The 55,617-nt window shown below is 56.8% G+C and carries 57 protein-coding genes and 1 other RNA gene (1 of these 58 only partly in view); 25 read left to right on the plus strand and 33 right to left on the minus strand.

The genetic code is table 11. From position 1 onward, the window contains the following. Window positions 1-47 precede the first annotated feature (47 nt). From ACR0JX_RS03990 to ACR0JX_RS04015, 6 genes are all read left to right on the plus strand, one after another. Window positions 48-410, plus strand: a complete 363-nt coding sequence (locus ACR0JX_RS03990) for a DUF4345 family protein (RefSeq protein ID WP_480541582.1) — start codon at window positions 48-50, stop codon at window positions 408-410. Window positions 411-446: 36 nt separating this feature from the next. Beyond that, window positions 447-794, plus strand: a transfer-messenger RNA (tmRNA) gene (ssrA, locus tag ACR0JX_RS03995). A gap of 102 nt (window positions 795-896) precedes the next feature. After that, window positions 897-1,328, plus strand: a complete 432-nt coding sequence (locus ACR0JX_RS04000) for an ester cyclase (RefSeq protein ID WP_480541584.1) — start codon at window positions 897-899, stop codon at window positions 1,326-1,328. Window positions 1,329-1,457: 129 nt separating this feature from the next. Beyond that, the gene (locus tag ACR0JX_RS04005) at window positions 1,458-2,273 is read left to right on the plus strand and encodes a chromate resistance protein ChrB domain-containing protein (RefSeq protein WP_480541586.1); all 816 of its coding nucleotides are present in this window, start codon (window positions 1,458-1,460) and stop codon (window positions 2,271-2,273) included. Further along, the gene (gene chrA, locus ACR0JX_RS04010) at window positions 2,270-3,523 is read left to right on the plus strand and encodes a chromate efflux transporter (RefSeq protein ID WP_480541588.1); all 1,254 of its coding nucleotides are present in this window, start codon (window positions 2,270-2,272) and stop codon (window positions 3,521-3,523) included. Before ACR0JX_RS04005 ends, chrA begins: the two co-directional genes overlap by 4 nt. Window positions 3,524-3,599: 76 nt before the next feature. Then, window positions 3,600-4,058: an SspB family protein gene (locus ACR0JX_RS04015; RefSeq protein ID WP_480541589.1), complete on the plus strand. Its 459-nt coding sequence runs from the start codon at window positions 3,600-3,602 to the stop codon at window positions 4,056-4,058. 28 nt (window positions 4,059-4,086) lie between these two features. Here the strand turns inward: ACR0JX_RS04015 and ACR0JX_RS04020 are convergent, their stop codons facing one another. Next, the gene (locus ACR0JX_RS04020; protein WP_480541590.1) at window positions 4,087-4,650 is read right to left on the minus strand and encodes a hypothetical protein; all 564 of its coding nucleotides are present in this window, start codon (window positions 4,648-4,650) and stop codon (window positions 4,087-4,089) included. A 205-nt stretch (window positions 4,651-4,855) separates the two neighbouring features. Between ACR0JX_RS04020 and fumC the strand changes: the two genes are divergently transcribed. Genes fumC through ACR0JX_RS04040 form a run of 4 tightly spaced genes read left to right on the plus strand, consistent with a single transcriptional unit; the run spans window position 4,856 to window position 7,306 of the window. Further along, window positions 4,856-6,250: a class II fumarate hydratase gene (gene fumC, locus ACR0JX_RS04025; RefSeq protein ID WP_480541591.1), complete on the plus strand. Its 1,395-nt coding sequence runs from the start codon at window positions 4,856-4,858 to the stop codon at window positions 6,248-6,250. Beyond that, complete coding sequence (locus ACR0JX_RS04030) at window positions 6,250-6,426, plus strand: DUF4169 family protein (RefSeq protein WP_480541593.1); 177 nt, start codon at window positions 6,250-6,252, stop codon at window positions 6,424-6,426. The genes fumC and ACR0JX_RS04030 overlap by 1 nt, the downstream gene beginning before the upstream one ends. Continuing rightward, complete coding sequence (locus tag ACR0JX_RS04035; protein WP_480541595.1) at window positions 6,423-6,644, plus strand: ribbon-helix-helix domain-containing protein; 222 nt, start codon at window positions 6,423-6,425, stop codon at window positions 6,642-6,644. The genes ACR0JX_RS04030 and ACR0JX_RS04035 overlap by 4 nt, the downstream gene beginning before the upstream one ends. A 59-nt stretch (window positions 6,645-6,703) precedes the next feature. Next, window positions 6,704-7,306, plus strand: coding sequence for a DNA-3-methyladenine glycosylase I (locus ACR0JX_RS04040; protein WP_480541597.1), 603 nt, complete (start codon window positions 6,704-6,706; stop codon window positions 7,304-7,306). Between the two features lie 3 nt (window positions 7,307-7,309). Here the strand turns inward: ACR0JX_RS04040 and ACR0JX_RS04045 are convergent, their stop codons facing one another. The 4 genes from ACR0JX_RS04045 to ACR0JX_RS04060 form a co-directional block, all read right to left on the minus strand. After that, the gene (locus tag ACR0JX_RS04045; RefSeq protein WP_480541599.1) at window positions 7,310-8,191 is read right to left on the minus strand and encodes a fructose bisphosphate aldolase; all 882 of its coding nucleotides are present in this window, start codon (window positions 8,189-8,191) and stop codon (window positions 7,310-7,312) included. Between the two features lie 70 nt (window positions 8,192-8,261). Next, window positions 8,262-9,611, minus strand: a complete 1,350-nt coding sequence (locus ACR0JX_RS04050; protein WP_480541601.1) for a cytochrome P450 — start codon at window positions 9,609-9,611, stop codon at window positions 8,262-8,264. Next, window positions 9,608-10,822, minus strand: a complete 1,215-nt coding sequence (locus tag ACR0JX_RS04055; RefSeq protein WP_480541603.1) for a hypothetical protein — start codon at window positions 10,820-10,822, stop codon at window positions 9,608-9,610. The genes ACR0JX_RS04050 and ACR0JX_RS04055 overlap by 4 nt, the downstream gene beginning before the upstream one ends. A 55-nt stretch (window positions 10,823-10,877) precedes the next feature. Beyond that, the gene (locus tag ACR0JX_RS04060) at window positions 10,878-11,630 is read right to left on the minus strand and encodes a cytochrome c biogenesis CcdA family protein (RefSeq protein ID WP_480541605.1); all 753 of its coding nucleotides are present in this window, start codon (window positions 11,628-11,630) and stop codon (window positions 10,878-10,880) included. Window positions 11,631-11,735: 105 nt separating this feature from the next. Between ACR0JX_RS04060 and ACR0JX_RS04065 the strand changes: the two genes are divergently transcribed. Beyond that, window positions 11,736-11,969 carry a sulfurtransferase TusA family protein gene (locus ACR0JX_RS04065; RefSeq protein WP_480541757.1) on the plus strand — a complete coding sequence of 78 codons (234 nt, stop codon included), beginning with the start codon at window positions 11,736-11,738 and terminating at the stop codon, window positions 11,967-11,969. Window positions 11,970-12,027: 58 nt separating this feature from the next. On the opposite strand, the gene ACR0JX_RS04070 is transcribed toward ACR0JX_RS04065, so the two are convergent. From ACR0JX_RS04070 to purC, 8 genes are all read right to left on the minus strand, one after another. After that, entirely contained in the window at window positions 12,028-14,784 is a 2,757-nt protein-coding gene (locus tag ACR0JX_RS04070) for an Rne/Rng family ribonuclease (RefSeq protein ID WP_480541759.1), read from the minus strand. Window positions 14,785-15,297: 513 nt separating this feature from the next. Further along, window positions 15,298-16,632, minus strand: a complete 1,335-nt coding sequence (locus ACR0JX_RS04075) for a sigma-54-dependent transcriptional regulator (RefSeq protein ID WP_480541607.1) — start codon at window positions 16,630-16,632, stop codon at window positions 15,298-15,300. Window positions 16,633-16,643: 11 nt separating this feature from the next. Next, window positions 16,644-18,422 (minus strand): ATP-binding protein, encoded by a 1,779-nt coding sequence (locus tag ACR0JX_RS04080; RefSeq protein ID WP_170536903.1) that lies wholly within the window; start codon window positions 18,420-18,422, stop codon window positions 16,644-16,646. 36 nt (window positions 18,423-18,458) lie between these two features. After that, window positions 18,459-19,127, minus strand: coding sequence for a phosphoribosylformylglycinamidine synthase subunit PurQ (purQ, locus tag ACR0JX_RS04085; RefSeq protein WP_480541609.1), 669 nt, complete (start codon window positions 19,125-19,127; stop codon window positions 18,459-18,461). A gap of 25 nt (window positions 19,128-19,152) precedes the next feature. Further along, the gene (purS, locus tag ACR0JX_RS04090) at window positions 19,153-19,383 is read right to left on the minus strand and encodes a phosphoribosylformylglycinamidine synthase subunit PurS (protein WP_480541611.1); all 231 of its coding nucleotides are present in this window, start codon (window positions 19,381-19,383) and stop codon (window positions 19,153-19,155) included. Beyond that, window positions 19,373-19,999 (minus strand): ribonuclease E inhibitor RraB, encoded by a 627-nt coding sequence (locus ACR0JX_RS04095; protein WP_480541613.1) that lies wholly within the window; start codon window positions 19,997-19,999, stop codon window positions 19,373-19,375. The genes purS and ACR0JX_RS04095 overlap by 11 nt, the downstream gene beginning before the upstream one ends. Window positions 20,000-20,075: 76 nt before the next feature. Further along, a complete protein-coding gene (locus ACR0JX_RS04100; protein ID WP_480541615.1) occupies window positions 20,076-20,741 on the minus strand; it encodes a MarC family protein in 666 nt (221 codons plus the stop codon). 142 nt (window positions 20,742-20,883) lie between these two features. Beyond that, window positions 20,884-21,639, minus strand: coding sequence for a phosphoribosylaminoimidazolesuccinocarboxamide synthase (gene purC, locus ACR0JX_RS04105; protein ID WP_480541761.1), 756 nt, complete (start codon window positions 21,637-21,639; stop codon window positions 20,884-20,886). A gap of 186 nt (window positions 21,640-21,825) precedes the next feature. Here purC and ACR0JX_RS04110 point away from each other — a divergent pair, with 186 nt between their 5' ends. Together ACR0JX_RS04110 and bmt are read left to right on the plus strand one after the other, a co-directional pair. Beyond that, window positions 21,826-22,146, plus strand: a complete 321-nt coding sequence (locus ACR0JX_RS04110; protein ID WP_480498172.1) for a DUF1476 domain-containing protein — start codon at window positions 21,826-21,828, stop codon at window positions 22,144-22,146. Between the two features lie 124 nt (window positions 22,147-22,270). Further along, on the plus strand, window positions 22,271-23,284 hold the full coding sequence (gene bmt / locus ACR0JX_RS04115; RefSeq protein WP_480541617.1) for a betaine--homocysteine S-methyltransferase: 1,014 nt from the start codon (window positions 22,271-22,273) through the stop codon (window positions 23,282-23,284). 6 nt (window positions 23,285-23,290) lie between these two features. Here bmt and ACR0JX_RS04120 read toward each other — a convergent pair whose 3' ends face one another. The 10 genes from ACR0JX_RS04120 to ACR0JX_RS04165 form a co-directional block, all read right to left on the minus strand. Beyond that, window positions 23,291-24,067 carry an enoyl-CoA hydratase-related protein gene (locus ACR0JX_RS04120; RefSeq protein WP_480541619.1) on the minus strand — a complete coding sequence of 259 codons (777 nt, stop codon included), beginning with the start codon at window positions 24,065-24,067 and terminating at the stop codon, window positions 23,291-23,293. A 73-nt stretch (window positions 24,068-24,140) separates the two neighbouring features. Next, entirely contained in the window at window positions 24,141-24,596 is a 456-nt protein-coding gene (locus tag ACR0JX_RS04125; RefSeq protein ID WP_170536916.1) for a cytochrome c-type biogenesis protein, read from the minus strand. Next, complete coding sequence (locus ACR0JX_RS04130; RefSeq protein ID WP_480541621.1) at window positions 24,593-26,557, minus strand: heme lyase CcmF/NrfE family subunit; 1,965 nt, start codon at window positions 26,555-26,557, stop codon at window positions 24,593-24,595. The genes ACR0JX_RS04125 and ACR0JX_RS04130 overlap by 4 nt, the downstream gene beginning before the upstream one ends. 75 nt (window positions 26,558-26,632) lie before the next feature. Next, the gene (locus tag ACR0JX_RS04135; protein ID WP_480541623.1) at window positions 26,633-27,211 is read right to left on the minus strand and encodes a holin family protein; all 579 of its coding nucleotides are present in this window, start codon (window positions 27,209-27,211) and stop codon (window positions 26,633-26,635) included. Beyond that, entirely contained in the window at window positions 27,202-27,813 is a 612-nt protein-coding gene (locus ACR0JX_RS04140) for a holin-associated N-acetylmuramidase (protein WP_480541625.1), read from the minus strand. Before ACR0JX_RS04140 ends, ACR0JX_RS04135 begins: the two co-directional genes overlap by 10 nt. 151 nt (window positions 27,814-27,964) lie before the next feature. Beyond that, a complete protein-coding gene (gene ccmE / locus ACR0JX_RS04145; RefSeq protein ID WP_480498158.1) occupies window positions 27,965-28,411 on the minus strand; it encodes a cytochrome c maturation protein CcmE in 447 nt (148 codons plus the stop codon). Window positions 28,412-28,418: 7 nt separating this feature from the next. Further along, window positions 28,419-29,447 (minus strand): N-acetyl-gamma-glutamyl-phosphate reductase, encoded by a 1,029-nt coding sequence (gene argC, locus ACR0JX_RS04150; RefSeq protein WP_480541627.1) that lies wholly within the window; start codon window positions 29,445-29,447, stop codon window positions 28,419-28,421. A gap of 94 nt (window positions 29,448-29,541) precedes the next feature. Next, complete coding sequence (locus ACR0JX_RS04155; protein ID WP_480541629.1) at window positions 29,542-30,351, minus strand: glutamate racemase; 810 nt, start codon at window positions 30,349-30,351, stop codon at window positions 29,542-29,544. Window positions 30,352-30,359: 8 nt separating this feature from the next. After that, a complete protein-coding gene (locus ACR0JX_RS04160; protein ID WP_170536929.1) occupies window positions 30,360-31,238 on the minus strand; it encodes a lysophospholipid acyltransferase family protein in 879 nt (292 codons plus the stop codon). Between the two features lie 78 nt (window positions 31,239-31,316). Beyond that, window positions 31,317-34,736, minus strand: a complete 3,420-nt coding sequence (locus ACR0JX_RS04165; protein ID WP_480541631.1) for an indolepyruvate ferredoxin oxidoreductase family protein — start codon at window positions 34,734-34,736, stop codon at window positions 31,317-31,319. A gap of 169 nt (window positions 34,737-34,905) precedes the next feature. Here ACR0JX_RS04165 and ACR0JX_RS04170 point away from each other — a divergent pair, with 169 nt between their 5' ends. The 6 genes from ACR0JX_RS04170 (at window position 34,906) to grxD (ending at window position 41,884) form a co-directional block, all read left to right on the plus strand. Continuing rightward, entirely contained in the window at window positions 34,906-35,814 is a 909-nt protein-coding gene (locus ACR0JX_RS04170) for a LysR family transcriptional regulator (RefSeq protein WP_170536933.1), read from the plus strand. Window positions 35,815-35,910: 96 nt separating this feature from the next. Next, complete coding sequence (locus ACR0JX_RS04175; protein WP_480541633.1) at window positions 35,911-38,361, plus strand: mechanosensitive ion channel family protein; 2,451 nt, start codon at window positions 35,911-35,913, stop codon at window positions 38,359-38,361. Between the two features lie 188 nt (window positions 38,362-38,549). Next, the gene (gene purL, locus ACR0JX_RS04180) at window positions 38,550-40,709 is read left to right on the plus strand and encodes a phosphoribosylformylglycinamidine synthase subunit PurL (protein WP_480541635.1); all 2,160 of its coding nucleotides are present in this window, start codon (window positions 38,550-38,552) and stop codon (window positions 40,707-40,709) included. 142 nt (window positions 40,710-40,851) lie between these two features. Further along, window positions 40,852-41,088, plus strand: a complete 237-nt coding sequence (locus ACR0JX_RS04185) for a BolA/IbaG family iron-sulfur metabolism protein (protein ID WP_170373612.1) — start codon at window positions 40,852-40,854, stop codon at window positions 41,086-41,088. Then, the gene (locus ACR0JX_RS04190; RefSeq protein WP_480541637.1) at window positions 41,085-41,246 is read left to right on the plus strand and encodes a hypothetical protein; all 162 of its coding nucleotides are present in this window, start codon (window positions 41,085-41,087) and stop codon (window positions 41,244-41,246) included. Before ACR0JX_RS04185 ends, ACR0JX_RS04190 begins: the two co-directional genes overlap by 4 nt. 275 nt (window positions 41,247-41,521) lie before the next feature. Then, window positions 41,522-41,884 carry a Grx4 family monothiol glutaredoxin gene (gene grxD / locus ACR0JX_RS04195; RefSeq protein WP_480469910.1) on the plus strand — a complete coding sequence of 121 codons (363 nt, stop codon included), beginning with the start codon at window positions 41,522-41,524 and terminating at the stop codon, window positions 41,882-41,884. Window positions 41,885-41,891: 7 nt separating this feature from the next. Here the strand turns inward: grxD and ACR0JX_RS04200 are convergent, their stop codons facing one another. Genes ACR0JX_RS04200 through ACR0JX_RS04210 form a run of 3 tightly spaced genes read right to left on the minus strand, consistent with a single transcriptional unit; the run spans window position 41,892 to window position 43,491 of the window. Further along, the gene (locus tag ACR0JX_RS04200) at window positions 41,892-42,242 is read right to left on the minus strand and encodes an MliC family protein (protein WP_480541639.1); all 351 of its coding nucleotides are present in this window, start codon (window positions 42,240-42,242) and stop codon (window positions 41,892-41,894) included. Further along, on the minus strand, window positions 42,239-42,634 hold the full coding sequence (locus ACR0JX_RS04205) for a cell division protein ZapA (RefSeq protein ID WP_480541641.1): 396 nt from the start codon (window positions 42,632-42,634) through the stop codon (window positions 42,239-42,241). The genes ACR0JX_RS04200 and ACR0JX_RS04205 overlap by 4 nt, the downstream gene beginning before the upstream one ends. Next, a complete protein-coding gene (locus ACR0JX_RS04210; protein ID WP_480541643.1) occupies window positions 42,634-43,491 on the minus strand; it encodes a hypothetical protein in 858 nt (285 codons plus the stop codon). Before ACR0JX_RS04210 ends, ACR0JX_RS04205 begins: the two co-directional genes overlap by 1 nt. A gap of 236 nt (window positions 43,492-43,727) precedes the next feature. On the opposite strand from ACR0JX_RS04210, the gene tkt reads away from it, so the two are divergent. Beyond that, window positions 43,728-45,749: a transketolase gene (tkt, locus tag ACR0JX_RS04215; protein ID WP_480541645.1), complete on the plus strand. Its 2,022-nt coding sequence runs from the start codon at window positions 43,728-43,730 to the stop codon at window positions 45,747-45,749. 49 nt (window positions 45,750-45,798) lie between these two features. Here tkt and ACR0JX_RS04220 read toward each other — a convergent pair whose 3' ends face one another. Together ACR0JX_RS04220 and ACR0JX_RS04225 are read right to left on the minus strand one after the other, a co-directional pair. Continuing rightward, window positions 45,799-46,599 (minus strand): thioesterase family protein, encoded by an 801-nt coding sequence (locus ACR0JX_RS04220; RefSeq protein ID WP_480541647.1) that lies wholly within the window; start codon window positions 46,597-46,599, stop codon window positions 45,799-45,801. 86 nt (window positions 46,600-46,685) lie between these two features. Next, window positions 46,686-47,657: a DUF808 domain-containing protein gene (locus ACR0JX_RS04225; protein ID WP_480541649.1), complete on the minus strand. Its 972-nt coding sequence runs from the start codon at window positions 47,655-47,657 to the stop codon at window positions 46,686-46,688. A 183-nt stretch (window positions 47,658-47,840) separates the two neighbouring features. Between ACR0JX_RS04225 and gap (ACR0JX_RS04230) the strand changes: the two genes are divergently transcribed. From gap (ACR0JX_RS04230) to gap (ACR0JX_RS04240), 3 genes are all read left to right on the plus strand, one after another. Further along, on the plus strand, window positions 47,841-48,842 hold the full coding sequence (gap, locus tag ACR0JX_RS04230; protein ID WP_480541651.1) for a type I glyceraldehyde-3-phosphate dehydrogenase: 1,002 nt from the start codon (window positions 47,841-47,843) through the stop codon (window positions 48,840-48,842). Between the two features lie 72 nt (window positions 48,843-48,914). Further along, a complete protein-coding gene (locus tag ACR0JX_RS04235) occupies window positions 48,915-49,058 on the plus strand; it encodes a hypothetical protein (RefSeq protein ID WP_480498130.1) in 144 nt (47 codons plus the stop codon). Between the two features lie 89 nt (window positions 49,059-49,147). Beyond that, complete coding sequence (gene gap, locus ACR0JX_RS04240) at window positions 49,148-50,152, plus strand: type I glyceraldehyde-3-phosphate dehydrogenase (protein ID WP_480541653.1); 1,005 nt, start codon at window positions 49,148-49,150, stop codon at window positions 50,150-50,152. On the opposite strand, the gene coaD is transcribed toward gap (ACR0JX_RS04240), so the two are convergent. The 3 genes from coaD to ACR0JX_RS04255 all read right to left on the minus strand — a co-directional run bounded on the left by coaD (window position 50,144) and on the right by ACR0JX_RS04255 (window position 52,119). Further along, complete coding sequence (gene coaD, locus ACR0JX_RS04245; protein WP_170536957.1) at window positions 50,144-50,635, minus strand: pantetheine-phosphate adenylyltransferase; 492 nt, start codon at window positions 50,633-50,635, stop codon at window positions 50,144-50,146. The genes gap (ACR0JX_RS04240) and coaD overlap by 9 nt on opposite strands. Before the next feature lie 82 nt (window positions 50,636-50,717). Next, window positions 50,718-51,155, minus strand: coding sequence for a CBS domain-containing protein (locus tag ACR0JX_RS04250; RefSeq protein ID WP_353007339.1), 438 nt, complete (start codon window positions 51,153-51,155; stop codon window positions 50,718-50,720). A 61-nt stretch (window positions 51,156-51,216) separates the two neighbouring features. Then, on the minus strand, window positions 51,217-52,119 hold the full coding sequence (locus ACR0JX_RS04255; RefSeq protein WP_480541656.1) for a LysR family transcriptional regulator: 903 nt from the start codon (window positions 52,117-52,119) through the stop codon (window positions 51,217-51,219). A 103-nt stretch (window positions 52,120-52,222) separates the two neighbouring features. Between ACR0JX_RS04255 and ACR0JX_RS04260 the strand changes: the two genes are divergently transcribed. Further along, on the plus strand, window positions 52,223-53,722 hold the full coding sequence (locus ACR0JX_RS04260; protein WP_170536963.1) for a CoA-acylating methylmalonate-semialdehyde dehydrogenase: 1,500 nt from the start codon (window positions 52,223-52,225) through the stop codon (window positions 53,720-53,722). A 210-nt stretch (window positions 53,723-53,932) separates the two neighbouring features. Then, window positions 53,933-54,517 (plus strand): L,D-transpeptidase, encoded by a 585-nt coding sequence (locus ACR0JX_RS04265; protein WP_480541763.1) that lies wholly within the window; start codon window positions 53,933-53,935, stop codon window positions 54,515-54,517. Window positions 54,518-54,585: 68 nt separating this feature from the next. On the opposite strand, the gene ACR0JX_RS04270 is transcribed toward ACR0JX_RS04265, so the two are convergent. Further along, on the minus strand, window positions 54,586-55,062 hold the full coding sequence (locus ACR0JX_RS04270) for a fasciclin domain-containing protein (RefSeq protein WP_480541659.1): 477 nt from the start codon (window positions 55,060-55,062) through the stop codon (window positions 54,586-54,588). A gap of 71 nt (window positions 55,063-55,133) precedes the next feature. Further along, window positions 55,134-55,617, minus strand: the 3' portion of a protein-coding gene (locus ACR0JX_RS04275; RefSeq protein ID WP_480541661.1) for a class I SAM-dependent methyltransferase. Its footprint extends 368 nt past the window's final position; 484 of the gene's 852 nt are visible here — the last part of the coding sequence; its start codon lies off the right edge, out of view; the stop codon is at window positions 55,134-55,136.

Below are 55,617 nucleotides of genomic sequence, written 5' to 3' on the forward strand. Positions count from 1 at the left end.
AAACCAATAGATTATCTGTAGCGGACTGAACAATATCTGAGGCCGATATGATCACCACTCTGAACGTAATTGCCGCGTTGCTTACAATCGGCTTTGGGCTCTTTGGGTTTCTGGCCCCGGCCTACACGGCCAACGCGTTGGATCTTGCACCCACGAACAGCACCATGGGGTTAAGCGAGATGCGCGCCTCGGTCGGCGGGTTGTTTGTTGTTACCGGGATCGCGGTGATCTGGCTGAATGCGCCGATGGCCTATACCATGCTGGGCGTGGTCTATGCCGGGGCTGCATTGGGGCGGTTCGTGTCTCTTGTGCTGGACAACCCACCGTTTGTTAAAGCCGCAACGTTTGGTGGAATCGAGCTTGTGTTGGCGATCTGGCTGATCGCAGCGAACTTCAATAAAACTGCGTAACATACTGTTAAATAAAGATCAGCGCTCATTTATTCGGGATTTGCAACCCGAAGGAACCTCCCCTATATAGGGTATGTCCTTCGGGACTATGGACATAAACGCGCTCGTAATAAGCGGATCGGACCCGGGGGCGGTACCCGGCGGCTCCACCAACCATCCTTCGTTTGAGGATTCTGGGGCCGAAATAGGATCGACGAACGTCTAAAGGGGTTAGCTTTGTCTCGGCTGTCTGCCACCGTTATCGGCGAAACTAGTACAATTGCAAACGACAATCGTGCTCCGGTTGCAGTTGCTGCGTAAGCAGTAGCAAGACCGAAACTTAAGCCCTTGCGCCTAGCCGTGTAAGGCGGGGTTCGCAGGTACCTGGCAACAGAAACCTGCATTTCCAAAACATCTTATGTCTGAGTTTAATTCTTTTTCTGCAAAGATTTAGAGTTTCTTCATCCCTTTTGCAGATTGTCGTTCCAAACAGATAGGAGAGCCGGGATGACTCACACTGATATCCTCAAAGCATGGTATGCTGAGGTTTGGGAACAGGGAAATACCGACGCGATCGATCAGTATTTCGCACCGGATACAATGGCAGAAGGGTTGATCCCTGAAATGCAGGTCGGTGCGGATGACTTCCGCGATCTCGTTATGGCATTTCGGCATATTCTGGGTGAGATTTCTGTTGAAATGCCCAAGATCATCGAAAACGGTAACTGGGTATCGGCGATCCTGCATGTCAAAACCTTCCGCGCCGACAATGGCGCACCGCTGGAGGTGACAGGCCAAGTCATGGCGCGCTTCAAAGATGACAAAATGGTCGAGGCCTACAATCAGTTTGATTTTGTCTCGCTTTTCGAACAGCTTGGTCAGTTTCCACAGGATACGCTGCCCGTTTGTATGACCGGCCAACGGTTGGATTGGGCCTAAGTCACCGCCGTACAATCTTGACCCTTTGGTTGCTTGCACGTTAGCAAGGGCCATGGGGTAAGATTGCGAACGCCCCGTGAGGCGCCAGCCCAAGTTTCGCATGTATCCGAGATTGCAAGGAAACATGCCATGGCATCGCCGAACTCAATTACCCCAAAGCAACTGTTGCGTCTGATCGGAACACCTCAGGCCCCGATGCTTATCGATATCTGCGTGGACGAAGATTTTGAGGCCGACCCGTTTCTGATCCCCGGATCGGGCCGACATCCGGCTTCCGATATTGACGGTCTGATAAAACGTGTTGGGAACCATGACAGCGTGATTATCTGCCAAAAGGGTAAGAAACTCAGCCAAGGTATCGTCTCGTGGCTGCGTGGCGAAGGTTGCAAGGCTGAGTATCTTGAAGGTGGCATGTACGCCTGGCGGGACTTGCCGGGAAATCTGCGTATACCAGCGGCATCTTTGCCGCGCTCAATAGATCGACATACTGTCTGGGTGACGCGGCACCGACCAAAGATAGATCGTATCGCCTGCCCCTGGCTGATCCGGCGTTTTGTTGACCCGAAAGCTAAGTTCTTATTCGTCGCGCCCTCCGAAGTGGAAAGTGTGGCGGAAAAGTTCAACGCGACGCCATTTGATGTTGAAAACACAGAATGGAGCCATCAAGGCGACCGCTGCACGTTCGACACCATACTCGACAAGCTATACCTGCGATCGGATGCTCTCGACCGGCTTTCGACTGTGGTTCGGGCGGCTGATACTAATCGCCACGACCTCGCGCCTGGGGCTGCTGGCTTACTGGCGGTTTCGGTTGGTTTGTCCCGGCAATACCGCGACGATCACCAAAACCTTGAGGCGGGACTGCATCTCTATGATGCCTTATACCGTTGGGCCCGTGATGGGTTTGATGAAACCCACGACTGGCCAACGGACCGGAAGTCATGACGCCAACACTCCGCGATCTGATACGCGTATTCGGCAGGATCGGGCTGCTGTCCTTTGGTGGCCCAGCCGCTCAGATCTCGCTGATGCATCAGGAACTGGTCGAACGCCGCCCCTGGCTGGATGAACAAACCTATCTGCGCGCCTTATCGCTATGCATGTTGCTTCCGGGCCCCGAAGCCATGCAGCTTGCCACCTATGCCGGTTGGCGGTTGCGCGGGGTCATGGGTGGATTGATCGCTGGAACGCTGTTTGTGCTGCCAGGAGCCCTTGTGATCGCGGTTCTTGTCACGCTTTATGCAGCCTTTGGCGATCTGCCTCTGGTTCAGGCAGGGTTTCTCGGGATCAAGGCCACCGTGATCGTCATCGTTCTGCAAGCCCTGCGGAACCTGTCGCGCAAGGCTTTGAATGACACCCAGCACCGCGTTCTCGCAGCCTTGGGTTTTCTGGGGATATTCCTGTTTAACATACCGTTTCCGCTGATTATTCTTGCAGCGGCCTGTTGGGGCTATGCCTCATTCAAAGGTGCTGCGTCGCAGGAACGGGCATCCCCTGCCCCAACTCTCGCCAATCCATTTCGCACTGCCGCGATCTGGCTGACGCTGTGGCTTGGGCCGCTGATTGCGCTGTCGCTGTCGGGGCAGCAATTGCTCAGCGATTTGGGCTGGTTCTTTGCTCGTCTGGCCGTTGTGACCTTTGGCGGGGCCTATGCTGTACTGGCCTATATGACCCAGACCGTCGTGGACCAGTACAACTGGATCAGCACGGGCCAAATGATCGATGCGTTGGGCCTTGCAGAAACCACCCCTGGACCCCTGATCCTGGTTACCCAGTTCGTGGCGATGCTGACGGGGCAAATTAGCGGTGGGCTTTCGTTGGCGCTCGCCGCAGGTGCGGTGGCGCTATGGGCAACGTTTGTGCCCTGTTTTCTTTGGATTTTCCTAGTCGCCCCCTATCTGGACCGGCTGGCTTCAAGACCACGGCTGGCCGCAGCGCTGCATGGAATCACAGCCTCGGTCGTAGGCGTGATTCTGAACCTGTCACTGTGGTTTGCCCTGAATGTCTTGTTCCATGACATATCCCAGTTTCAATGGGGCCCGCTTTCGCTTCCTGTTCCGGGATTCGGATCACTGGACTTCACCGCGCTGTTGCTCACATTTGTAGCTGGGGTGTTGATTCTTAGGGTAAAACTGGGGATGGCCACGGTGTTGACGCTGATGATGGGTGCAGGGATATGCCTGCATCTGTTCTGATCAATCCATCGATTCCCGCTCTTTCGTTTCCGGTTAAAACGCCTATGCTGGAGACGACCACTTTCGAGGATGACCCATGTCGCAAGACATTGACTATGGAAACCTGATGCACACCGCCATGCGCGGCCTTATCAAAACTGTTCTGACCGATGTGTCCGAAACCGGGCTGCCCGGTGCCCACCACTTTTTCATTACCTTTGACACCCGCGAACCGGGTGTGCAAATCGCGGAATGGCTGCATGAGCGCTATCCCGAAGAGATGACAATCGTGATGCAGCACTGGTTCGAAAACCTTGAGGTCGGGGATACCGGTTTTGCCATCACGCTAAATTTCGGTGACGCGCCCGAACCGCTGTATATCCCCTACGCGGCGATCAAGACATTCGTTGATCCTTCAGTTGAATTTGGCCTGCGCTTTGAAAGCCCCGAGGATGAATTGGACGAGGATGAACTGGTCGAAGAATCAATCGAGGTTGAAGAACCCGAAGAACATCACGACGCTGACGTGGTCTCGCTAGACAGCTTCCGCAAATAGTCTTCTAAACCCCGCCGTAACGCGGGGTTTATTGCTTTTTCAGGAAAGTTTCGACTGAGCGCGACTTTTCCCCATCGATAAAGCGCGAGAATGACAGGTTCAGCCCACCTTCTGCCAATGTCCGGTCATATTGTTGCAATTCGTACCCGCCGGATTCGTCGATAAACAGCGAAAACACGGTCAGAGTATCGCCTTCGATCCGCCCCCAGACGAAAGGTTCACCCTGCATCGGGTCCAGTGGCACCTCATGCCCAAATACATTGCGTTTCATCGCAGCCGAGAACACATCGGGCCGGTCTGAGGTTTGGAAATCAATCGAGAATTTCTGCTCTTTCACCCGTCCATCGGCCTTGTAGGTGGTGGTTTTCCAGCTGACATTGAACCCGTTTTTGGTGTCGTGGATTGAAACGCTCATATCCCGGGGGGTCGATGTGCCATCCGCATCCACCACATTCGCCGATCCGATATAGTCCCCGACAAAGGGCTCGATGTTGGCAGCCTGGGCAGCGATGTTCAGCAGCCCAAGCCATAGCGTTGCAACAAAAACCGCCGCCATGGATTTCAAGGGCACAAACCGTTGGGTACCGGGCATCTCGTCCTCCTCAACCGAAGCCTGTTCATTCTAGCTAAGCATGATCGCTGCACAATGCCACAATCCCTTGTTGCAAGAACAAAATGACGCAGCCCGGCGCTATACCTTTGGCAGCCTTAGGGCTAAGGTGCGCGCAACTGGCCGATTGCGCGATACGCTTAAGGCAGCTAAACGGCATACGACTGCATACCAGACGGAGTACCCGATGTCTCAGACCCGCACCGAAACCGACAGCTTTGGCCCGCTAGAGGTTCCTGCCGACAAATATTGGGGCGCGCAGACGCAGCGCTCGATCATGAACTTCCCCATCGGGTGGGAGAAACAGCCCGTGGCCATCGTGCGTGCGCTGGGCGTGATCAAGAAAGCCTGCGCAATTGAAAACAAGGCAAACAGAAAACTGGATGCCAAGATCGCCGATGCGATCATTCAAGCTGCAGGTGAGGTGATTGAAGGCAAGTTTGACGACAACTTCCCTTTGGTCGTCTGGCAGACCGGCTCGGGCACGCAGTCCAACATGAACTCGAACGAGGTCATCGCCAACCGCGCGATCGAGATTTTGAGCGGCGTTATCGGCTCCAAAGACCCGGTTCACCCCAATGATCACTGCAACATGGGCCAGTCGTCAAACGACACCTTCCCGACCGCCATGCATATCGCCACTGCCATGAGCGTGCGTGATGTTCTGCTGCCCGGCCTTGAGAAGCTGGCTTCGGGCCTGGAACAGAAGGCTGGTGAATTCAAAGACATCATCAAGATCGGTCGGACCCATACGCAGGACGCAACGCCTCTGACTCTGGGGCAAGAATTCGGTGGGTACGCCCATCAGATCCGCCAAGGGATCGCCCGCGTACATGCCGCAATGCCCGGGATTTATGAGCTGGCACAAGGTGGTACGGCCGTGGGTACCGGCCTGAACACGCAGAACGGCTGGGGCGAAGCTGTTGCCGGCCACATGGCCGAGATCACCGGCCTGCCCTTTGTGACAGCGCCCAACAAGTTCGAGGCGCTGGCCGCCCATGATGCCATGGTCTTCCTGTCCGGTGCTTTGGCGACGATTGCGGGCAGCTGCTACAAGATCGCCAATGACATCCGCTTCCTCGGCTCCGGCCCCCGGTCCGGTCTGGGCGAGTTGATTCTGCCAGAGAATGAGCCCGGCTCGTCGATCATGCCGGGCAAGGTGAACCCGACTCAGGCCGAAGCACTGACACAAGTCGCAGCCCATGTGATGGGCAACAACGCCGCCATGACATTTGCGGGATCTCAGGGTCATTTCGAGCTGAACGTCTACAACCCGATGATGTCCTATAACCTGCTGCAGTCGATCCAACTGCTGGGCGACGCCGCCGACAGCTTTACCGAACGTATGCTGCTGGGCATCAAGGCCAATGAGCCGCGCATCGACAAGCTGATGAAAGAGTCGCTAATGCTGGTGACGGCATTGGCGCCGACCATCGGCTATGACAACGCCACCATGGTTGCCAAAACCGCGCATAAGAACGGTACCACCCTTAAGGAAGAGGCCATCGCGCTGGGCTTTGTCGACGAGGCGACCTTTGATGCGGTCGTCCGGCCAGAACAAATGATCGGCCCGAAAGACTGATGGGCAAGCCGGTCAATCTGAACCGGTACCGAAAGGAAAAAGCGCGGGCCGAGAATAAGGCCCGCGCAGATCAGAACGCTGTCGCCTTTGGGCGGAGCAAAGCCGAAAAAGACGTCGTGCAACTGCAACAGGACAAGCAGAAACGCGATCTCGACAATCACGAGCTGGATGAATGAGCGGTCGGCCTGTCAAACGCTCTCTGACCCTCAAAGGACATCGGACATCGGTGTCTTTGGAAGATGAATTCTGGCGAGCCTTTCGCGATATCGCACTTGAAAAAGATCAACCAATCAACGCCTTGGCCGCCGAGATTGATGTTGACCGGGATCCAGAAACGGGTCTTGCCTCGGCCATCCGTGTTTTCATTCTGAACTGGTATCGCGAGAAGCTTTGACCCTTGCCAGCCGCGCCCTAACAGGTGTAGCGTCAAATCGGAACATAACGGGTACATTCATGAGCAAGACATTGATCGGGCCAGACGGGAAAGCCAGGTGCACATGGTGCATGTCCGCACCAGAATATCCTGACTATCACGACAATGAATGGGGTTACCCGGTCTCCGATGACCAGCGGTTGTTCGAAAAAATCTGCCTCGAAAGCTTTCAATCCGGTCTTAGCTGGCTGACCATCCTGCGGAAGCGCGAGAACTTTCGCAAGGCGTTTTGTAACTTTGATTTCAACAAGATGGCTGCGTTTTCTGATGCGGATGTCGAACGTCTATTGCAGGACACTGGCATCATCCGTCATCGTGGCAAAATCGAAGCTGTGATCAACAACGCCCGCCGCGCGCAGGACCTAGTGGCCTCCGAGGGCTCCTTTGCGGCCTATGTCTGGCGGTTCGAGCCAGAAACCCCTCCGCCGCCGCAAACCGCGTCAACCTCAGCAGAATCCATCGCCATGTCCAAAGATCTTAAAAAACGCGGGTGGAAGTTCGTGGGACCCACCACCGTCTTTGCCTTTATGCAAGCGATGGGGTTGATCAATGATCACGCCGAAGGCTGCGCCTTTCGGGAAAAAGCGGCGCAGATGCGCCGCGATTTTGTCAAACCCGTCTAAGGTTTAGCAGGAGGCGTTAAAGATCTTGTCGATGTTCCCACCCAGGGCTGCGTTGAACTCCGCATCGGATTGCTGCTTTGACAGCCCTTCGGTCAACGCGCGCGAGAAGGACGCGATCATCTTGCTGTTTTGATCCAGCAGATCACAGGCTTGTTCGGTCGAGTAACCTCCAGACAAGGCGACAACACGTACAACACGCGGGTGATCGGCGACCGTGTCATAGAGACCCGCAACGCTGGGGATCGTCAGCTTCAACATCACATCCTGACCTTCGCCCAGCTGGTCCAGGTTCTTGATGATCTCTGTCTTCAGGATGTCTTCGGCCTCGGCCTTGGTTTCGGAATGGATGTTCACCTCGGGCTCGATGATGGGAACCATTCCGGCGGCCAGAACTTCGCGTGCAACGTCGAACTGCTGTGCAACCACGGCTGCGATACCTTCGGCATTTGCTTCGTGAATGACCGAGCGTTCCTTGGTCCCAAAAACACCTTCGGCTTTGCCCAGAGTTTCTGCCAGACCGGGAATTGGCTTCATCAACTGCACACCATTTGCCTGATCTTCCAAACCTTTGTCGATTTTGAGAAACGGCACGATACCTTTGACCGACCACAGGTAATCAGCCACTTTGCGGCCTTCGATCTGTTCCTCCAGCGTGCGTTCAAACAGGATCGCACCAATCACTTTGTCCTTGGTGAAATCATCCGCCAGAATGATCCGCGCGCGCATCTTCTGGATCTCGCCGAACATCTCGGCATCCGATCCGTAATCCGAGGCTTCCACGCCATAAAGAGCCAGCGCCTTTGGTGTCGACCCGCCGCTTTGATCCAGTGCTGCGATAAACCCTGCGCCTGTGGACATCTGCGCGCGCTGTTCTGCCTTGGACATAATGCTTTCCCGTTCAAAACTGATTCCGTTGCCCTCCGAATACAGTACGGCGTGAGGGGATGGTAGTTTGTTAGCGCTCAACCATGCGCAACCAGATGCCATCCTTTGATCTGACGGTCAGATGTGCGACGGGAACAGGTGTTTTGCCGGGGATTGTTTCGAATTTGTAGGCGCGTAGCAGCATAGACAGGATCAACGGCCCTTCAACCATTGCAAACCCAGCACCTGTACAAACGCGGGGGCCGGCTGAGAACGGAATATAAGCCTCTCGCTGACAGGTCTTGCCATTCTCTGTGCTCCAGCGGGCGGGGTCGAACGCATCCGGATTGTCCCATAGCCTCTCCTGCCGGTGCAGGTGCCAGGGGCTTATGACGATTTGTGAGCCTTTGCGGATTTCGCGACCCCGGAACTGTTCAGGACAGCTGGCCTGCCGCACCATCATCGGAACAGGCGGATATAGGCGCAGTGCCTCGCGGAAGACATCCCTGCTGATCTTGAGGCGTGACATGGCCGCGAATGTGCGGTCGTCCAACGCCTCTGCCTCGGATGCAACCTTGTCCTGCCACTCGGGATAAAGCGCCATCAGGTACAGCGTCCACGCCAGGGCGGAGGCACTGGTTTCATGCCCTGCCAGAAAGAAGATCGCCACCTGATCGACCATCTCATCCGTGCTGAACCGCTTGCCTGTATGGGGATCAGCCGTGGTCATGATCTTCGTGGCCAGATCATCTGGTGCCCGGCCCTGTTCGATCGCGTTCGCCCGTTCTGCTGTCAGCCGACCAATCAGAGAGCGAATATCCTGTGCACTTTGGCGGGTGTTCCTGGAATGAAACCGGGGCAACCAGTGTGGGAGAGGCACAAAAGCGGCCAGGTTCAACAAAGGCTGCGCGCGCTGATAGACGCGGAATTTCTGAAAGACCTCGGTGGCGATTTCGTTCTCGATTGGCACAGAAAACAACGTTCGAAAAATCACATCGGCTGCGGCGTGGCTGGTGATTTCTTCACATTCGATCTGCTGGCCTGTTTTATCGCGCAGTCTTGCTACGCAGGCCTCGGCAGCCTCACGCATGGCCGGAAAGGTATCTTTCAGACGACCGCCCTCGAAGGCCGGATCAATGATGCGCCGCTGCCGTTTCCAGGTCTCGCCATTGGTCAGGAATACTGAGTTACCCAACAACGGCCGCAGCCCCTCGCTGATCCGACTGGATTTTGGAAAATCATCCGGTCTTTTCTTAAGGACCGTATCAATCAGATCAGGCTGGTTGATCATGTAAGATCGGAAGAACGGCGTGCGAAACTCAGCCATCCAGGCGCGATAAAGGCGCTGAGGCTGCGCCGAGAGCAAATCCCGCCGAAACAGTTTCAGATAACGCCATAATGAAACACCATCCGGGCGGGATTTTGGCTTGGGCGGCGTCATGGGCTAACGTTTCTGTATTTGGAAACCGGGGTTTCGATACGCGTTTTAGACGGCTGCCGCCCCGCAAATCGCGCACCCAGCGTCTGTGGCCCAGCGGTGATGCGGAAATAGTCATAGGTGCCAGGTTGATCAAAGGCACAGAGATATTGGAAATGCAGCCGGAAGAATTTCCAGCGCAATGCCTGCCAACGCTCAGGCGACAATGTCTGCGTGAAAGCCGCAGACAGGACCAAGGGCCAGATCTTGTCCGGCCCGGCCACACCGGAAACCGCAACCGGATCGCATAACGCAAAGGAGCATCCATCGCCAGGGGCCGAGACATCTACCCAGGTCAGATTTTCTTGAGTTGACAGAAATTGCAGATCGCCCCGCAGTTTCCTGGCATCTGGCAGGAATGACACCATCGGGACCACCTGCCCCAGGCTCAGGAATGAAAGCGCCGGACCTTCCGACGCGTGGCCATTGCCACGGATGACATCGGCCAACACCGAAACGCCCAAATGCGCCCCGGAACTGTGGCCAACCACAAGAACCTCATCCACATTGTCTTGCAAGGATGCGCTGATCAGCGCGGCGAACTGATCCAGACGATCCTGCAGTACCGCTGGCGTTTCCCCATTCAATCGCGCGGAATAGGCGTAGTCATGCATCAGGTAGTAAGCAAACAGGCGGTTGTCGATCTTCCGGAACCAACGCAACAGCAAATAGGCGAAAGCCAGAGCTGAGAGCAGTGCCCAAACGCCAATCCAAATCCCCAGTACTGCCGTTACTCCGGCCACGACGCCCAATGCGGCAAGCAGTTGTAACAGCAGCATCCCGACAGGATAAAGCGCTGCAATCACCGGCCCTTTTCTCAGCTTACGAAGACGTCGCAGCGTTCCGGTTGAGACATAAATCCAGGCCGTACGGGCAAGCTGCAGGTAGGTCCCCAGGATCGAACCGGACATGCTGTCGCGCACGATGTCAGACCAGACCAGAACCTCGATATCCGTTTGCACCTCAACCCCGTCCTGAGTTGAGGTGACATGCCAACCAAACGGCCCCTCACCTGATTTCGGCGTAATAGAGATTTCATATCCTGAAATCGCAGCCTGTTGGTGGGATTCGGTCCGATACAGCTCACGATAGCGCCGGGCAGGAATCGGGTCGTAGCCGGGGATGTAGAACACCCGCCGTCTGCGCACCTGTGGCTGTTTTGTCTGACTGCTCATGGCCTTACCTTCTGCTGCGCAGGTTAACGCAGCATTGCGGCCAAGGTAAGATGGATCAGCCCAGGACCGCCAGCACCGGGAAAGTTTCCAGCAGCCACCAGCTGAATTCGGTAAACAGACCAGTAATCAGCATGATGCCAACGAACAGCAACAGCCCCCCCATCACCTTTTCAATCGTACCCATGTAGGGCTTGATCCGATTCATCACATGCATCGAGCGGTTCAGGAACATCGCTGCCAGCAGAAACGGAATGCCCAAACCTGCCGCATATACGCCCAGCAGAAGCGTGCCGCGCGCGACCGAAGCCTCGGACGCGGCAAGTGACAGGATCGCCCCAAGCTGCGGGCCGATGCAGGGTGTCCACCCGAAGGCAAAGGCGAGACCCAGAATGTAGGCTCCAAATACGGACCCTCCGGAATCACCAGTTTCAACCCGCGCCTCACGATCCAAGAGCGGGATACGGAACACGTTCAGAAAATGCAGGCCAAAGATGATCACCACCGCGCCGGAAGCTTTGGCAAAAAGCTCTTGATTCTTCAGAACAAACGCCCCAAAGGCCGATGCAGTGAACCCCAGCAGCAAGAAGACGGTTGACAGACCCAACACAAAAAACAGCGCAGACAGCGTCGCCTTGCGTCGGGCACGCGCCTCATCCTGCATCTCGTTGATGGTCACACCGCTCATATAGGCCAGGTAGGGTGGCACAATCGGCAAAACGCAGGGTGACAGAAAGCTAATCAACCCGCCGATCATGGCGATGAACATGGCAGGCAGAAGTCCCGCGTCGATGATATCTATTCCGAACATAGACCTGCACATATGGTATGAAAGCGGCTTCGTCACGGGGCCAATCAGTCACAACCTCGTGGTTGCACGCTGGACACCATGGCAAAGTGGAAATATCTGACCCTTATGTCAAATCCAACCGAGACCCTTGATGCGCTTGGGCTGCTTTGCCCCTTGCCTGTGCTGAAGGCGCGCAAACGGCTGAAATCCATGCCCGGCGGCGCGGTGCTGCGCGTATTGGCCGATGACCCAGCCGCGATCATCGATGTACCGCATTTCTGCACAGAGTCTGGCCACAAACTCGTTTCGCAAGGCGAAGAGAACGGGCATCAGATCTATCTGATCCAGAAACAAGGCTGATCGAGGCCCGAAGAGGCAACGAAAAAGGCGGGCGCCAAACCCGCCTTTTCTATTTGGTTTAGCTGCCCAGCGACCACCAGCCGCGCCGTTTGGGTTTGGCGGGTTCGCTTGGTTGCTCTGGCTCTTCTGCCACCGTTTCCAGAACGGGTTCGGCCTGAGCTTCTTCTACGGCAGGCTCTACAACTTCTTGGGTGGAAGGTTCTGCAACCTCTTCCACAGCAACGGACTCTTCAGCTGCCTGTTCAGGTTCGTCTTGCTCCGGCGCAAGTCCCTCAGCCGGAACGGGTGCTTCTTCTACGGCCGTCTCAGCCACTTCAGGCCCTGTCGCAGGTTCTGAAGGTTCAACCGAGGCATCCTCAGCCGCTTGCACTTCAGGGTCTTGCTGAACTTCGGCATCCGCCACCTCAACCTCTGCCGCAACGGGTTCGGTGTCTTTTTTCTTGCGACGCGGCGCCCGGCGGCGTTTCGGCTTGGCGGGTTTTTCCTCTTCGCCTGTGGCCTCTCGGTCTTCCTGAGCGCTTTCCGCTGGGATGTCGTCCGGCGTTACCTCTTCGGGAGTTGCCTCGGACGCGTCAGCCTCGCCATCCTGTTGCTCGCCAGAATTTCCACCCTTCTTGCGGCGACGACGGCGACGTTTACGCTTGGGCTTGACCTCTTCTTCGGCCTGAACGGTTTCGTCCTCGACCTCGTCCTCATCAGTCTCGTCAACCATATCCATCAGCGACGCATCAACAGATACAACCGGCGCGGTGGCCTCGGGCACAATCCGGCTGGCCGTCTTGAATTTCTCCATCGAGAAATCCGGGCTGACCAGATGCAAATCCCCTTCGACACGCACAGAGAGACCATAGCGCGCCTCGATCTGAGCGATATGCTCGCGCTTCTGGTTCATCAGGAAGTTGGCAATCCCAACCGGGCAACGCACCAGAACTTCGCGCGAACGGCGGCGGGTGCCTTCCTCTTCGATCTGACGCAGAATCGACAGTGCCATATTGTCGTCCGAGCGGATCAGGCCGGTGCCATGACAATGCGGGCACGGCTGCGTGGTTGCCTCCAGCATGCCGGGGCGCAGGCGCTGGCGCGACATCTCCAGCAGGCCAAAGCCCGAAATGCGGCCCACCTGGATGCGCGCACGGTCGGTTTTAAGCTTATCTTTCAGACGCTTCTCGACGGCTGAGTTGTTCTTGCGCTCGTCCATATCGATGAAATCGATCACGATCAGACCCGCCAGGTCCCGCAGACGCAACTGGCGTGCCACTTCCTCAGCGGCCTCAAGGTTGGTCTTGAGCGCGGTTTCCTCGATCGAACCTTCCTTGGTCGCCCGACCAGAGTTCACATCGATCGCCACCAACGCCTCGGTCACACCGATCACGATATAGCCACCGGATTTCAGCTGCACGGTCGGGTTGAACATCCCGGCCAGATAGCTTTCGACCTGATAGCGTGCGAATAGTGGCAACGCGTCCTCATACCGTTTCACGTTCTTGGCGTGGGACGGCATGATCATTTTCATGAAGTCCTTGGCGATGCGATACCCGCCCTCGCCTTCGACCAGAACCTCATCAATATCGCGGTTATAAAGATCACGGATCGACCGTTTGATCAGATCGCCTTCTTCATAGATTTTCGCAGGTGCAATGGATTTGAGCGTCAGCTCGCGGATCTGCTCCCATAGACGCTGCAGATATTCATAGTCGCGCTTGATCTCGGACTTCGTGCGCTTGGCCCCCGCAGTACGGATAATCAACCCAGCGCCCGTTGGCACATCGATCTCGGCGGCGATTTCTTTCAGTTTCTTACGATCAGGTGCGTTGGTGATCTTACGGCTAATGCCGCCGCCACGGGCTGTGTTGGGCATCAGAACACAATAGCGCCCTGCCAGAGACAGATAGGTGGTCAGCGCTGCCCCTTTGTTGCCGCGCTCTTCCTTGACCACCTGCACCAGCAGAACCTGACGGACCTTGATGACTTCCTGAATTTTGTACCGGCGCGGGCGGGGCTTGCGCGGCGGGCGAATATCTTCGCTGTCATCCTCGTCAGCCACAGATTCGATGGATGCGTCTTTTTCAGCCGCGTCCGTCAGTGCTTCACTCTCTTCACCTTCATCGGTATCCGAGTCAGATTTCGCCTCTTCGATCTCGTTTAGAGGCTCGGCCTGTTCAGATTCCGCGGTCTCTTCAGCCACCGCTTCTGCTTCGGCCTCAGATGCGTCTTCCGGCGCGGTGTCTTCCACACCCTGTTGGGTTACCTCCTCGGCAACCGCATCATCGGAGGTCTCAACCTCATCAACCGGTTCTTCGACGGGTGTTTCGGCGACACGATCCGCAGGCGAGGTTCCTTCCTCAACCGCCAGATCCGCTTCTTCCCCCTCTTCCAGGTCGATGGTTTCCATGCCGGTCGGCTCGTTCGACACTTCAATCGACTCAACCGCATCATCGGATTTCACATCCGCCGCTTTGGTGCGCGAGCGGCGGCGCTTTTTCGGCTTGGCCTCTTCCGCCTCATCCCGGGCCTTCATGGCCTCGGCATAAGCGCGCTCTTCCTCAATCAGCGCCTCTCGGTCGGCGACGGGAATCTGGTAGTAATCGGGATGAATCTCGGAAAACGCCAAGAATCCATGCCGGTTCCCGCCATAATCTACAAAGGCCGCCTGCAGAGACGGCTCGACCCGCGTTACTTTTGCAAGATAGATGTTGCCAGCAAGCTGGCGTTTGTTCTCGGATTCAAAATCGAACTCCTCGACCTTGTTTCCGTCGACCACCACGACGCGGGTTTCCTCCGCGTGGGTGGCATCGATAAGCATTTTCTTAGCCATGTGTCCTTGGTGCACCGCGCCAAACGCGTTGTCCTGACCTGTCCAGGCGGACAGGCGCATTTGGGAAGGTGTCTTGTCAGGGCGATATTAGACGGCGCGCGGCAGGGTCTGGCGCTCTGGCCCCCTGCCCGGTCTTTCAAACGTTGCGCGCGCGTCATCGCGGTTCTTCTCCGACAGACGCGGCTCACCGCTGCCTGCCCATTTATTCCTTTCGCCCGACGCATCGGGCTCAGGCACTCCACTGCCCCGGGGAAAGGGGCACAATCGGTCTGCTTTGCGATGAAAACCAACGTTCACCTTCGGCAAAACAGCGAAACTCAAAAAATCGGGACTTAAAGACACGAAAAAGGTCCGGCCCGTCCGGACACAATAAAAGCAGTCCTGTGGAAAACACAATGGGCAAACTGCATCCCGCCTGCCAACACAGCGCAGGATCCCCTTCATCTGGCCAAAAAATATCCCGGGGGTGAATTGAGCCAACGGCTCAAGAGGGGGCTGGCCCCCTCCCCTTGTTCACAAATAGTCCGACCGTTGAAGACCGTACTTGGCCATCTTCTCGTTCAACGTCCGGCGCGGCAGGCATAGCTCATCCATCACTGACGCGATCGATCCCTTGTGACGGCGCATCGTGTTGTCGATCAGCATCCGTTCGAACGCTTCGACGTATTCCTTCAAAGGCTTACCTTCGGTGGTCATCACCGGCTGCATTTCCTCGTGATCCGACATCAGCAATGACGCAATCGTCCCCGACCCGCGCCGCGATTGCAGCACAGCGCGTTCCGCGATGTTGATCAACTGACGCACATTGCCCGGCCACGGGGCCTGCAACAATTGTGCGGCTTCTTGCGCACTCACCTGCGGTGCATCGCAGCCGTATTCCTCGGCAAACTGCTCGCTCAGGCGCGTGAACAGGGTCAGAATGTCTTCGCCCCGCTGCCGCAAAGGCGGCATGGTTATCCGTAGTGCCGCCAGACGGTAGAACAGATCGGGGCGCAGCACGTCCTCGCTGGTCTTTCCGGCCTCTTGCAGGTTGGAAATCGCAACGATACGCGTTTCTGCCGGGGTGCCCTGTTCGTTCATCACGCTTAGCAAGCGCGCCTGCAGCGTGTCGCTCAGCGCTTCAACGTCTTCCAGAACCAGTGTTCCACCGCGCGCCTCTTCAATCGCGGGCAGTTGAGCGTCTTCGGGCATCATCGGCCCGAAAAGGCGTTTAGACAAAGCCTCTTCTTCCAGCGCCGCGCAGGAGACCAGAACGAATTTCTTGCCCGCTCGGCTGCCCACTGCATGCAGAGCATGCGCAACAAGGGTCTTCCCAGTCCCGGTTTCACCGTCAATTAGCACATGGCCATCGGCTTGACCAAGGTCCAGTATATCCTCGCGCAAACGCTCCATCACAGGGCTAGCGCCAATTAGTTTGTTCATGATCTGGGTGCCACCCGATAGCTCTCGGCGCAGGGCCCGGTTGTCCAAGGTCAGACGGCGGGCATTGCTGGCCCGCTTCGCCAATTCCGACATACGATCCGGGTTAAAGGGCTTCTCAAGGAAATCAAACGCGCCAACGCGCATCGCTTCAACCGCCATAGGGACGTCGCCGTGACCGGTGATCATGATCACAGGCAGAGTGCTGTCCGCCCCCATCAGCTTTTTCAGCAATTGAATGCCATCCATGCCGGGCATCTTGATGTCCGAGATCACAATCCCCGGATATTCGGGGCCCAGAACCTTCAGCGCATCCTCAGCGCTGGCGAAGGTCTCGGTGTCATACCCCGACAATGCCAGCCATTGGCTGATCGACTGGCGCATGTCCTGTTCATCATCCACAATGGCGATCTTCATGGCTTGGGCCATAGTCTTCCCTTTTATTCTGCGGCCTCAAGGCCGTCGCTACCCAGTATGGGCAATTGCATTTCAAACACCGCGCCGCCGTGCTGGCCGTTACGCGCAGTCAGCCGTCCGCCATGGTCGTTCACGATCCCGGACGAGATGGCAAGCCCCAGCCCGACGCCATCGCCGGGCTGTTTGGTGGTATAGAACGGCTCGAACAGGTTCTCGATGTCATCGATGCCATAGCCATTGTCGCGCACGGTTAGCACCGCCATATCTCCCGCCGCCAAGATGATTTCCACATCCGGCTCAGCCACCGATTTGGTGGCGTCCAGAGCATTGCGCAACAGGTTGACCATAACCTGTTCGATCCGCATCCGATCTCCGTTCACCAACACCGGCTCTTCGGGCAGAATCTGAGTGATCTTAACATGTCTTTGGCGCAACTGAGGCTCCATCATCGACAGCGACGAAGCCAGTGCTTCTCCAAGATTTACGGGCGAAAACGCATCCGCCCCCTTGCGCGCATAGGATTTGAGCTGTCGGGTGATTGCGCCCATCCGCTCGATCAGACCATCGATGCGGCCGAAGCTGGCCAATGCCTCTTCGGGCCGGTTTCGGCGCAAAAGCAGACGCGCACCCGCCAGATAGGTTTTCATTGCAGCCAAAGGTTGATTCAACTCGTGACTCACCGCTGCCGACATCTCTCCCAACGCCGCCAGTTTCGAACTTTGGGCAAGCGTCTGCTCGGCCAAATCCAGCGTCTTTTCAACCCGTTCCCGCTCAGCAATTTCCCGCTGTAGCCTTGTGTTCAATGCGCGAAGCTCTGCCGACTCGCGCTGGAACAGCGCCATCCGCAAGGTGGCGCGGCGGCTGAGTGCGTAGAAGGCCAGCGCCAGAAGAATCGCAAATCCCATGATCTCAAGCGCTAAAACGCTGTTCACCCGCTCGCGCACTGACTCGAATGTGGTGAAGGATGTCATTTGCCAGCCGCGAAACGGAATGCGTTTTTCCATCCGCATCACCGCCTCACCCTGAAGATAGGCATCCGGCGGCAGCGCGGTCCAATCTGTGGTCACGCGGATCGCGCGTTGAATAGCGCTGAGCGGTGGTTGGCGCAGCATCGCCGCCTCTTCATCCAACCCGCGCCATTGTGGTTCGGTCGACAGGATGATGTTGCCAGCGCTGTCAGTGACCAGCACCGCATGTGCAATCCGCGCCCAGGCAGTTTCGAACTTCTGCAGATCGACCTCGACCACGATCACGCCGAGTATGTCCGAGTTGCCCTGGATACGGCGTGAATAGACAAAACTATAGCCACCGGCCTCTCGCGGGATGACCGAGAAAATCGTCGAATTTGACCGTATCGCATCCACAAAATAAGGCGCATTGCGATGCGCCTCACCCAGACGGTTACGATCGGTTGCGGCAACTGATCGCCCATCACTATCAAGAAGCATCAGCGAAGCTGCGCCAATCTCTTCGACAAATGAAATCAATCGCTGGGTCGACAGCGTATAGTCGCTGGAGCGCAGGGCAGAAATCAGCGTCGGATCGCGCGCCAACAATTGCGGCACAATGGCATTGCGGCGCAGCTCACTGACCAGGTTGCCCGAGTCGAGTGTCAGCCTGAGCTCGGCCCGATTTCGCGTATCTTGGGTAAAACGATCCGTCAGCAAACGGTTCGTCGTCCAGACCGTCACAACCGTGGCGGCCAAAAGGACAAAAACGGCCAGTCGCAATCGCCAACCAAGCGGCGCGCCGCGAAAGGGTCGTAGAAGTTTGGACCAGCCAGTGCGAACCTCTGTACTCATCCCCAGAAGGTACGCGCGCTATGATCTGACCTCAAGTCACGCTGGCGACAAGACGCCCGACAATGCGCGGAACAATGCCGTACCGTCGGTGCCACCATGCCCCTGATCCGCGGCCCGCTCCGGATGCGGCATCATGCCGAGAACGCGACGATTTTCCGACAGGATGCCCGCGATATCCCCGACCGAGCCATTCGGATTCTCGGTATAGGTGAACGCAACGCGGTCCTTATCCCGCAGCGTGGACAATGTATCGTCATCGGCGAAATAGTTGCCGTCATGATGGGCAATCGGGATTCCGATCACGTCACCTGCGTTGTAGCCTTCGGTAAACGGGCTGCTGCTGGTTTCGACTTTCAGGCCCACGGTCTTGCAGATGTATTTCAGGCCCGCATTTCGCAGCAATGCGCCTGGAAGAATGCCGGTTTCGGTCAGGATCTGGAATCCATTGCAGACCCCCATTGCATACCCGCCGCGTTTGGTGTGATCGACCACCGCCTGACAGATCGGCGATTGGGCCGCGATCGCCCCACAGCGCAGATAGTCGCCATAGGAGAATCCGCCTGGAACACCGACGATATCAACGCCGTCAGGCAGCGTCGCATCCTTGTGCCAGACCATATCGACCTGAAAACCGGCTTGCTTGAAAGCCACGGCAAGATCCCGGTCGCAATTCGATCCGGGGAAGACGATAACGGCAGCGCGCATGGCAAACCCTCCTTATGGGCCTGGATCAGACCAGTTCGATCTCGTAACGCTCGATGACCGTATTGGCCAACAGCTTTTCACACATCTCGGTCACATCCGCCTCGGTCGCGCCGTCTGCAAGCTCCAGATCGATCACCTTGCCCTGCCGAACGCCTTCGACCTGATCAAAGCCCATGGCGCCTAGTGCGTGCCGTACCGCCTCGCCCTGAGGGTCAAGCACCCCATTCTTGAGCATCACATGCACCCTAGCTCTCATCTTTGTCATCTCCATTTTTCGCTGGGCAATTCCATCCTTTGTATTGCCAGCCGTGTTCGAAAAGAAAATCATTTAACTCTGCTGTTTTTCTGTCAAAAACCATCGAATAGAGGGTGTAATCAGCAGTAAAATTCAGCTGTTCTTCTGTCTTTCGATCTTCGACTTGAAACCCTCTATGAGATAATATCACCGACAAATCCTCCGCACGGATTGGCGTTCTGAAGCCAACAGTCTGCGCGGAATGCCTGATCTTCATAGTAGACGAGAGGTCTTCTCCGGCAGCTAGTAGCTTGGAGCGCGCTTCGTCGTTGCTGGCTTTAGAGCCAGGAAACCGATCTTGTCCGGCGTATAGCTTCTGCAACTCATTTGTTCTTAACTCCTCAGGGGTTCTGGCGTACCGGCGATAGCTCTGCCAGATAACCAATGGCACACACGCGAGAAGAAATAAAAAGGCCTCGTACATTATTTCACCGGTTTTGCCTTTACTGATTCCGGCAGGCAACGAGTGTGAACTGCGAGACACGGCACACCATTCGGCGGTGAGCCATACAACCCAGTTTGTAGCATCACATGCAACCGAATTTTCATTATGCGCAAATCCACCGTTGGACCCCATTCCGTTGCGCGGGGGATAGCGTGGTTGGGTGCGTTGAACAACCCTGTATGATCCGCAGTTTGCCGCAGGTGGTACCCTAGCCGTCGCCCTTGGACAAAGCAGGATAATGCGCATCAATCGCATGGAATGTGCCGGTCAAAACCATTTCGACCGCAACGGCCATCAATAATATCGCCATGATACGGGTCACAACGTTGATCATCGTCTCGCCTACAAGGCGCGAGATTTGATCCGCGAACAACAATCCCAACCCGACAATTGCACAGGCAATCAATATCGCAGCACCCAGCGTCAGGATTTCCGTACCGTCAGACAGCTGATGCGAAAACACAATGGTAATTGCAATCGTGCCGGGCCCGATGGTCAAAGGTATCGCCAGCGGAACAACAGCAAAGTTCAGCTTTCTTTGATGTCCCTCCGCTACGGCGGCCTGATCGCCAGGGGTGCGATCCTCGGCCTTCAGCATCGACATACCTATTCCGAAAATGATGATACCGCCCGCGATCCGGAAAGACGGCACATCTATGCCAAAAATCCCAAGGATTCTTTCGCCTGTCAGCACGGCGGCCAATGCGATTATCGTGACAGAAATTGCAACGACAATCGCAACATGACGACGTTCCGCTGCCGAACAGTTCTTGGTCATGCTGAGAAAGATCGGAATGTTATAGAGCGGGTTAAAAATTGCCAGCACGGCGGCCAAGAACTTCAGGAAAACTGCCTGATCAAACAATTCCGTCATGCGTTAGATCACCCCGATCGCAAGCTATTTGGCTGCTTAAATCCAAACATGATCAGGAACGCATAAGCTGTCAAACGTTCTGAAACAGAAAAAGCGCCGCTAAGGATAAGCGGCGCCTTCACGGAATTCAGACCAGTATCGCCTAGTTGATCAGCGTCGGCTTGGTCACGTTGCTTTGGGGCAGAACGCCCAGGCGACGCGCGACCTCGGAATAGGCATCCGTCAGATTGCCCAGATCGCGGCGGAAGACGTCTTTGTCCAGTTTCTGGCCTGTTTCAATATCCCACAGGCGGCAGCTGTCGGGGCTGATCTCATCGGCGACGATCAGACGCTGATAGTCACCATCAAAGACGCGGCCGATCTCGATCTTGAAGTCGATCAGTCGAATGCCAACGGCCATCATGACGCCGCTCATGAAATCGTTCACGCGCAGGGCAAGACTGAGGATATCGTCCATATCCTGCTGGCTGGCCCAGCCAAAGGCGGCGATATGTTCCTCGGTAACCAAAGGATCGCCCAGAGCATCGTCTTTGTAGCAATATTCGACAATCGGACGCGGCAACTGCGTGCCTTCGGCAATGCCCAGACGCTTGGACATGGTACCGGCCGCATAGTTGCGCACGATGATTTCCAGCGGCACGATTTCGCAATTACGCACCAGCTGTTCCCGCATATTTAGGCGACGGATGAAATGGGTCGGCACACCGATCTGGTTCAAACCGTTCATGAAGAATTCAGACAGGCGGTTATTCAGAACGCCTTTGCCGTCAATCACGTCCTTCTTCTCCGCGTTGAACGCGGTGGCGTCATCCTTGAAATACTGCACGATTGTGCCCGGTTCAGGACCTTCATACAGAATCTTGGCTTTGCCTTCGTAGATTTTCTTGCGACGCGCCATAAGCGACCTTTCCAGTCTGAGCAGTGGGAATGAGTCCCGCCGGTTGGCGCCCTCATAGTCCATGCCCCCCTTCCCCGCAAGTTTGCAAGGCAGCGAGACTTTGACACAGCGCAAATCCCTTGCACCCGTGCTGCCGTATGGTCATATCATCAACAGAGTAATAGCAACCCAAGAGGTCCTTGTCTCATGACCACCTTTGACGAACGTGAAAATGCGTTTGAAACGAAATTTGCGCATGACGAAAAAATGCAGTTCATCGCCCGTATGCGCCGCAACCGGTTCATGGCTGTCTGGGCCTCGACCCTGAAAGGCGAAACCGTAGAACAGGCGCGCAAATATGGTCAGGAACTGGTTCAAACCGACCTGAAGCACGTCAACGAAGATGACGTCGTCAATGCGGTCAAAGGCTACTTGGGCGATCTTGCCGATGAAGCCAAAATTCGCGCGAAGATGGCGGAACTTCTGGTCGAAGCCAAAGAACAGGTTATGGCTGAGGCCGACATCTAAGTCTCTTTGCAGCACCGCTCATGATGTTCATGAGTATTATGAATTTGATTTGACGCCCCGGTCATGTGACACGGGGCGTCTGTTATTCATAATGGCGCTTTGCGCCAATTTTCGGGCTTTTCTCATGACAAATGCGCTCACCGACCTTCTAAACACCGCCGACATAATTCTGGCCGATGGTGCAACGGGGACCAACCTATTCAATATGGGTCTGCAATCGGGTGACGCGCCCGAGCTGTGGAACGTGGATTCGCCTGAAAAAATCAAGGCTTTGTATCAGGGCTGGGTCGATGCTGGCAGTGATCTGTTCCTGACCAACACCTTCGGCGGAACAGCGGCGCGTTTGAAACTGCACGATGCGCAGAACCGCGTGACCGAGCTGAACCGGATCGGGGCAGAGCTTGGCCGCGAAGTCGCCGATGCGTCCGGGCGCACCGTTATTGTTGCTGGTTCTGTCGGACCAACGGGCGAGATCATGGAACCAGTCGGCAGCCTCTCGCATAGCGATGCGGTCGAGATGTTTCACGAACAGGCCGCCGCTTTGAAAGAAGGCGGCGCAGACGTCTTGTGGGTCGAAACCATAAGCGCCCCCGAAGAATTCCGCGCGGCGGCCGAAGCGTTTGCTCTGGCCGATATGCCATGGTGCGGCACCATGAGCTTTGATACTGCAGGTCGCACGATGATGGGCGTAACCTCCGCCGATCTGGCGCAGTTGGTTGAAACTTTCGAGAACCCGCCACTGGCCTTTGGTGCCAATTGCGGCACCGGCTCTTCGGATATCATGCGCACCGTTCTAGGATTTGTCGCGCAAGGCACTCAGCGCCCGCTGGTGTCCAAAGGGAATGCAGGCATCCCAAAATATGTAGATGGCAGCATCAAGTATGACGGAACGCCTGATCTGATGGCCCAATATGCCGTCATGGCGCGGGATGCGGGCGCGAAGATCATCGGCGGTTGCTGTGGCACAATGCCCGCCCATGTAGAGAAAATGCGCGAGGCGTTGGATACGACCCCACGGGCCGAACGCCCGACGCTGGATCAGATCACCGATGCTTTGGGGCCATTTTCGTCGGCCTCGGACGGTACTGGAGACGAAGCAGCCCCGGAACGGCGCACGCGTCGGCGCCGCCGGGCCTGATTGCGCTCAGCGCCCCTCGAACTTGGCGGGGCGCTTCTCCAGAAAGGCCACGACACCTTCGGCAAAGTCACGCGAGCGCCCGCAGTCTCCCTGCAGGCTCGCCTCGGTCTTGAGCTGCTGGGTCAGCGTGTTTTCATATGTACCGCGCAGGGCCGTTTTTATGGCCGCGAAGCCAGCTGTTGGGCCATTCGCCAAATACTCGGCGCGCTTGCGCCAATGCGCGGCGAAATCGTCATCGGCGACCGCTTCCCAGATCAGGCCCCAGTCATCGGCCTGACGGGCACTGATCTTTTCGGCAAAAAGCGCTGCGCCCATGGCCTTGGCCAAACCCATCTGGCGCGGCATGAACCAGGTGCCACCAGCATCAGGCAACAGGCCGATCCGGGCAAAGGCCTGCAGGAAGTATGCGCTTTCACTTGCAATCACCACATCGGCGCATAAGGCAAGGTTCGCCCCTGCCCCCGCAGCCGCGCCGTTTACCGCTGCAATGGTTGGCACCGGGCAATCGTGGATCGCTTCGAGCATCGGCTCATATTCGTCGCGCAAGGATCGTTCCAGGTCGATTTTTCCGGTTGATGAGGCATCGCCAAGATCCTGGCCCGAGCAAAATGCCGGTCCAGCCCCGGTCAGCACCACGCAGCGCGCATTGCGAGCGGCCTCTTTCATCGCATGGGTGATCTCTGCCCGCATCTGAGTGGTCAGTGCGTTCATTTTGTCCGGGCGGTTGAACGTCAGAACGGCCAGGCCGTCAGTGATATCCAACAGGATCGTTTCGTAGTTCATATAAAGCCTCCCCTCGCGCCAGGTTTTGCGAACCCTGACCTATTCGAACAGCAAGGGAAAGTGGAACCGAACGTCAGCCGTCGAGAATCTTGCGCAGCCGTTCTTTTTCTTCATCGCTGAGCGTATCATCAGCCTCAACTGCTTGAGCCCTTGACCGGTTGCGGACAAACGCCCATCCCATGCCCGCTGCAGCCAACAACATGAACGGCCCTGCAAGCCACAGCATTAGGTTGGCGCCTGAAATCTGGGGCCGGAGAAGCACATATTCACCATATCGGTCGACGATAAAGGCCATCGCTTCTTCGTCACTATCCCCGGCAACCAGACGCTCGCGGACCAAAAGGCGCAGATCGCGAGCCAGATCCGCGTTGCTTTCATCAATGCTTTCGTTCCGGCAGACCAGACACCGCAATTCGGCGCTCAGATCACGGGCCCGCTGCTCAAGCACCGGATCATCCAGAACTTCATCAGGCTGCACAGCATATGCCGGGGCAACCCACAGCATTAGGATCAGGATCAGGCGTTTCATTCCGCAGGCACCCCTGACGCAGGCGTTTTGCGTGCGCCAGCAGCCACCCGGAAACGGCGATCGCACAGGCTGAAAACGCCACCCAAGGCCATCAGGATACATCCCGCCCAAATCCAGTTGGCGAAAGGTTTGATATAGGTCCGCACGACCCAACCCCCATCGGCCTGTTGGTCCCCGATCACCACATAGAGGTCTCGCCAAATGCGATAGTCAATCGCAGCTTCGGTCGTGGGCATACGTGCAACGGGATAATCCCGCTTTTCAGGATGAAGCATTCCCAAGGACCGACCGTTTGTCTCGACCGAGATATCGGCCATGGTCGAGAAATAGTTCGGCCCCTGAAAACGCCGCACATCTTCCAGCGTCAGGGTGAACTGTCCAACTTCAAAAGGTGCGTTGGGCTGGGCAACACGGATGTCTTCAACCTCCCACGCGGTCAGGCCAGCAATCGCAAAGATCGTGACACCCAAACCGGTATGGGCAATCGCCTTGCCCCAATCCGCACCGGGCAGTCGGAACAAGCGCCTGAGGCTACCCTTACGGCCCGTTCTGCTCCAAAGATCGATGATTGCGCCGCAGGTGATCCAGACCCCAAGAAACAGCCCCACAGGCCCCAGCGCACTGCGCCCCGTCTGCATGGCCCACACCAAAAGCGCCACAGCCAGCGCCAGCAGAAACGCATAGCGCAAAGACCAGGCGGTTTTACCAAGTCTGCCGCGCTTCCACGGTAGCAATGCACCGATTGGCAGAACTAGCCCCAGCAGCACCATGAAGGGCGTGAAGGCAAAGTTGAAAAACGGTGGCCCGACCGAGAGCGTCCGGTCAAACATCATCTCGGCCACCATTGGCCACATCGTTCCCACGAAGACCACGAAACAACTTACCGCCAGCAGGACATTATTCACGACCAGCGCGCTTTCGCGGCTGACGACGCCAAACACACCCTTGGCCTCCATCGTCTGGGCGCGTGCCGCGAACAGGGTTAGCGCACCGCCGGTGAAAAAGACCAGAATCATCAGAATGAACACACCCCGTTCCGGGTCGGTGGCAAAGGCGTGGACCGATGTCAGAAGCCCCGAGCGGACAATGAATGTTCCGATCAGCGAAAATCCGAAGGCGATGATCGCCAGAAGAATGGTCCAGCTTTTCAACGCCTCACGTTTTTCAACAACGATGGCCGAATGCAACAATGCTGCCGCCAGCAACCAGGGCATGAACGAGGCGTTTTCAACCGGGTCCCAGAACCAAAACCCGCCCCAACCAAGCTCGTAATAGGCCCACCAGGACCCAAGTGCGATACCAATCGTCAGAAACACCCAGGCCGCCAGTGTCCAGGGCCGCACCCACCGACCCCAGGCCGCATCAACCCGACCTTCGATCAGTGCGGCAACGGCAAAACTGAACGACATGCTCAGGCCCACATATCCCAGATACAGAAACGGCGGGTGAAACGCCAAGCCGGGGTCCTGCAACAGCGGGTTTAGATCACGCCCATCAAATGGCGCAATTGCCAGCCGATCAAATGGGTTCGATGTAAACAGAATAAACGCAAAAAACGCTACGGCGACGGCCGATTGAACCGCCAGAACACGCGCCTTCAAGGTAGGTGGCAGCCCGCCGCCAAACAGCGCTGCCATGGCCCCGAACAAGGTCACGATCAGAACCCACAACAGCATCGATCCTTCGTGGTTGCCCCAGGTTCCGCTGATCTTGTAGATCATCGGTTTCGCCGAATGACTGTTTTCCACCACGATCCGAAGCGAGAAGTCCGAAGTCGTAAATGCCCAGACCAGCGCCCCAAAGGAAAACGCCGTCAGCAAAAATTGGGAGATCGCCGCAGGTTCGGCAAAGACCATCCATCCGGTCCAGCGTTTCGTGGCCCCGATCAGAGGGACCACGCTTTGAACGATGGCAATCATAAATGCGAGGATGAGGGCGAAGTGACCAAGCTCTGTAATCATGCCTCAGGATATACCGCCCAGCTACATGGTGCGCCAATAACTTTCGCCAAATTCTTCCGAACATAGTGTCGCGGCTCAGGTGTGCCTCAGCCGTTTCCATTCGGTCAAGGCCGGATTGTCATCCGCTTGTGCGACCTCAATCTGCAAACCCGCATCCGGGCCCGGATCAGCAATGCCAGGGCTGTCACTGCGCATCTGAGCCAGGCTGCGCAAATTGGCCAGCACCTTGGGTGCACGCATCATCGTATCCGAAATCTCACGCTGCAGCTCCTGCGCCTTGGCCTGATGGCGCGCGCCGAAATAGAACGAAACGATTACACCCAAAAGCCACCATAGCGGTTCCGGCACCAGCGCAATGCCCTGCATACGGGCGGCAAACCACAAGGGATCGATCATTGCGGCCACAAACAAACCCAATGTCCCCAAAGCCAGCGCCGGGCGGGGTAAACGGTTCAAACCATCCATGAATCGGTCAAAACCGCCCTTACGCGGCCCCTGAAACTCGGTCCCGAACTGCGCCATCGCCAGGCTTTGAACCGTCAATGCCCGCTGCGCACCCTCTTCGGCGTTTTCCCGAAAAACCTCTGCCGTTTCACGCACAACATTGCGCCCGCCACCAAACAGAAAACCCAGAATGCCCGATATCAGCCCCATGTCGCGACCCTTTCCTGAAACTGCGCGTCGCTCAGGTGGTACTTCGAAGAAAGGAACTCCTCGGCGCGTTTGATCCACCCCCCTTTGCCTCCCGCACGGCTACGCGCATATTTGCGCGAGGCAGGCCTGCGATCGGCCAAGCGAAAATAGTAGTTCCGTCGCGCCACCCCATATGCATCGCGCAAGGCTACCTCCCCCGGCAGGGCCGCCTGCGCGCAGGCGCGAGTGGTCTGCGGCCCGATCACGCCGTCCACTGAGACGTCAAACCCCATCTCGCGCAGCAAACGCTGCAGGATTTTCACGGCCTGACTGCCCGCATTGACATACATGTCAAAAACCGACGCGTGCAGCACCACGGGCAACGCTGAAATCCGAGGTTTTTCAAAGTAATGCCGCACAAAAATGTCAATCGCCTGCCGCTTGCTCAGCGCGCGCACATCACTCGTGTCAATCTGACCGTCACCTGTCAGATCAAGTCCCAACCGCCGCATGGTGTGAATGGTCACGCCAAAATTCGTCGCACCACCGGGATCATCTGGATCATCCACAAATCCACCTTCGCGCGCCACAATCTCTGTCGCTATATCCCGAACCGTCTGCATGTCGTCCCTCGAATGCTCTGTCAGGTGAAACGGTCCGTCAGTAGTCTTAATATCCTCAAACGATACAGGGCGCTGCCCGCCCTTCGCGCGCAACGCCCCTTGTTCTTCTGATCCCAAATACCTCCGCCAGAGGCACGCAGCAGCGCTGCGTTCAGCTGTCGCTGGGCTCTTGATAAACGCCTTGTTCTTTCAGCGCGTCCATCACCTCTTTCGGCATATAGGTCTCGTCATGTTTGGCCAGGATTTCAGTCGCTTCAAACACACCATTCACGTAACGCCCGGTCCCAACCATCCCCTGATTTTCCGAAAACAGATCGGGCAATACACCGGTAAAGGCCACTGGCACGCTTTCACCGCCATCGGTCACAACAAAACGCACAGTCTCGCCCTGTCCACGCTGGATCGAGCCTTCCGCGACCAGGCCACCAATCCGGAAAACTTCCGTAGGCTCGGGCGGCTCGGCAATCACTTCGCTTGGCGATCGGAAGAAATTGATCCCATCCTGCAAGGCCCACCCAATCAACGCCGTTGAGGCCGCCAAAGCAACCACCGCGACCAGAATAACCTGTATCCGACGACGTTTCTTGAGCGATTTCATACCGTCCTCACGGGAAAAGCGGGGCCATCATCAGGCCTTTGGTTTCGTCCTCACCTAACATCAGATTGGCGTTCTGCAAGGCCTGACCGCTGCTACCTTTTGTCAGGTTATCCAGTGCCGCTACCACGATCGCGCGCCGCTCGATCCGATCCGCCACCACGCCGATATGGCAGAAATTCGAACCGCGCACATGGTGGGTCGATGGGGCCTCGCCCATTGGCAGCACTTCGATGAAGGGCTCGTCCGCATAGGCCTTTACAAGCGTTTCATAGACGCTTTGCGGATCGCCCTTTACGTAGCTGGTCGCAAGAATACCTCGGTTGGCCGGGATCAGGTGGGGTGTAAATTGTATATGCACGGTCCGGCCAGCAAGTCTGGAAAACTCCTGATCGAACTCCCCCAGATGCCGATGCGTGCCTCCGATAGCATAGGCATTTGCACCCTCGCTCAACTCCGCATGCAATAGGTTTTCCTTGAGCGAGCGCCCTGCCCCCGACACCGCGCATTTCAGGTCCAGAACGATATCGTCCAGATCAATCACTTCGGCGCTGATCAGCGGCCGCAGCACATATTGCCCGGTTGCCGCGTTGCAACCCGTGCCAGCGACCAGCCGCGCAGTGCGGATGTCGTCCCGGTAGAACTCGGTCAGACCATAAACAGCCTCTTCCTGCTGCTCCAAAGCACTGTGCGGGTTACCGTACCATTTCTCATACTCATCCGGGTCCTGCAGCCGGAAATCTGCAGACAAGTCGATGATCTTCAGGTTTTTTGGCAGATCCCGGATCACCTCCTGACTGGTCTTATGTGGCAAGGCGCAGAAACACAGATCAATCTGCGAGAAATCGATTTCCGAGATTTTGCACAGATCCGGCAGGTCCATATGGCGCAGATGCGGAAAAACCTGCGCCATAGACAGCCCGGCTTTGCGCTCGGCGGCCAGGGCAACGATGTCCATATTCGGGTGCTCGGCAATCAGCCGCACCAGTTCAGCGCCAGTATAGCCCGAGGCGCCCAGAATTGCGATTTTATGGGTCATATCAGACCTCTTCTTTACATGTGTCACGAGATGTGACCGCCGATGTGACGGTCTTTATATTCAGAATTTCGAAAAGGATGCGCCTTGACCTAAGTCAGGCCGCCTCGAACGTGATTTGTCGTCGGAGGAATTGCGTGGCCCGGTCGCTGACAAACCCGGGCTTACCCGTGGTCAGGAACCCGCCGCCGCCCTCGCCCAGCATATTGGGGTGGCGCTGCAGATAGTCCGCCAGGCTTTCGGCAACCAGATCACCCTGGCTGAACACCTGTACCTCCGGGCCCAAAGCCGCCTGAAAGGTTTGGGCCATAAGCGGATAATGTGTACAGCCCAGAATAGCGGCCTGAGGCTCTGGCATTTTCCGTTTCAGAGCGTCCACGTGGCTGCGCACCAGCGCTTCGGCCAGGATCATATCGCCATCTTCGATGGCGTCGACCACACCGCCGCAGGCCTGTGCTTCGACATCGACACCAATCGCGCGGAACGCCAGTTCCCGCTGAAAGGCCCGACTGGAGACGGTGGCAGGTGTGGCAAACAGCGCCACATGCTTAACCGCCACTTCCCGCGGGGGTGAGTTGTCGCCCCATTGCCGTTCTGTCAACGCCTCGATCAGGGGCACAAAGACGCCCAGAACCCGCTTGCCCTCGGGCACACCGGCCTCCTGCATCCGCCGCAGCGCCGCCGCACTTGCGGTATTGCAGGCCAGAATCACCAGATTGCAGCCGCGATCCCACAGATCGTGCACCGCCTTACGGGTCAACTCATAGATATCGTCGGAATCGCGCACGCCATAAGGCGCATGCGCACTGTCCGCATAATACAGGAAATCAACGTCCGGCAGGTGTTTCTGCGCGGCGTTCAAGACGGTCAGACCGCCCAAACCGGAATCAAAGATGCCTACTGCCATTTGCCCCTTCAGGCGCGATGCCGTTCCTCGAATTCATAGCCGTAGTCATAAGACTTCAACGGCTTCGGAGACAGCTCATACGTGGCTTTGCGCAGGAAATCCATCATCTTGCGCGTATCCTTGCCAAGCGGGTCTAGAACATCACGCCCGATGGGTTCGCCAATTACCACTTTTACCGGGGTATCGACGCGTTTCTTGAACTCTTTGATCAAAAGCCCCATGCGCAACGTGTTGTGTAAATGGCTGGCGATCTGGAACAGGCGCGAGGTGTGGCCGTCAAAGAACACCGGCACCACGGTCGCATTTGATTTGGCCACCATCCGCGCGGTGAACCCGCGCCAGCCCGGATCCATCGGATAGGCAAACGGGTTGACTGCCGTGCTTACCGTCCCGCCCGGGAAAATGCCAATCGCCCCGCCATCGCTCAGATAGTTCAGTGCGGTTTTTCGGGTTTCTAGGTTCAGCTTCATCGCCTCTTTCGTCTCATCGAATGAGATCGGCAGGATAATGCGGTTCAGCTCTTCGGCCTTACGGAAAACCCGATGCGCTAGGATGCGAAAATCTCCACGCATCTCGGACAACATGTGCCCCATCATCAATCCGTCTAGGATGCCATAGGGATGGTTTGCAATCAGGATCAGTGGACCGTCTTTGGGGATGTTCGACAACGCCCCACCAACAACATCCAAGGTCAGACCGTAGCGTTCAACCATAACGGCCCAGAAGTCACGCCCGCTGGCGACGTCTTTTTCGTACCCATCCGCACGTTTGATCAGGCGGATCCGACCAGTTGTATTTTCCATAAGCTTTATGACCATCCGGCCACCCTTGGTTTCGGCAGAATGGGCATAGGAAATGTCACGAACAGCATGACGGCGCGAGGGCATCTAAGATCTCCGGTATTTCGCCTGCATTATAAATTAAGCGACACTTTTGCCTAGCTCTTGTGACAGATTTGTGACGCCTCATTCCGCCGCAGCGCGCAATTCGGGGCCTCCGCTGCGGATGCTTGCCAGCAATTCTTCGCGTCGTTTTGCAGCTTTGGCCTCATTTTCCAGCAAAACAGGGCCGAAACCTCGGATTTCCAGCGGTAAATGCGCCAAGGCTGCAATGGCGTCGTGCGTGTCCTGCGATAGCAGAGGCAGAACCTGTTTCATGTCACTTTCATATTGCTTGATCAGCGCACGCTCCATCCGTCGTTCAGCGGTATAGCCAAAGATATCCAGCGGCGTGCCGCGCAGCGTTTTCATCCGGGCCAACAATTTCAGTGGCCCCATCATCCATTCGCCAAAGGCACGTTTGCGGGGTCTGCCATTGCCATCCACCCCGCCCAGGATCGGAGGCGCCAGGTGGAAGGTCATTTTGAAATCGCCGTCAAACTCTGCCATGGCCTTGTCGCGACTGCTCAGCAACAACCGTGCAACTTCATATTCATCCTTGTAGGACAACAGCTTATGATAGCCTTTCGCCACGGCTTCACGCACCGTTTCATCCTGAATGTCATCGACCAGCCTGCGGTAGCGTTTGGCCAGACGGGCCGATTGATAGTCGGTCAGGTGCTGGGCCCTGAAATCGATCATCTGATCCAGAGTCTTTGGCATCTCAGCAACAGACGGTGACAGGATGGATTGAACGTCAGTTGGGAACAGAACCGCCCAACGGCCGATATCAAAGGCGCGTTTGTTCCGTTCGACTGCTGTGCCGTTCAGTTCGATCGCAGCCATGATTGCCGAATGACTAACCGGCAAGATGCCCCGCTGCCAAGCGGCCCCGAATACCATCATATTTGAGTAGATCGAATCCCCCATGACGGTTTTGGCCAGATCGGTCGCGTCAAACAGGCTCACCCCATCCTTCAGACGTGCCTGCAACGCCAGTTCCAATTGATCGCTGGGGATGCGGAACTCGGTATCGCGGGTGAAATCGCCTGTCACCGTTTCGTGGTTGTTCACCACGGCGCCGGTTTGATCCGTCCGCGTCAGGCCCAGCGTCTTGGCCCCAGCAGAAACAACCAGATCACCACCAATCAGCGCATGCGCCTCGCCCGTGGCCACACGAATGGCGCTGATATCTTCGGGTGTGTTGGCCAAACGGCAATGGATGTGGACCGCGCCGCCTTTCTGAGCAAGACCGGCCATCTCCATCATGCCGGCCCCCTTGCCGTCGATCTGCGCGGCCTGCGCCAGGATAGCCCCCAGCGTGACAACCCCGGTGCCTCCGACGCCAGTGATAACGACGTTATGGGTCCCGTTGATTTCGGGCAGCTTCGGCATTGGCAGATCGGGTAGATCAAGCTGCTTCGTTGCTTCTTTCCGGATTTTCGCACCTTCCAGCGTGACGAAAGACGGGCAGAACCCGTTCAAACACGAGAAGTCCTTGTTACAGCTGGATTGGTCAATCGCACGTTTGCGGCCCAATTCGGTCTCTTTCGGCACGATCGAGACGCAGTTGGATTGCACCCCGCAATCACCGCAACCCTCGCAGATATCGGTGTTAATGAACACGCGTTTATCCGGGTCCGGAAACTCGCCGCGCTTCCGCCTGCGACGTTTCTCGGCAGCACAGGTCTGCACATAGACGATGACGGAGACACCTTCGATCTCGCGGAAACGGTCTTGAACCTTCATCAACTCTGCGCGTTCAAAGCTTTCCACGCCCGCAGGCAACGCGTTCAGGTTCACGTCTTCCTTTTCATCATAGACAAGTGCGACATGCTGAACGCCCATGGCCTTGACCTCGGCCACGATCCGCTCGGCGGTCAAATCACCTTCGTTCCCCTGCCCACCGGTCATAGCGACCGCGTCGTTGAACAGGATCTTGAACGTCATGTTGGTCCCCGCCGACAGCGCCGCCCGGATCGCCTGGACGCCCGAATGGTTATACGTTCCGTCGCCCAGGTTCTGAAACACGTGTTCGGTGGTCGAAAACGGTGCTTCACCGATCCAGTTCGCGCCCTCGCCCCCCATTTGGGTGAAACCAGTCGTCTCGCGATCCATCCACTGCACCATGTAATGGCAACCGATGCCGGCATAAGCCCGGCTGCCCTCAGGTACTTTGGTCGAGCTATTATGCGGGCAGCCCGAACAGAAATACGGCAGACGTGTTGCGATTTCTTGTGCGTTGTCCGCTCGGCGCGCCTCGGACAGTTTTGATAGACCGGCACGCACCCCGTCTGTGTCGCGGCCTTCTTCGATCAAAATCTCGCCCAGCTTCTCGGCAATCATGATCGGATCAAGCGCATCGCGGGTCGGGAACAATTCTTCCCGATGCAGCGCGCCCGCACCGCCTTTGTACCAGCCATAAACCCGGCGACCGCGACGGTCGTCAAAGATGGCCTCTTTAACCTGAACCTCGATCAGTTTTCGTTTTTCTTCAACGATCACAATCAGGTCCAGCCCCTCTGCCCATTCATGGAAACTGGTCATATCCAGCGGGAAGGTTTGACCGACCTTGTAGGTTGTGATGCCCAGACGCTCTGCTTCTGCTTCATCGATATTCAACAGCGACAGCGCATGGGTCAGGTCCAGCCAGTTTTTGCCTGCCGCAACGAATCCGACCTTGGCACCGGGTTTGCCCCAGACCCGTTTGTCCAGCTTGTTGGCCCTGCAGAACATTTCAGCCGCAAAGCGTTTGTAATCAATGACCCGCGCCTCTTGCAGATGCGGTGTATCGCCCAGCCGGATGTTCAACCCACCCTCGGGCATGTCAAAATCAGGCATGACCAATTGCATCCGATCCGGCCTGCCATCCACAACCGAGGTGACCTCAATCGTGTCTTTCATGGTCTTCAACCCGACCCAGACACCCGCAAAACGGCTAAGCGCAAAGCCATAGATGCCGTAGTCCAGAATTTCCTGAACGCCCGCCGGGCTGACCACCGGCATATACATATCGACCAGCGACCATTCCGATTGGTGCAACACGGTCGAGCTTTCGCCCGTGTGGTCATCACCCATGGCCATCAGAACGCCACCATGCTGCGCTGTGCCCGCCATATTCGCGTGGCGCATCACGTCGCCGGACCGATCAACGCCCGGACCCTTACCGTACCAAAGGCCAAAAACCCCATCGTATTTGCCATCGCCACGCAGACCTGCCTGCTGACTGCCCCAAAGCGCAGTTGCGGCCAGATCCTCGTTCAATCCGAATTGAAAAGTCACATCGCTCTGGGTCAGGTATTTTTGCGCGCGCATCATCTGCTGATCGACCGCCCCGAGCGGCGAGCCACGATACCCGGTCACCAGACCTGCTGTATTTAAGCCCGTTTGCTGGTCGCGTGCCTTCTGCATCAACATCAGCCGCACAAGCGCCTGCGTCCCGTTCAAAAGAACAGGTGATTTCTCAAGATCAAACCGGTCATTCAGCGAAATCTGTGGCTGACTCATCAGACGTCTCCCTTCGTCAGATCAGTGTGCTTTATCTTCGCGCATATTAGGTCACAATTGCTGACCTGTATAGAGTTTATCCACTGAAACCTAAGCATTTCGTGGTTTGTTTGTGGAACTTGTTACCTATTTCATATAGGTCTTCCCGAGGATAACGAAAGTTGCGGCGATGGATTGGGACAAGCTTAGAATATTTCACGCAGTTGCGGACGCAGGCAGCCTGACCCATGCGGGCGACAAGCTCAATTTGTCTCAATCCGCCGTGAGCCGCCAAATCCGCGCTTTGGAAGAATCACTCGACGCGACCCTTTTTCACCGCCATGCTCGCGGCTTGATCCTGACCGAACAGGGTGAGTTGCTGTTTGACGCCACCTCGGCCATGTCCAAACGACTTGATACAGCAGCTGCCCGTATCCGTGACAGCGAAGAAGAAGTTTTTGGCGTTTTACGCGTCACCACGACCTTTGGCTTTGGCACATTGTGGCTCGCCCCGCGCCTACCCAAGCTTTATGAGGAATATCCCGATCTGAACATCGACCTGATGTTGGAAGAACGTGTGCTGGACTTGCCCATGCGTGAGGCCGACGTGGCCATTCGCATGAAAGAGCCCAGCCAAGCTGATCTGGTACGGAAACGCCTTATGACGGTTCAGATGATGCTGTATGCAACGCAGGAATACATCGAAACCCATGGCGGGATGTTGAATGCACTGGAGGACATCAAGGATCACCGGCTGATCTGTCAAACACCTGCGGCCCCCCAGGTGGGCGCAAGTGCCTCGATGGTGCGGCATCTGATGACCTACAATCCGGGGTCACTTTTGACGGTGAACAACTACTTCGGCGTGCTTCAGGGCGTTTTGCACAATCTGGGAATTGGTGTTTTACCTGATTATGTGACCCAGGACTTCCCGCATTTGCTGCCGGTTCTGTCCGATATCGAAACTGCCGATGTCCCCGTCTATTTGGCATATCCGGAAGAATTGCGTCATTCCAAACGCGTCGCAGCCTTCCGTGATTTCGTTCAAGATGAGATCATTGAACAGCGTAAGCAAATGAAAAGAATGGGTAAACTTTAGTTATGCGCTGACAGCATATCGGACATGACCAATCTACACGCTGTTATTCCTTGAACGTTCACAAACTGCCACCTAAATGAACTCTCGAAGGCGGTGATGCTGAAACGCTCATCATCTTCATACCTCCCTGTTGGACTACGGCCGAGCTTAGTGCTCGGCCTTTTTTTTGGTTTTCTGGCAATTGCACCCTTCAACACGCGAATAAGTCTGGGAAAACAGGTTGATGCACCTTATGATCACAAAAAAAATGATCCAGTTTTTGAGATCGAGGGAAAATTCATGCTCCATCCACTTCGCCTTATTTTGGCGCTGGCCTCAATCGTGTTGCTCAGCCTCCCGCTTCACGCGCAAGTAACCGGGACTTCAACGAGCGATACGTCGACCAGCGTGTCAATTCCGGAAGATCTTACACCGGAACAAGTGGATGATCTTGTTGCGCGCATGTCAGATGACCAAGTACGAGCCATCTTACTTGAACGGCTAGATGCTGTCGCAGCTCAACAAGCGGAAACAGCTCAGGCTCAGAAGGGGTTGATCCAGAGCCTGGCAGACTCTGCCAGCTTGATGACCGCTTCCTGGGCGCAGGTGATCCGAAAAGTGCCACTCCTATTCACCAAACAGGCCGAGGCATTCACTAACTTTGGCAATAGTTTCGGCGCAAGCGGTCTGCTGACACTGTTTGGCTTCACTTTTCTTGCACTCGCTATCGGCTATGCTGCCGAAAAACTGGTCGGCCTTTGGACGCGACGCTACATCCGGGTTGTTGACGGAGACTCTTCGACCAATTTACGCGGCGCTGTTGTCTTTTTGTTCAAACGGTTCTGCTTTGAATTCCTCGGGTTGCTCGTATTCTACTATACGCTCATATTCGTCGGTCGGCAGTTGTTGAATGAACAACAAATCGCACAGGCCGCTCCGTTCGTATTCTATTTGATCTGGTTTCCAAGACTGGGAGCTGCGATTTCGCGGTTCATTTTGGCGCCCAAACAAAGCGCGTTGCGGTTGGTCAATGTCGACGATCATTGGGCCAAATTCCTGCATCGCAACTTGATCGGGCTGTTCTTATTGATCGGCTTTATGCTGTTCATCCTGGAATTCAACGCGCTAAACGGTGTGTTGCCTGGCGAAGCACGCCTTGGGTTCTGGCTGAACACTGGCATTCATATCTATATCGGTGTTATTGCCTGGCGCGCCCGTGATGGTCTTACAGACATGATGCGTGGCTCTGACCCGGATCGCACCCGGTTCGATGAAGAAGTGGCCCGTTTCTACCCATACTTCGTCATCGCCGTCTCAGCCGGTATCTGGTTGCTGGTTGAGTTCCTGGTGACGAAGAACAGCCCAAAAATCTTCACGCTGCTGTTAAATGGCGCTCATTTCACGACTATGTTCTGGCTGCTGATCGCACCAGCATTGGATACGCTGATCCGTGGCCTGGTGCGGCATCTGCAGCCGCCGATGCTGGGTGACGGTCCTATCGCCTTACAAGCATACAAGTCCACGAAACGAAGCTACATCCGTATAGGTCGCGTGCTTGCCGGGATTTTCGTGATCTTAATGATTGCAGATGCCTGGGATCTGGATCTTCAGGAAATCGCCGGCGGAAGAGGAGAATCGGGCAGCGGCCTCATCCAATTCTTCCTTATCATCTCAATAGGCTACATTCTGAACGAAGGTGTATCGCTATGGATCAACCGCCGCTTGGCGAAAGAGATGACAGCATCCGAGCAGAGCCCTGATGAAGAGGCTGGCGAAGGTGGTGGCGCTGGCGGCTCTCGTTTGGCGACCGTTCTGCCACTACTGCGCGTGACGGCACAGGTTGCAATTGCGGTTATCTTCGCGCTTCTGGCCCTAGGAGCTCTGGGGCTGGATATCACGCCACTTCTGGCTGGTGCCGGTATCCTGGGTCTCGCCATCGGTTTCGGCGCTCAGAAATTGGTTTCCGACATCGTCGGCGGGATTTTCTTCCTGATCGATGACGCTTTCCGTGTGGGTGAGTATGTCGATGTTGGTGGCACCACGGGTACGGTCGAGAAAATCTCGATCCGCTCGATGCAGCTGCGCCACCACCGCGGGCCGGTACACACTATTCCCTATGGTGAGATACAGAAGCTGACCAATTACAGCCGCGACTGGGTCATTATGAAACTTAAATTCACCGTGCCCTTCGATACCGATCCCAACAAAGTTAAAAAGATCTTCAAAAAGATCGGTGCCGAGATGATGGAAGACGAGACCCACAAGGATGGTTTCCTGCAACCATTCAAGTCGCAAGGTGTGTTCGATTTTGACGATGTAGGAATGATCATCCGCGGCAAATTCATGGCCAAACCGGGCAAGCAGTTCACACTGCGCAAGGAAATCTTCAACCGGGTCAAGGCGTCGTTCAAGGAAAACGGTATCGACTTTGCCCGCCGCGAGGTGCGCGTTGCGATCCCCGGGCTGGATGACAATGATGACCTGTCTGGCGAGCAAAAGACTGCTATTGGCGCAGCGGCAGGAGCCGTTGCTCAGCAGGCTCAGCAACAGAAAGATCAGCCCAAATAAGCTGCAGATCATTCCGTGATCCAAAGATCAAATTCAGGGTCGCCATGAGGCGGCCCCCTTTTTTTCAGCAGACATCGCACACACACTCAAAACCCTGTCTCAATTGACAGAGCCGCCTTTCCTCTTCCCCCCGGCGGCTGCTTCCCCTAAAAGGCGCCAGACATTGCCATCTCGGGGACGGATACAGGATGCAAGAGCCAGCCATCACACCGGATTTGATTGCCGCACACGGGCTTAAGCCCGAGGAATACGACATGATCCTAGAGATCATCGGGCGTGAGCCGACCTTCACCGAGCTGGGCATCTTTTCTGCCATGTGGAACGAGCATTGCTCCTACAAATCCTCCAAGAAATGGCTGCGCACCCTTCCGACCGAGGGCCCTCAGGTCATCTGCGGACCGGGCGAAAATGCTGGTGTGGTTGACATTGGTGACGGTCAGGCGGTGGTCTTTAAAATGGAGAGCCACAACCACCCGTCCTATATCGAACCCTATCAGGGCGCGGCGACTGGTGTGGGTGGCATTTTGCGTGACGTCTTTACCATGGGCGCCCGTCCGATTGCTTCGATGAACGCTCTGTCCTTTGGTGAGCCCGACCACCACAAGACCCGCCAGTTGGTCAACGGCGTGGTTGAAGGTATTGGCGGCTATGGCAACTGCTTTGGGGTGCCTTGCGTCGGTGGCGAGGTCCGTTTCCACCCAGCGTATAACGGCAATTGCCTTGTGAATGCCTTCGCCGCAGGTTTGGCAGACAGCGACAAGATTTTCTACTCGGCCGCCTCGGGCGTCGGAATGCCCGTCGTCTATCTGGGCGCGAAAACCGGTCGCGATGGCGTTGGCGGTGCGACCATGGCCTCGGCCGAATTCGACGACACCATCGAAGAGAAACGCCCTACCGTACAGGTCGGCGACCCTTTCACCGAAAAGCGCCTGATGGAAGCGACCCTGGAGCTGATGCAGACCGGCGCAGTGATCTCGATCCAGGATATGGGCGCGGCAGGCCTGACCTGTTCCGCCGTTGAGATGGGCGATAAAGGTGGTCTGGGCGTGCGCCTTGATCTGGAAAACGTCCCCCAGCGCGAAGAGAACATGACCGCCTATGAGATGATGCTGTCGGAATCTCAGGAACGCATGTTGATGGTGCTGAAGCCCGAGCTAGAGGCCGAGGCCCGCGCTGTGTTCGAGAAATGGGATCTGGATTTCGCCATCGTCGGAGAAACCATCGCTGAAGACCGCTTCCTGATTATGCATAATGGCGAGATCAAAGCTGATCTGGTTCTGTCGAAACTTTCCTCAACCGCGCCGGAATATGACCGTCCGTGGGTTGCGACACCCGAGGCTGAGGAACTGGCCGAAGTCCCTCAGATCGACCCTATCGACGGGCTGCGCGCTCTGCTCGCCTCACCCAACTATGCGGGCAAGCAATGGGTCTATGAGCAATATGACACCATGGTCATGGCCGACAGCGCCCGCACACCCGGGCTGGGCGCAGGCATGGTGCGTGTTCACGGCACCGACAAGGTTCTGGCCTTCACCAGCGATGTGACCCCGCGCTATGTACGCGCAAACCCGGTTGAGGGCGGCAAACAAGCGGTGGCCGAAGCCTATCGCAACCTGACAGCGGTGGGTGCCACTCCGCTAGCGACCACCGACAACCTGAATTTCGGCAACCCCGAAAAGCCCGAGATCATGGGCCAGTTCGTCGGCGCCATTCAGGGCATCGGCGCCGCTGTCGGCGCGCTGGATATGCCGATCGTGTCGGGGAACGTCTCGCTGTACAATGAGACCGATGGACAGGCGATCCTGCCTACCCCAACCATTGGTGCTGTTGGCTTGCTCAGCCACAGTGATGAAATCATCGGCAATGAGGTTCGTGAGGGCCATGTGGCACTGGTGATTGGCGAAACCCTAGGCCATCTGGGCCAATCTGCCCTGCTGGCCGAAGTGTTCAACCGCGAAGATGGCGATGCGCCTCATGTCGATTTGGATGCGGAAAAGCGCAATGGCGACTTCATTCGCGCCAACCGCGATATGATCAAAGCCTGCGCCGATCTGGGTGATGGTGGCCTCGCACTGGCGGCGTTCGAACTGGCCGAGGCCGCTGGCGTTGGTGTGCATCTCGATGAGGCCCCGACCGAATTCCTGTTTGGCGAAGATCAGGCCCGCTATCTGGTGGCTTGCAACTTTGATCAGGCCGAAGCTCTGATGATTGCGGCCGGTCAGGCCGGTGTGCCGCTGGTCTCGGTTGGCCGCTTCGCTGGCGACACTGTGAAGATCGGCGGTTCTGAAGCAGCTTTAACCGACTTGCAGAACACATTCCGCAGCAGCTTTGAGGCGGCCGTCGCCTGATCACACGCGAACAACGCGAACCAGCCTAATGCACTCCTGCGCTTTCGTGGCGCAGGATTTAGCGTCTTGGGCGATCCGTGCCATCTTGCACGCCCCCGCCCATCGCTCTACATCTTGGGAAAGACTTTCAGGAGTAACCTACATGCCGATGAGCGCCCACGAAATTGAAACCCTGCTGCGCGAGAGCTTTCCGAATGCAGAAATTCAGGTTGGCGGCAGCGATGGCGTGCATATGTCCGCCATGGTCGTGGACGAAAGTTTTCGGGGCAAAAACCGTGTGCAACAGCAGCGCGCCGTCTACGCTGCGCTAAAAGGCAAGATGGATGGCCCAGATGGCGACCTGCATGCGCTAGCGCTGACCACCAAGGTGCCTGAGTGAAGACGACGTTCTGGGACCTGCTCGCTGCTATCGTGCGCTGGCGCGTTCCCAAACAGGATGGCGAGCCCCCGCTTGGTATGGAGGCGACAGATATCGACCTCGTGAACAAAGTACAGGCCGAAAATGAACGAATGGAGCGTATCAATGGACGCGACTAGAATCTTGGTGGTTTAAAGGCAGAGATGGACCTTGGGTTGGGCATCGTATTGGGCGGTTTTGTCGTTATCTCGATGACAGCGCTTTTGGCATGGAGCCGTTCCAAAAATGAGCCCAAATCGAAGCGAGGTTCCCTTCCGGGAATCGGATATCGCACCATTCATGCAAATTATGACTCAGGCGGGTCAGGAGGCGGACACTCCACTCAGTACCGCGTCCCCAAAGACCCACAAGACTACGCCAAAGCGATGATGCCGAAGAGCAAAGGAAACGCGAAATGACCGACGTGAAATCCCAGATCGACGAAACCGTCAAAGCCAATGACGTTGTGCTGTATATGAAAGGCACGAAGGAGATGCCTCAGTGCGGTTTCTCGTCCCGTGTGGCAGGTGTGCTGAACTATATGGGCGTCGAGTATGCTGATGTGAACGTTCTGGCCGATGAGGCTGTGCGTCAGGGCATCAAAGATTACTCCGACTGGCCGACTGTTCCTCAGCTATATGTCAAAGGCGAATTTGTCGGTGGCTGCGATATCATCACCGAGATGACCCTGTCCGGTGAGCTGGACACGCTGTTTGACGAAAACGGTGTTGGCTACAACAAAGACGCTGCAGACAAAATCCGAGAAGCGAACGCCTGACCCGGCCTTAGCGGCTGGAGCAATTCTGATAGATGACCTGCTCGTCGGCGGCACCTGATGCCGCCGCGTAGCTTACGCTGGCATCCCACCCTTTTGAGCGCAGAATATAAGTTCCGTTGGTGTCCACGGATTCATACCGAATGCCCGATCCGCTTTCGACCTGACGCATCGAGACAAGGGTGTTGTCCAAAATCGTCGCCGCCGCGCCTGACCCGTCCGCCGCGTTAAAATAGGTCACCGGCAGCGGCACGCCATTCTCACAGGTGAAACTCACGGTCAGAATGTCGATCTCTGCCGATGCAAGCGACGCAGACAGTGTTAGAACCGCAGAACAGGCCAAAGAACGCATGATGGTCATTGGGTTTTCTTCTCCTCGATCACGGATGCCAAAGCCTCGGCCCGTGCGGCCAGTTCAGCCAATGTGTCAGTGACCGACGGGGGCACCACAGCCACCTCAACCCGTTCCGGTTCTGGCGCAGGTGCTGCGCGCAGTGTATTCAAGTCGGCCTCAACCTCGGCCAGTTTGCTTTCCAAAACTTTGACCTTGTCATCCGTCGCGGCGGTTTTGTCGGCCAGCATCAAGCCCGCCATAAGCAGCATCCGCGCCTCGGGCATCCGGCCAATCTGATCTGACAGAACCTGTGCTTCGTCATCCAGCATCTTGGCGGCGGTGTGCAGAAACGCCTCTTCCCCGTCCTGGCAAGATACTTCGAAACCACGTCCGCCGATATGAATGGTCACTTCGGGCATTATTCTACCTCACCTTCTGCCAATTCCGCTTTGCTGAGCAGGGGCTCAAGTCGGGCCAGAATGGCATGCGCCTCGGATGCATCTGAGGCCTGTTTCGCGCGAGTAGCCTCCAATTCGGCGGCGGTGACCTGATCCAACAGTTCGGCAACGGGCTGACCCTGCTCTGCCGCTGCGCGCAGCTCATCAATCGCGCTTTGAAGCGTCGCGTTCGCCTTGCGCATCCGCTGCAAATCACTGTCCAGGCGCGACATCGCCGCCCCATGGCTGGCGCGTTCGGCACGCAGCATATCAAGCTCGGCGCTCAGGTCTTCCAGCCGTTCGCTATCGGCAAGTTCCGACCGCAACCGGCTGTTTTCCGCCTCAACCTGCTTGGATTGCTCTACGAGCCCACGCAGCTCATCCAATTCTGCTTGAACCGGCGCTGAGTCGGCAAGCATATCCATTTCGGATCGAAGCTGCGCATTCTCAGTCTTCAATGCATCAAGTTCTTCCGAATTCTCCAGCGCCTCTTTGGCCTCGGCCAGCTCCAACCGGGCTGCCTCAACGCTTGCAAGCTTGGTCGATGCTTCCGCTAGCTGTTCGCGCAGCCCCTCAACCTCTGCGTTGTCACCAGACGAAGCCTGCGCCTGATCCAACTCAGCGCGCAGATTGTCCATTTCCTGATCATGCCGTTCTTTCAGGGACTTCAGCCGCTCCTGCAACTGGGCATTGGCAACGCGCTCCTCATCAAGCGCGGTTTTCAGGCTATCATCGGCCGGTTCTCCGCCGGGGGCCGCGTGCTGCATGGCGTCGACACCTGCGCCGATACGCTCCATCGCGGCGATGATGCGATGCTGTAATTCCTCGATTTGGCTCATGCCCCTGTCACCTCTTTATCAAGGTTCGTTCTGTTACAGGGTGATCCGAATCAACTTCACCCCCCGCCTGCGCCTAGTCTAACGGAATGCGACGGAAAATACCCACTGTTTGGTTTCAACAACTTGGACCGCGCTGTTGAAGCATAAACCTTGTGCAAAACCCAGTTCTGCTTGCACTTTGAGGGGTGGATGTTATTGAGCGCGCAATCTGCTTGTAATCCGAAGGAACAACGCCCGTGGACCTGACTGCGCTGCGCAATGCCAACCCCGAACACTGGGACAAAGCTGCGGCCATCCGCACCCTGACCCTTGATGCCGTCGCCGCCGCAAATTCCGGCCATTCCGGTATGCCGATGGGCATGGCCGATGTTGCGACCGTACTGTTCGAAAAGCACCTGAAATTCGACGCCGCAAACCCCGGCTGGCCCGACCGCGACCGGTTCATCCTGTCCGCCGGTCACGGCTCAATGCTGGTATATTCGCTGCTCTATCTCACCGGCCACGCGGATGTGACATTGGATGAGATCAAGAATTTCCGCCAGTTGGGTGCCAAAACTGCGGGCCACCCGGAAAACTTTCTGATCAACGGTGTCGAAACCACCACCGGCCCGCTGGGTCAGGGCATTTCGAACGCTGTGGGTTTTGCCATTGCCGAGGAAATCCAGCGCGCCCACTACGGCAAGAAGGTCGTCGATCACTATACCTATGTCATCGCAGGCGACGGCTGCCTGATGGAAGGCGTCAGCCAAGAGGCGATCACTCTGGCCGGTCGCCACGAACTGGGCAAGCTGATCGTCTTTTGGGACAACAACAACATCACCATCGACGGCACAGTCGATATCGCCGACCGCACCGATCAGGTGAAACGCTTTGCCGCTTCGGGCTGGCAGGTGATCGAGATTGACGGGCACGACCCCGAGGCGATTGACGCGGCCATCACCAAGGCCAAAACGTCGAAAAAGCCGACGATGATCGCGTGCGAAAGCCATATCGCGCTGGGTCACGCGGCGCAGGATACCTCCAAAGGTCACGGCGCGCTGACGGATCAAGATCAGCTCAAGGCGGCCAAGGCAGCCTATGACTGGCCGCATGATGCGTTCGAAATCCCGGCCAATGTGAAATCTGCCTGGGAAGCCATCGGTGCCCGTGGGGCCTCCGAGCGCGCCGCCTGGGAAGAGCGTTTCGCGCAACTGTCCGAGCGCAAGCAGGCAGAATTCAACCGCGCCTACGCGTTTGAGGCCCCCAAGAAACTGGCCGGTGCCATCCGTTCATTCAAAAAACAGATGTCCGAGGATCAGCCCAAGCTGGCCACCCGCGCCTCGTCCGAAAAGGTTCTGAACGTTGTGAACCCGATCATGACCGAGACCGTGGGCGGCTCGGCTGACCTGACCGGTTCGAACAACACCAAATCGGCTGATATGGGTGTGTTCCTGCCGGAAAACCGCAAGGGTCGCTACATCCACTACGGTATCCGTGAGCACGGCATGGCCGCTGCGATGAACGGTATGGCGCTACACGGTGGCATCCGGCCCTATGGCGGTACCTTCATGGCCTTCACCGACTATGCTCGCCCGTCCATGCGTCTGGCCGCGCTCATGAAAATCCCGTCGGTTTTCGTGATGACCCATGACTCGATCGGTCTGGGTGAAGACGGCCCGACCCACCAGCCGGTCGAGCATCTGGCGATCAGCCGCGCGACGCCGAACACCTATGTGTTCCGCCCCGCCGACACCGTTGAGACCGCTGAAGCCTGGGAACTGGCGCTGACCTTCAAGGACAGCCCTTCTGTCCTGTCGCTGACCCGTCAGGGCGTGCCGACCGTGCGCAAGGATCACAAAGCCAAGAACCTGACCGCCCAAGGCGCTTACGTTCTGGCCGAAGCCGAAGACAAACGTCAGGCCATTCTGATCGCCACCGGGTCCGAGGTTTCGCTAGCGATGGAAGCCAAAGCAATGCTTGAGGCCGACGGCATTGGCACACGCGTCGTCTCCATGCCCTGTATGGAGCTGTTCGCTGAACAGGACGAAGCCTACCGCAAACGGGTTCTACCTGCCGGTGCCGTCCGCGTCGGTATCGAAGCCGCCGTACGTGCCGGTGGCTGGGATCGCTGGCTGCTGGGCGAACGTGGCCGCGAAGCCAAGGCGGGCTTCATTGGCATGTCCAGCTTTGGCGCATCGGCCCCTGCGGGTGAGTTGTACAAGCATTTCGGCATCACGGCCGAGGCGACAGTTGCGAAGGTCAAAGACCTGCTGGGCTGATCCCTGCCTGAAAACGTCAAAAGCCCCGGTCCGCACCGGGGCTTTTTTGTTAGACGAAGATAATCACAGACTGCATTCCGTCGACCAGCAGATCACCCTCGGTGTTCCAGACCCGCATGACCTGTGAGCTGTAGCCATCGCGCCCGGCGGTCAGTTGATGCTCCAGCAAGAACCACCCGTCACGCGTTTGAATATCCTCGTCCAACACATTGAAAATCCAATTCATTGACGAGTTTGGACCCGGTTTCTTTAGCGTTGGATAGATTGCAGGTGGCGGCAGATCGGCAACCGAAATTAACCCTTCCATCCGATCCCACATGCGCGGATCATTGTGTCGCGCCCAAAGACGCAGATATCCTTTCTCAGCACCCGAGAACGGCAATGCGCCTTCAACCAGCCGGACATCGAAGTTTTGAAGGAACGGGATAGGAGGTCTGGGCAAATCTGGCGGGAAATAAGGCCCCGTGTCTTCAGGTTCTTCCGCAGGTTTAGCCGGGCGGTCAAACGCGACATGGCTATCCTGAGGATGACCAAAGGAGAACGTCGCCATAGCGGCGACTTTCCCGTCGATCTGAGCGCGGGCATTGATGATGGTCACATTCCGCCCCTGCCGCAACACCTCAGTGCCGATGATTGGCGAAGTCCCAATCGGTGCGGTGAAATTCACCAAAGCCGAGCGCAAGGGCGGCAAATCCTTATGCTGCGCGCGAACCGCATCCAGCATAAGCGCAGAAGAGAATCCTCCGAAAGTAGTCCGGCCCTGCATCCAATTGAATGGCACGGGATAGCTTAGGCCATCGCCCTGCGGCGTTCGGCTTTCTAGAACCTCGGTTAGCGTATGAGACGACATTTGAGTTCCAGTTCTTGTGTTTCAGGTCACAGCCTAACTGCCGTTCGGCGTGCGGCCACAACGACCCAACGTCACAAACAGGATTTTCAGTGCTGTTTGCTTGATCCTGAAACCATCCCCATCAACGGCGCAACGACCCTGGTTGCCACCGGGATCAGCGCCAGCCCATAGACCAGACCGAAAATGCCATCCATTGTTGCTTTGGAAATCCACTCGATTGCTCCGACCCATTGCTCGGATGCCATATGCCCCAGCGCATAGGCCCAATCGTGGATATGGTGACCCAGCCAGCCATAGCCCAACACTTCAAGCCCGTGAATCACGATCGACCCACCGACCCAAAGCATGGCGGCGGTGCCGATGATCGAGAGCAGCTTCATCACAACAGGCATCGCCTTCACCAATCCGCGACCGATACCACGCCCAATCGGCGTGGGCGCGTTGCCAGCCAGGAACAGCCCCACATCGTCCATCTTCACGATCAGCGCGACCGAACCATAGACGGCCACGGTCACCCCGATCCCAACAACGGCCAGGGTTGCCGCCTGCATCCACAGGTTTGGGGCTTCGATCGCGGCCAGTGCAATGGTCATGATCTCGGCGGACAGGATGAAATCCGTCTTGATCGCGCCTTTGACCTTTTGTTCTTCCAAATGTCCCGGATCGCGGTTTTTCATATCCTCGTCGATGACGTGGCTGCCATGGGGAAACAGCACATGGAATATCTTCTCGGCCCCTTCGAAACATAAGTATGAGCCGCCGATCATCAGCAACGGCGTAATCAGCCATGGTGCAAAGTTGGCCAACAACAATGCAACGGGCAGCAACAGGATCAGCTTGTTAAAAAAGGACCCCCGAGCAATGCGCCAGATGATCGGCAACTCGCGCGCTGGCGCAAAACCCTGAACGTATTTCGGGGTTACCGCCGCATCGTCGATGATCACACCCGCCGTCTTGGCCCCAGCCTTGCCCGCAGCGGCGACAACATCGTCAACCGAAGCAGCCGCAACTTTGGCGATCCCCGCCACATCGTCCAAAAGGGCCAACAGACCGCTCATCGCGCTTCCTTTCCTGTCACCTGTCGCGTTTCGGACCCTACCTGATCCAACAGCTAGCGCAAGCGTTAGCGCAATCGGACCAGGTTTGCGCTAACACCTTCAAAATATGCCATTTTTGCCCTTTTGAGACTCAGGTTTCACCGCTATATGGCCAACAACGCAAGCGCATTCTGGAGACATGTTATGACCATCAAGGTCGGGATTAATGGTTTTGGCCGTATCGGTCGCTGTACCCTGTCGCATATCGCCGCCTCTGGGCGCAATGATATCGAGGTTATCAAAGTCAACGCCACCGGCCCGTTGGAAACCTCGGCGCATTTGCTGAAATATGACAGTATCCACGGTCGTTTTCCCCGCGACGTCTCAATCGAGGGCAACACCATGGATCTGGGTCGCGGCCCGATGCACATGTTCTCGACCTACGACATGAACGAGCTGGACTGGGAAGGCTGCGATGTCGTTCTGGAATGCACCGGCAAGTTCAACGATGGCACCAAAGCAAAAACGCATCTTGAACGTGGCGCACAAAAGGTTCTGTTGTCTGCGCCCGGCAAGAACGTCAACAAGACCATCGTGTTCGGCGTGAACCACAACACTCTGACCGCCAATGACAACATGGTCTCGAACGGCTCTTGCACCACCAACTGCCTTGCTCCGCTTGCCAAGGTGCTGGACGAAGGTGTTGGCATCGAACATGGCATCATGACCACGATCCACGCTTATACAGGCGACCAGCCGACGCTGGACCGCCGCCACAGCGACCTGTACCGCGCGCGTGCGGCCGCCATGTCGATGATCCCGACCTCGACCGGTGCCGCTGCAGCTTTGGGGGAAGTTCTCCCCAATCTGAGGGGCCGTCTTGATGGCTCGGCGATCCGCGTGCCTACTCCGAATGTCTCGGCGGTAGATCTGAGCTTCCGCGCCTCGCGCGATGTCACTGTCGAAGAGGTCAACGCCATCGTCGAAGAAGCCGCCAAAGGCCCGATGCAACGCGTTCTGGGCTTTGAGCCCGCTCCGCTGGTTTCGACCGATTTCAACCATACCGAAGAAAGCTCAATTTTTGCACCGGATCAAACTCGTGTGGTCGACAACCGCATGGTGCGTGTGCTGGCCTGGTATGACAACGAATGGGGCTTTTCCGTGCGCATGGCCGATGTGGCGGTTGCAATGGGTCGTCTTAACTGACCCTTTGCACATCGCTTGTACCTTCGGGCCTGCTCAGGTTATCTGGGCGGGCCTTTTTCGTTCGGGGAAAGAATGACAAATCAACTCGCTATATGGCTTGGGCTTCTGATCCTTGGCGCGGTGATTCTGGACTATGCACTGTTCGGCCCGGAACATTTGGTGTTTCTAAGCAAAAAGCTTTACGCGTTTCTGGACTGGCTCGCCTTCTGGCGTTGATCTAGGTTTTGCTTGACATTCGCGCCAATCTGCCATTGTTAGCGCTAACCAAGCCTCATATCGGGGCCAGCTGACGAACGGAGCGTGACATGACACTCAAACTGGCAATCAACGGCTTTGGACGGATCGGGCGCGGTGTTCTGCGGGCCTTGATGGAAACAGGCCGAACAGATGTGCAGATCGTCGCAATCAACGATCTGGGAAAACCCGAAATGAACGCGCATATGTTCGAATTCGACAGTGTGCATGGCCGCTATCCAAACAAAGTCACGCTAACCGAAGCAGGCCTGGATGTTGGCGCAGGTCCGATCCGCCTGACCAGTGAGCGCGATCCTGAAGCGCTGGAATGGTCCGACGTCGACGTGGTTCTGGAATGCACTGGGGTTTTCCGTACCCGTGAGGCGGCAGAACGTCACCTGAAAAACGGATCGAAGAAAGTACTTATTTCGGCCCCCGCACGCGGTGATGGCGGTGTCAAAACCGTCGTCTTCGGCGTGAACGATCACGAGTTGACGGCAGCGGACACGATCGTCTCGAACGCCTCGTGCACCACCAACTGCCTGTCTCCGGTCGCTGCGGCGCTGGATGCAGGGCTGGGCATTGTGCATGGGAACATGACGACGGTTCATGCCTACACGGCCAGCCAGCCAGTACATGACAACGCCGGCAAGGACCCATACCTGTCGCGTGCTGCTGCCCTGTCCATGATCCCAACTACCACCGGGGCGGCGTCGGCCGTGGGGCTGGTTCTGCCGCAGCTCGCAGGTAAACTGACCGGTCAGGCGATCCGTGTGCCTACCCCCAATGTCTCGGTCGTTGATTTGGTGGCTGAAGTGTCGCGCCCAACCACCGAAGATGAGGTGAACGCCCTGTTCACGGAAGCCGCCGCAAAAATCCCCGGTGTTCTGGCTGCAGAGTCCCGCCCGCTGGTCTCGATCGATTTCAACCACGATCCCCACAGCTCGACCGTGTCGCTGGATGAAACCAAGGTGACGGACGGCACTTTGGTGCGCGTGCTCGCCTGGTACGACAATGAATGGGGCTTTTCGAACCGGATGCTGGATACCGCTGCCGCCATGGGCGCGCTATCCTAAACGGCCTTTCAACGCATCATTCACGCGGGGCGTGACGAATTTCGACACGTCCCCGTTTAGCCGTGCGATTTCCTTGACCAGTTTTGAGGCAATCGCTTGGTGCCGTGCTTCGGCCATCAAGAAGACGGTTTCAATCGTATCATCCAAAGCGCGATTCATTCCGACCATCTGGAATTCATACTCGAAATCCGCCACAGCGCGCAGTCCGCGCACGATGATCTGAGCACCAACGTCACGGGCACAATCGATCAGCAGGTTCTCGAACGGATGCGCGACAATCTCTGTCCCCGTCTGCTGGGTCAGTTGAGCGCATTCCGCCTCGATCATCGCAACACGTTCTTCCAGCGTGAACAACGGCCCTTTGTCGCGGTTGATCGCAACGCCGATCACCAGCTTGTCCACCAGCGCAGCGGCCCGGCGGATGATATCGATATGACCCAAGGTTATCGGATCAAAAGTTCCAGGATATAATCCAACCCGCATCAGGCTCTCCCGCGCAACAATATTTCTGCGCTAGCAAACATAACTTTGCCGCAGGTGCAAGGGGTTGAACACCCCTCTCCCGTTAGTGACCCATGATCATCCCTTGCAGGGCGTCTTTCTCCATGGCCAGTTCTGCAAGCTGTGCCTTGACCACGTCGCCCAGCGTGACGATCCCGATCAGTTTGCCATCCTCGACAACCGGCATGTGGCGAAAGCGGCCTTCGGTCATACGGGACATGATGTCTTGCACCGTCGCTTGTCGCGTGGTCGTCACCAGTTCCTTCGTCATGTACGAACTGACGGGTTCGTTCAGGCATCCGCTGCCGCTGGCGGCCAGTTCGCGGACGACATCACGCTCTGACAGAATACCCTTGGCCGTCTGCCCCCCATCGTCGGAAACGATAACTGTACCGATCCGCTTCTCCGCGAGTATTTTCGATGCTTCCGAAACGGTCGCCGAAGGCTTGACCGTCACAACACCCTCGGTGGCTTTGGATTTCAGAATGGCTTGAACGAGCATGAAAAAAACCTCCGGCAATAACGTACTGTTTTCCAAAGCGTTGCGCGATTAGGGCACCCTGTCAAGTTACAGTGGCAGCTTCCAGCCGGGCGACCTCTTCCCGAATACCCTGGGTTAGGGCCTCGGCAAAACGGTTTAACCGCTCATTCCGCTGATCGCCCTGATGTCGAACCAGATGGAAACTGCGTGTCAAACTCACCTGATCCGTCAGGATTTGACGCAGGCCCGGATGGAACGGCAGTGTAAAATCATGCGCGACGCAGACGCCGGTTCCCAGAGACACTTGCCGCAACTGAACAGAAACCGAGTTCGAGGCAAGCGCGACGCGGTCGATGCCTATGTCATTCAGATAGTCAAGTTCCCGGTCAAAGATCATGTCTGGGATATACCCGATCAGCCGATGCCCCTGCAGATCAGCGACCGAGCGGATCGCGTTGTGACGATCCAAATAGTCCTGCGTGGCTACCATGTGCAGCTGGTAGTCACAGATTTTCTGAACCAGCAATTTCCCAGCTGTCGGCGCGCTGACTGTGACAGCCATATCCGCCTCGCGCCTAGACAAGTTGATGATCCGGGGCAAGGCGAGGATTTGAATATCCAGATCAGGGTTCGCGTCGCTGATCTTTGCACAGACTTGCGGCAAAAGATAATTGGCCGATCCATCCGGCGCCCCGATCCGAATTTGCCCGCTGAGTGATTTGGAGGATCCGACCACAGCCCCTGTGGCTGCACGCATCGCCTCTTCGGCCTGTTGTGCATGATCCAGCAAACGTTCCCCTGCGGTCGCGAGCATGTAGCCTTGCTGAGATTTGGTAAATAATGGCGCGTCCAGATTGGCCTCGAGCCGTGCAATGCGGCGACCGACCGTTGCGGGATCGATCTTTAGGATGCGGCCCGCCGAAGACAGGCTTTCCTCGCGCGCAACGGCCAGAAAAATCCTCATATCATCCCAGTTTGGGTTCATGATCTACCTTTTGCATTTTTGCAAAGCCCTTTTGAAACATTGCCTCTGTTCAGGTGATTTCTGCAAGCCTATTCTGCGCGCAACAGATTCAGAGGAGTTTTCGATGCAAGACCTGACCCATTTCCTGAATGGCGCGCAAGTCGCCGGCACCTCGGGCCGGTTTGACGATGTCTTCAACCCCGCAACCGGCGAAGTTCAGTATAAATGCCCCATGGCCAGTGCAGCCGAAACAACTGCCGCGATCGAGGCCGCCGCCGCAGCGCAACCCGCGTGGGGTGCGACAAACCCGCAGAAACGCGCGCGTGTCATGATGGCCATGGTCGGCCTGATGAACCGCGACATGGACAAGCTGGCCGAAGCGCTCAGCCGTGAGCACGGCAAAACAATCCCGGACGCCAAGGGTGACCTGCAGCGTGGTCTGGAAGTGATCGAATACTGCATCGGCGCGCCGCAGATGCTGAAAGGTGAGTTCACCGACAGCGCGGGTCCTGGTATCGATATGTATTCGATGCGACAGCCGTTGGGCGTTGTCGGCTCAATCATGCCATTCAACTTCCCGGCGATGATGCCTCTGTGGCATGTGGGTCCGGCGCTGGCTTGCGGCAACGCCGTGGTTCTGAAACCGTCCGAGCGTGACCCCTCGGTGCCCCTGATGCTGGCCGAACTGTTCATCGAGGCTGGCTTGCCCGCAGGTGTGTTCCAGGTGGTCAACGGCGACAAGGAAGCCGTCGATACCATCCTCGACAGTGAGATCATTCAGGGTGTCAGCTTTGTCGGCTCAACCCCGATCGCGCAGTACATCTACAGCCGCGCAACGGCCAACGGCAAACGCGCGCAGTGCTTCGGTGGTGCCAAGAACCACATGATCGTCATGCCCGATGCGGATCTGGACCAAGCCGCCGATGCGCTGGTCGGTGCAGGCTTCGGCGCGGCGGGCGAACGCTGCATGGCAATCTCGGTCGCCGTCCCTGTTGGTGAAGAAACCGCGGATCGCCTGATCGAAAAGCTGATCCCGCGTGTCGAAAAGCTGAAAGTTGGCCCCTACACCGCAGGCGACGACGTCGATATGGGCCCTGTTGTAACAGGCGCCGCGAAACAGCGTATCCTTGGTCTGATCAACTCGGGTGTTGAACAAGGCGCCAAGCTGGTTGTCGACAATCGTGATTTCAGCTTGCAGGGCTATGAAGATGGCTTCTTTGTCGGTCCGCACCTGTTTGATCACGTGACGCCCGACATGGACATCTACAAACAGGAAATCTTTGGACCGGTTCTGTCGACTGTCCGCGCAGGTTCCTACGAAGAGGCGATCGGCCTGGCCATGGATCATGAATACGGCAATGGAACCGCGATCTTCACCCGCGACGGTGACACTGCCCGTGATTTTGCCAGCCGGATCAACATCGGCATGGTTGGCATCAACGTGCCAATCCCTGTTCCGCTGGCTTATCACACCTTCGGCGGCTGGAAGAAATCCATGTTCGGTGACTTGAACCAGCACGGCCCGGACAGCTTCAAGTTCTACACTCGCACCAAAACCGTGACCGCACGCTGGCCGTCGGGCATCAAAGAAGGTGGCGAGTTCAACTTTAAGGCCATGGATTAACCTCCTAGAGTTTAACCCGGAAACGAAAACCGGCCCCATCAGGGCCGGTTTTTTTGTGCAAAGACTCGCCGAGACTTCGAGATAGTCCTGTGCCCTCACGATAAATTCAGATCGCTTGGACTGGAATTTAAAGCCCTGCGGAAATATCTTACTCGCGATTTGTTGATCAAGCAGTTTGAATATTCGGAGGCCGAATTGTCTAATTCCCGTATGACCCGCCGCTCTGCCCTGTTGGGTGCAGCGTCCGTACTGGCGACACCCGCTTTGCTGCGCGCCCAAAGCCTGGATGCTTTTCCGCAGGCCGAAGACCCGATCAGCACGCAACCCCCGGTGCGCCGCAATGTATCCTCGTTCTCACAGCAGAACTGGCAGGATCACTTTGACGAATTGGGATCCGGATGCTTGCTGGCGGATATCACCAGCCGCGCTGTACATTACTGGGGGCCTGACGGGACCTATAAGCTCTACCCAAGTTCCGTTCCGATGAGCGAAGAACTGACAAAACGCGGTTATACCAAAGTTGTGCGCAAGGCCGAAAACCCCAGCTGGACCCCGACCGCATCAATGCGGGAACGTGATCCTTCGCTGCCTGTGCGGATGGATGGCGGTGATCCCGGTAACCCGCTGGGCACCCGCGCGATGTATCTGGGCTGGCCTGCCTATCTGGTACACGGCACGCATGATACGCGCAAAATCGGACGTCAGAGCTCGTCCGGCTGCATCGGCCTCTATAACCAGCATGTTGAAGAACTATATCCGCTGGTGCAGGTCGGCACACAGGTGCGTTTAGTCTGAAACGCGACACCCAACAAACAGCAAAGCCCCGGCCAGCAGGACCGGGGCTTTTTCGTGAGTGGCGGCGATTATTCCGGCAGAATCACTTCGTCGATGACGTGAATCACACCATTGCTGGCCTCAATATCTGCCTGGATAACCTCGGCGCCATTGACCTTGACGCCGTTTCTGGCATTCACACTTAGGCGGTCGCCCTGCACGGTCAGAACCTTCGCGCGCTTCCCTGCGATGTCGCCCGACATAACTTTGGCCGGTACAACGTGATAGGTCAGGATCGCGACGAGTTGATCCTTGTTTTCGGGCAGCAGCAGGCTTTCAACGGTGCCCTCGGGTAGCGCAGCGAATGCTTCATCGGTTGGTGCGAACACTGTGAACGGGCCATCCCCCTTCAGCGTATCGACCAACCCTGCGGCTTGTACGGCTGCAACCAAAGTGCTGAATGATCCGGCCGAAACGGCGGTGTCGACAATATCAGCGGCCTGGGCCTTTAGCGGCATGGCAAGTGCGATTGCGGCGGCAGCGCCCATAAACGTACGACGAAACATGGCTGTCTTCTCCTCTCCAGCTTGTTATGGAAAGGGGTACGGGCCTTATTCTAACCCGGATCACTTTGCGATCACTGTTCCTTGATCTGAACCCAGATACTCTGCGCGCGCCCATCGGCCAGAAACGGCAGAGCCTCGACCGCACCGGGGCGATCCTTTTGCAGGTAGTACCCCGGCCAAAGCATTGAAAACGCGCCTGATTGCAGCATTGCGTGCAGCATGTACTGCTCGCCCCAGCCCGGACAATCATAGAAGAAGCGCTTGGGATACTCATAGGGCAAAAAAACATCGTGCACATGGATCACAACACCGGGTTTCAGCGCAGGAATGATCCGGCAGAACAGGTGCGCCACGTCGTTGGACATCCGCACGACATGGCTGGAATCGATAAACAGGACATCGCCTGCCTCAAGCTGGTCGAACAGCGCCGGGTCCACATCCTCCAGCCGTTTTTGTTCGAACGCATCAACCACATGAGCGATATCGGCACGAGGATACGGATCAATGGCCGTTATCGTTGTGTCCAAACCGCCATCGATGATCGCTTGCCGCGTC

The sequence above is a fragment of the Ruegeria sp. AH7 genome (genome assembly GCF_056541325.1).

Coding starts and splice junctions, on each gene's coding strand:
- ACR0JX_RS04035 (WP_480541595.1), top strand. CDS start 6,423: ATGAGCGGTCGGCCTGTCAAACGCTCTCTGACCCTCAAAGGACATCGG.
- ACR0JX_RS04200 (WP_480541639.1), bottom strand. CDS start 42,242: ATGACCATCATGCGTTCTTTGGCCTGTTCTGCGGTTCTAACACTGTCT.
- purL (WP_480541635.1), top strand. CDS start 38,550: ATGCAAGAGCCAGCCATCACACCGGATTTGATTGCCGCACACGGGCTT.
- ACR0JX_RS04040 (WP_480541597.1), top strand. CDS start 6,704: ATGAGCAAGACATTGATCGGGCCAGACGGGAAAGCCAGGTGCACATGG.
- gap (WP_480541653.1), top strand. CDS start 49,148: ATGACACTCAAACTGGCAATCAACGGCTTTGGACGGATCGGGCGCGGT.
- grxD (WP_480469910.1), top strand. CDS start 41,522: ATGACCGACGTGAAATCCCAGATCGACGAAACCGTCAAAGCCAATGAC.
- ACR0JX_RS04225 (WP_480541649.1), bottom strand. CDS start 47,657: ATGAGCGGTCTGTTGGCCCTTTTGGACGATGTGGCGGGGATCGCCAAA.
- gap (WP_480541651.1), top strand. CDS start 47,841: ATGACCATCAAGGTCGGGATTAATGGTTTTGGCCGTATCGGTCGCTGT.
- ACR0JX_RS04120 (WP_480541619.1), bottom strand. CDS start 24,067: ATGAACTACGAAACGATCCTGTTGGATATCACTGACGGCCTGGCCGTT.
- ACR0JX_RS04065 (WP_480541757.1), top strand. CDS start 11,736: ATGTCAAATCCAACCGAGACCCTTGATGCGCTTGGGCTGCTTTGCCCC.
- ACR0JX_RS04260 (WP_170536963.1), top strand. CDS start 52,223: ATGCAAGACCTGACCCATTTCCTGAATGGCGCGCAAGTCGCCGGCACC.
- ACR0JX_RS04030 (WP_480541593.1), top strand. CDS start 6,250: ATGGGCAAGCCGGTCAATCTGAACCGGTACCGAAAGGAAAAAGCGCGG.
- ACR0JX_RS04070 (WP_480541759.1), bottom strand. CDS start 14,784: ATGGCTAAGAAAATGCTTATCGATGCCACCCACGCGGAGGAAACCCGC.
- purQ (WP_480541609.1), bottom strand. CDS start 19,127: ATGCGCGCTGCCGTTATCGTCTTCCCCGGATCGAATTGCGACCGGGAT.
- ACR0JX_RS04130 (WP_480541621.1), bottom strand. CDS start 26,557: ATGATTACAGAGCTTGGTCACTTCGCCCTCATCCTCGCATTTATGATT.
- ACR0JX_RS04205 (WP_480541641.1), bottom strand. CDS start 42,634: ATGCCCGAAGTGACCATTCATATCGGCGGACGTGGTTTCGAAGTATCT.
- argC (WP_480541627.1), bottom strand. CDS start 29,447: ATGACCCATAAAATCGCAATTCTGGGCGCCTCGGGCTATACTGGCGCT.
- ACR0JX_RS04125 (WP_170536916.1), bottom strand. CDS start 24,596: ATGAAACGCCTGATCCTGATCCTAATGCTGTGGGTTGCCCCGGCATAT.
- ACR0JX_RS04100 (WP_480541615.1), bottom strand. CDS start 20,741: ATGACGGAATTGTTTGATCAGGCAGTTTTCCTGAAGTTCTTGGCCGCC.
- bmt (WP_480541617.1), top strand. CDS start 22,271: ATGACAAATGCGCTCACCGACCTTCTAAACACCGCCGACATAATTCTG.
- purS (WP_480541611.1), bottom strand. CDS start 19,383: ATGAGAGCTAGGGTGCATGTGATGCTCAAGAATGGGGTGCTTGACCCT.
- ACR0JX_RS04255 (WP_480541656.1), bottom strand. CDS start 52,119: ATGAACCCAAACTGGGATGATATGAGGATTTTTCTGGCCGTTGCGCGC.
- ACR0JX_RS04265 (WP_480541763.1), top strand. CDS start 53,933: ATGACCCGCCGCTCTGCCCTGTTGGGTGCAGCGTCCGTACTGGCGACA.
- ACR0JX_RS04050 (WP_480541601.1), bottom strand. CDS start 9,611: ATGACGCCGCCCAAGCCAAAATCCCGCCCGGATGGTGTTTCATTATGG.
- ACR0JX_RS04235 (WP_480498130.1), top strand. CDS start 48,915: ATGACAAATCAACTCGCTATATGGCTTGGGCTTCTGATCCTTGGCGCG.
- ACR0JX_RS04165 (WP_480541631.1), bottom strand. CDS start 34,736: ATGAGTCAGCCACAGATTTCGCTGAATGACCGGTTTGATCTTGAGAAA.
- fumC (WP_480541591.1), top strand. CDS start 4,856: ATGTCTCAGACCCGCACCGAAACCGACAGCTTTGGCCCGCTAGAGGTT.
- ACR0JX_RS04015 (WP_480541589.1), top strand. CDS start 3,600: ATGTCGCAAGACATTGACTATGGAAACCTGATGCACACCGCCATGCGC.
- ACR0JX_RS04210 (WP_480541643.1), bottom strand. CDS start 43,491: ATGAGCCAAATCGAGGAATTACAGCATCGCATCATCGCCGCGATGGAG.
- ACR0JX_RS04005 (WP_480541586.1), top strand. CDS start 1,458: ATGGCATCGCCGAACTCAATTACCCCAAAGCAACTGTTGCGTCTGATC.
- ACR0JX_RS04055 (WP_480541603.1), bottom strand. CDS start 10,822: ATGAGCAGTCAGACAAAACAGCCACAGGTGCGCAGACGGCGGGTGTTC.
- ACR0JX_RS04080 (WP_170536903.1), bottom strand. CDS start 18,422: ATGAGTACAGAGGTTCGCACTGGCTGGTCCAAACTTCTACGACCCTTT.
- ACR0JX_RS04160 (WP_170536929.1), bottom strand. CDS start 31,238: ATGCCCTCGCGCCGTCATGCTGTTCGTGACATTTCCTATGCCCATTCT.
- ACR0JX_RS04140 (WP_480541625.1), bottom strand. CDS start 27,813: ATGCAGACGGTTCGGGATATAGCGACAGAGATTGTGGCGCGCGAAGGT.
- coaD (WP_170536957.1), bottom strand. CDS start 50,635: ATGCGGGTTGGATTATATCCTGGAACTTTTGATCCGATAACCTTGGGT.
- ACR0JX_RS04045 (WP_480541599.1), bottom strand. CDS start 8,191: ATGTCCAAGGCAGAACAGCGCGCGCAGATGTCCACAGGCGCAGGGTTT.
- ACR0JX_RS04185 (WP_170373612.1), top strand. CDS start 40,852: ATGCCGATGAGCGCCCACGAAATTGAAACCCTGCTGCGCGAGAGCTTT.
- purC (WP_480541761.1), bottom strand. CDS start 21,639: ATGGCGCGTCGCAAGAAAATCTACGAAGGCAAAGCCAAGATTCTGTAT.
- chrA (WP_480541588.1), top strand. CDS start 2,270: ATGACGCCAACACTCCGCGATCTGATACGCGTATTCGGCAGGATCGGG.
- ACR0JX_RS03990 (WP_480541582.1), top strand. CDS start 48: ATGATCACCACTCTGAACGTAATTGCCGCGTTGCTTACAATCGGCTTT.
- ACR0JX_RS04155 (WP_480541629.1), bottom strand. CDS start 30,351: ATGGCAGTAGGCATCTTTGATTCCGGTTTGGGCGGTCTGACCGTCTTG.
- ACR0JX_RS04060 (WP_480541605.1), bottom strand. CDS start 11,630: ATGTTCGGAATAGATATCATCGACGCGGGACTTCTGCCTGCCATGTTC.
- ACR0JX_RS04075 (WP_480541607.1), bottom strand. CDS start 16,632: ATGGCCCAAGCCATGAAGATCGCCATTGTGGATGATGAACAGGACATG.
- ACR0JX_RS04110 (WP_480498172.1), top strand. CDS start 21,826: ATGACCACCTTTGACGAACGTGAAAATGCGTTTGAAACGAAATTTGCG.
- ACR0JX_RS04250 (WP_353007339.1), bottom strand. CDS start 51,155: ATGCTCGTTCAAGCCATTCTGAAATCCAAAGCCACCGAGGGTGTTGTG.
- ACR0JX_RS04135 (WP_480541623.1), bottom strand. CDS start 27,211: ATGGGGCTGATATCGGGCATTCTGGGTTTTCTGTTTGGTGGCGGGCGC.
- ACR0JX_RS04170 (WP_170536933.1), top strand. CDS start 34,906: ATGGATTGGGACAAGCTTAGAATATTTCACGCAGTTGCGGACGCAGGC.
- ACR0JX_RS04000 (WP_480541584.1), top strand. CDS start 897: ATGACTCACACTGATATCCTCAAAGCATGGTATGCTGAGGTTTGGGAA.
- ACR0JX_RS04220 (WP_480541647.1), bottom strand. CDS start 46,599: ATGTCGTCTCATACGCTAACCGAGGTTCTAGAAAGCCGAACGCCGCAG.
- ACR0JX_RS04095 (WP_480541613.1), bottom strand. CDS start 19,999: ATGGGGTCCAACGGTGGATTTGCGCATAATGAAAATTCGGTTGCATGT.
- ccmE (WP_480498158.1), bottom strand. CDS start 28,411: ATGAAATCGCTCAAGAAACGTCGTCGGATACAGGTTATTCTGGTCGCG.
- ACR0JX_RS04270 (WP_480541659.1), bottom strand. CDS start 55,062: ATGTTTCGTCGTACGTTTATGGGCGCTGCCGCCGCAATCGCACTTGCC.
- ACR0JX_RS04020 (WP_480541590.1), bottom strand. CDS start 4,650: ATGCCCGGTACCCAACGGTTTGTGCCCTTGAAATCCATGGCGGCGGTT.
- ACR0JX_RS04175 (WP_480541633.1), top strand. CDS start 35,911: ATGCTGAAACGCTCATCATCTTCATACCTCCCTGTTGGACTACGGCCG.